The organism is Caryophanon latum (genome assembly GCF_001700325.1).
Classification (GTDB): Bacteria; Bacillota; Bacilli; order Bacillales_A; family Planococcaceae; genus Caryophanon; species Caryophanon latum.
Genome location: NZ_MATO01000056.1, coordinates 1 through 57,671, shown reverse-complemented (window position 1 = coordinate 57,671; position 57,671 = coordinate 1). Strand labels below are relative to the sequence as shown.

Here is a 57,671-nt window from a genome sequence, read left to right as displayed (position 1 = left end):
ATTATACTGTAAAAAACGAGCAAGGGGGAAGCAAGATGACTGATTTTTGGAACGCAACACTTTATGATGACAAGCATGCATTCGTATCGACGTACGGGGAAAGTGTCATCGAGCTTGTCGAAGTTACAAAAGGGGAGCATGTGCTAGACATCGGCTGTGGCACGGGGGATTTAGCTAATACGTTACATGAGCGCGGCGCATACGTTGTCGGTGTCGATTTATCGGCAAATATGATTGAGCAGGCGAGCGCAAAATATCCGCACGTGACGTTTGCGGTAGCAGATGCGACGAGCTTACCGTACGCTGAGCAGTTTGATTGCGTCTTTTCGAACGCGGCGCTGCATTGGATGAAGGAGCCAGAAGCGGTTGCGACAAGCATGTACAACAGCTTAAACAATGGTGGGCGCATCGTCGTTGAGTTTGGCGGCGCTGGAAACGTTGAAACGATTACGACCGAGCTGATCGCGCAAATTCGAGCGGCAGGCATTACGTATCGTGACGAGCAATTTCCGTGGTATTTTCCGACAATTGGGCAGTACACGACGATTTTAGAGCGCGTCGGTTTCCGCGTGGCGTATGCGTGTCATTTCGATCGTCCGACGCCACTTGACGGAGAGGAAGGGCTGCGCAACTGGCTCGACATGTTTAGCGGCAGCTTATTTGACGGCATCGCCCCGCACGTAAAAGAGCGCGTATTCAATGAAACGGTGGCGCATTCACGCGACAAGCTGTACAAAGATGGCACGTGGGTTGCGGACTATAAGCGCATTCGTATCGTCGCGTATAAATAAAGTATATTGCCGAAAGTGTGATGACCGCACTTTCGGTTTTTGCATGCGCAAAATACAATTTTTGCACGTTCGCTCGACTGCGGAGTACCGCGTCGTTATGCTATAATCAAAAATAATATAGAGGTGATTTTCGATGAATCAACAAGCATTGCGACGCATTCCGCTGCATAAATTGATTGATTTGAAAGTAGATTTTGCCTTTAAGCAACTGTTCGGCAGCGAGCGCAATAAGCACATTACGATCGTTTTTTTGAATGCGATTTTGGCACGAACAGGACGCGATACGATCAAAGAAGTAACGTTTTTAAACGAGGAGCTCGGTGGTCAGTATGATGGCGACAAGCAATCGCGCCTCGACTTGCTTGTAAAAACGCAATCGGGTGAGCACATTAATATTGAGATGCAGTTGTCCAATCAAGACGATATGATGAAACGCACTTTGTATTATTGGTCACGTTTGTTTGCAAAGCAATTGGAGAAGGGCAAAGGCTATCGAACGCTCTTGCCGACGATTACGATTAATATTTGTAACTTTACGGTGTTTAACGACTTATCGCATTACCACACGACGTATCATTTGTATGAGGATGCGGAGCTAAAGCGTTTGCGACCGATTGATGATGTGTTAGAAGTGCATTTTATTGAAATGAATAAATTTTTGAAAGCGTGGCACGATAAGAAATTGCAGCCACTTGACGATATTTTAGCGAGATGGTTACTGCTTCTCGGCATGGTCGACGCGCGGAAAGAAAAAGTGTATACGGAAATTTACGAAGAATTGGAGGAGTTGGCGATGAAGGACGAAAACTTAATTGACGCGTTCGGTACGTGGGAAGAATTGAGCCAGACACCCGAGACACGGTTTGCTTACGAGATGCGGTTGAAAGCAATCATTGATGACGAAGCGAGATTGAGTGATGCGAAGGATAAAGGGATTGAGTTAGGAGAAGAACGCGGGATTGAAAAAGGGATTGAAATTGGAAAAGCAGCAGGTCGCCACGAAGAACGACTGCAGCTAGCGAAAAACTTCCTTGCATTACACGTCGAACTTGAAACAATTCAACAAGCAACGGGTCTGTCTATCGACGAGCTCGAAAAATTAAAACGACATATGTAACGTATGAAGTCGCTCGAACTTGTTCGAAGTGGCTTTTTACATCATATTTCAATAGCTCTCACATTTTAAAAAGCAGTATACGTACTTAAAAGCGTAGTACGACGAGCAATTGCAGCCACTTGATGATATTTTAGCGAAATGGCTATTGCTGCTCGGCATGGTCGACGCGCGGAAAGAAAAAGTGTATACGGAAATTTACGAAGAATTGGAGGAATTGGCGATGAAGGACGAAAACTTAATTGACGCGTTCGGTACGTGGGAAGAATTGAGCCAAACACCCGAGACACGGTTTGCGTATGAGATGCGGTTGAAGGCGATTATTGATGACGAGGCGAGATTGAGTGATGCGAAGGATAAAGGGATTGAATTGGGAGAAGAACGCGGGATTGAAATTGGAATCGAACTAGGAAAAGAAGAAGGGATTGAGCTAGGCGTTCAAAAAGTGGCACTTGAAATGCTTGCAGCGAATGTTGATATGAACATGATTCAACAGTTTACCGGCTTAACATTGGAACAAATCCATCAGCTACAGGAAAAGTAACGCTATGAAACTCGCCGCACGCTCCATGCCACTACAATGCTGCATTCATGTCAGTATTGCTACTGAAAACAACTGATTCAGCTGTATACAAGTGGCTAATCAACAGATCTGTTATGAAAAACGAATTTAACGTAGTGCGATGCTTTACGGCGTCGCGCTATTTTTTTGTTTGTCGAGCATGGAGCACACGAATCGTTCAACGGAAATGTATAATTTCTTTTTGTTTTCCTTTTTGTTAAGTGAAAAGCACTAAAAAACTACCTAAATTATTCCTTCGACTATATAATGGGAATAGAAAATAATGAAGAGGTGAAATTAGGTGGGAGATTTTAATACGATTGGGAATGTGTTTAATAACTTAAACGGATTTACAATTGGATATATTATCGTTCAAGCAGTTATATTTTTAGGATTGAGAGCTCGTTATAAAAAAAGTAAAAAGACCGAGAATCAAGCATTAGAAAATATTGAAGCCGCAATCAAAAACAACCCAAACGAACAGTGGACGAACTACACGTTAAACGAGCTGTTTGAACAACAAGATGCCAATTCCAAATTCGTTCAACAATGGAAGCGGTATTATGAGCGTGTATCGAAAAATGACGAAGATGAAAAAATTAAAGTGGAGCGCTACCTTGGCGTCGAGGCGTTAACGTATGCAGTAGGTGAGCGTGGCATTTTAGATGTCGGTGGCGGTGTACATACATCAATCGGGGTGCTCGGTACGTTTATCGGGCTCATTATCGGCTTGTCTGATTTAAATACGTTAGATGCGGAGCAGTTGCGAAGTGGCATTGATACGTTAATGAGCGGTATGACGACAGCGTTTGTAACGTCGGTTGTCGGTGTTGTACTGTCGCTTGCTTGGCTTTATTTTGATCGTCGCGCAACGATGAAATTAGATGCAAAAATTGATTGGCATGCGCATACGTTTGCAGCATTGCTTGATGTGGACGACGAGCAGTTATTTTTAAACCGCTTACAAAAAATTTCGCAGCAGCAGGCAGAGCAAATGACGACGCTATTAACCGATGCGTTAGAGCGAGCGTTTACACCGTTTACTGAAACGATGCGCTCAGGATTCGGTCGCATGGAAACGCAGTTGCAAACGCAAAACGATTTAGTAGAGAAGCAAATGGAACTGACGCAAAATCAAAGCGCGGATTTAAGCGAGAAGCTCGTCGATTCATTAACGAACGACACGAAAACGATTATGCAAGATTTCATGAACGTGTTACATACGTCTAAATCGATTCAAGAAAATATGGTGCAAGCAGTTGGCGACATTACGACGAAGTTTGAAGTTGCAGCCGCAAAGCAAGAGGAAGTGTTTAACCGTACAGAGCAAATGATGCAGTCGTACACAGCGTTATCAGAAGGTATGGCCAAATCGCAAAGCTCGTACGAAAAAGCGTCCGAGGAGCTATCGGCGTTATCGGTATCACTTAAAGATGTGCAGCAGCTATCGAATGCGCAGTTGCCGTTACAGCAAGAAGTGTTAGCGCGTTCAAGCGAATTTGTCGAAAGCTCAAACGATTTAATTGTGCAATTTAGCAAGTTCGGTCAGCAACTACAAGAAGCTCAAACGTCGATGCTCGATCAATTAGTCGAAAAAACAGAGGCGGTATCGACGCGCTTTGAAACGTTAGCGACGGAGTTAACGAAATCAGCGGAATCGTATGCGGACGCTGCGGATACAAACTTACAGCTACTAGCGAAAACAGAATTGACAGCAGACGCGTTAACGCCAGTCGTTGCCCATATGGAAGGAACGGCGGAATCGTTACATAACACGATGGAGCAGCTAAAGCTATTGCAGGAGCGTCAAGCAGAGCTCATTCCACATTTACAAAAATGGAACGACGATGTGTTGACGTATTTAGAGAACTTTACAGGCTTATCGGAAACGCAGCTTGAGGAAGTGACGAAGCAAGTTCAATATAGTAAAGAGCAGTGGGAAGCGACAGCGAGCACGTTTGATGATACGCGTCGCCAGCTCGATGTAGCGATGAACAGCTTCTCAACAGGTATCGAAAAAGGATTAACGACGACGTTCCAGCAATTTGAACAAGAGCTAACGACCGTTATTAAGCATTTCAAATCGCTATCCGGTGCTTATTTAGAATCGCAGGAAAACTTATCTGAGGCGATGCAGCAAACGGTTGAGAAATTAGCTTACGTAAGAGGTAGAGACTAATGAAACGAAAGGGAAGTACTGCACCGAACTACTGGATGTCATTTGCGGATTTAATGAGTGCGTTGTTAATGGTTTTCGTTTTACTGCTAGTCGTTGTTGTGCTGGACTATCGTGAAGATTTAGCGCAAAAGGAGGAGCAAATCGAGGAAATTACGAGTGTGAAAAGCGACATTATCGCCGCACTCATGCAGGAATTTGACAACTCGAACATCAATTTAGAAATCGATCCGAATACAGGCGCCATTCAGCTTGCGACGAACATTTTATACGATTACAACTCCTCTGAACTGACCGAGGAAGGGGTGGAAACGTTAGCGCAGTTCATTCCGAAATATTTAGATATTTTATTGCAAGATAAATATAGACATGAAATTTCAACAATTATTGTGGAAGGGCACGCGGACAATACGGGCGAATATTTATCGAATCTCGCATTGTCGCAGGAGCGTGCATTTTCGGTGTTGAGAACGATTTATAGCGACGATTTCCCTGATTTTGAGCAAAAGGAATATTCAAAAAAAGTCGTAACGGCGAACGGGCGAAGCAGTGTCGTGCCGATTTTCACCGAAGTGGGAGCGTACGATGCGGATGCGTCAAGACGTGTTGAGTTTTTATTCCGCTTAAAAGAGGATGAAAAAATTGATGAAATTCAAAAGTTGGTGGATGACAATTGAAGTTTTACTTTGAATATAAGCCGGTTCTTTTGAAGGAATATGTGAAAAAGCATTTTGCGAAAAGAGATTTATTGCCGTACCCCGATTATGAGCTCGCGTCGTTTATTTCGATGTTGGAGCGGTTAAGAGGGCAAACAGACATTAAAGTTGGCGAGCCCATTGACAGCTTTACAAAGTGGATCGAGTCGTTAGAAAAGAAATATAAGCGGCTCATTCCGTTTGTGTATACGCAGCTTGTAAACGATGCGCAGCGTAAAGTCGCCATTGTCGAAATGTCGAAAATTGTAAGCAGTGAAAAAGTCGTATTTGCGCATTTATTGCATGAGTGCTACTCGACGAATAAGTTTATGCCATTTTGGGAAATTTTATCGCGCGCATACATAGTGCGAGGTGAGCAATACAATCAAACGTGGGATGCACAGACGAAGCAAGCGTGGCATGAATATGTGCGCATAACAAATGATCACGTGTCGTTTGTTGGCGATAAAGTATTAGAGCGTGCGCGCAATATAGAAGCGGTGCTCGATTTATATTTCGTGCGCGAGGAGCATGCGTTTTATGAAGCAATTGTGCTGTACGTGTTTGATCGAGGGACGGTGGAGCTATTTCAGCGTGAGAAGCAGCGTTTTGTGCAAATGCTTCAAGCGGCAGACAACGTAACGGCGCAGCGACTCGCGACAGGGTTTATTGCTGCTAATGCACTAGAGGCGTTAGAGGACGTAAGCTACGCGATTCTCGATAAGCTGCGCACGTACAAGGAGCGTCCGATGTATTGGGCGAATACGGAGCCGCATATTAAAGAGGCGTTCCATCGCTGGTATTTACGCAAAAACATTCATGAGTTTTTCAACGACGTTAGCAACAAAGACCATAAGCGTTTCCTTTATTGGGAGCGCTTTATTCCGAATATGCACGATGCGTTCGTTTTATATGACCGAAAGACGATTGTATTTTACTTTTCAGATGTCGTAATCGTTGAAATTTTAGGTACAGGAGCGGCGTATGTGTACGACCGTCATACGTTTAATGCATCGTTTGCGCATGACGTAGAACAATATCGCGAGCAGCTATTACAGCACGACGCGTGGATAAAGCATTTGAAGCGAGAGCACATTATGAACAAAGCGCTCGTTTATAAAGATGGCTGGTTAACGCATACCGGCAATTGGCAAGCAAAGTTTGATACGTATTTAAAACAACAGTTAGGGTGGGATATTCATGTTTAACTTATTTCGACGTAAACGATCCGCGACGCCACAAAAAACATTAACGTTGAACTTCTCGAACGACTTACATTCGATCCAGTTTCAATTTCAGCTAGACGGACAGCCGTTATCATTGCCAATTAGCGCTGAGCAGTTTCGTGACATTACGAAGGCGAATAATGCGCAACTTTACTTCGCATATGAATTTTTGTTAGATGAAGGGTTCATTTATGATTACGACCGTTTAAGCATTGCGGATTTGTATGCGATGCAGCAAGACGAAGATTATGTCGTCGCACTACAAGATTTATGTTTGCATAAGCAAGCCGAGCATGTAACGGGCGTGCTCAAAATACAAGGAACGCCGGCGAAAGACCCGTCGTTCGATTTACAGCTTTATGAAAACGGTAAAAATGTAAAGCAAATTGCGCGTGTGCACGAGCCATTTTTCACAAAGGGCGACGAGCGTTACGTGCTACCTAAGCCAATTTATGAGCTGCTCGTTGCGATGAATAAAACGTATGACAGCGGCTATGAAAAGACGGCGATCGTGCAGCAGCGGGCGATTGAAGCGGGCGTAGAGCTTGATTCGTTTTTGCAAAAGGAAACATATCATATCGTCGACGAATATACGATTGAACCGACGATGTTAGACGATACGACGTTACAGCTGTCGGTCGTCGGCAAAGATGAAGCAGAGACGGCGCATTTACGCAGCTTGCAAAACAAAAGCTCGTTTAAACAAGACTGGTTGCGTGAACGTTACGTCACACCGGAAGCGATTCGTGAAGACGTCGCACAAATTCAGCGCAAGTCCGTGTTTCGCGGGGCGGAAATTCCGATGCTGCTTGAAAATCCAGAAGCGTTTTTCCCAGAGCTGTCACAGCCGTTTAATTTAGCCGATTTTTCAGACCGCGTCATTGGATTCGTAAAGCTTTCGCGCCCAACGCCGGTTATGAAAGATGGCAAGCGCACATGGTTTGATAAAGAGAGCGGGCATGAGCTTTCATTGAACGAACATACGCTGCGAGACGACATTTTAAAAAATCCAGATGAGCCGTTTATTTACCACGAAGGTAGCTGGGTATTTGTTGATAAAAAGCTAAAGGAAAAGCTTGGCATTATCGACCCTGATGCAGAAACGGACGCGAAAGCTCGCTACGCTTTAGAAATTAAAGGGAACGAGCAGGAGCTAACGTATGATGTGACGACCGATGTGCAAACGACCGTTCACGAGTATTCATTGCCAACGAATATTAAGGCGACGTTATTCCCGCATCAAATAGAAGGTTACAACTGGTTAATGAGCTTGTATGAGCAGCGATTAAACGGCTTGCTTGCAGACGATATGGGGCTCGGTAAAACGCTTCAAGTTATTACGTTTATGCAAAAGCTATATGAAGACGGCAAGCTGTTTCCGTCGCTCGTCGTGTTGCCGATTGCACTCATTGACAACTGGGTAAACGAAATTCGCATCTTCGCACCAGAGCTAAGCAACAGCATTTACATTCATCAAGGCAGTCGTCGCTTAAAGCAAGTGGCACAACTAAAAGAGAAGCAGCTCATTTTCACGTCGTACGATACGCTGAAAATCGACCAGCTACTCATCGGGCAGCTGCAATTTGAATGCATCGTGCTAGATGAGGCGCAAAACATTAAGTCGAACAATACTGGTCGCTCGCGTGCGATTCGCGCCATGCAGTCGAACTTCCGCCTAGCGATGACCGGCACGCCTGTTGAAAATACGCTAGAGGAGCTTTGGACGATTATGGATTTCGTCGAGCCCGGTGCATTAGGAGCGCTCGCACATTTTAAAGAGCAATACATTAAACATGAGGATTACGACGGGCTGAAGCAACGCCTGCAAAAATATTATTTACGTCGCACAAAAGACGAGGTGTTAAAGGAGCATTTGCCACAAAAGCATTTGCTTGATCCGACGTTCGTTCAAGCTTCGTCCATGCAAGTAGAGCTATCCAAATCAATGCTTCAAAGCGTGCAGGCGAAAACGTCGAATAGCTTAACGATCATTAATCATTTACGTGCGTTGTATGCTCATACGAATGCGTTAAGCGGCTTTGAGGCAGTGCAAGATACGCCGGAGAAGTTTGAGGCAGTAATGACGTTGCTGCAACACATTCATACAAAAAATGAAAAGGTACTGATTTTCACCGATTTGAAAAAAGTACAGCAATTGCTGAAGCATCGCATTAGCCAGCAGTTTGGCATTTCTGTACCGATCATTAACGGGGAGACGCCAAACAGACCAGAAGCGGTGCGCCAGTTCAATGAGCAAGCGGGCTTTGGCGTCATGATTTTATCACCGAGAGCGGCGGGTGTTGGCTTAACGATTACGTCCGCAAACCACGTCGTTCATTATACGCGCTGGTGGAACCCTGCTGTTGAAAACCAAGCAACTGACCGCGCGTACCGAATCGGACAAACGAAAGATGTGTACGTATACCAAATTATTACGCAAGACGCCGCGAACTTCCCAAACGGCACAGTTGAGGAAGTGATGCATCAGCTACTCCAGGACAAATCGTATTTAGCTGAAAACGTTATCGTGCCATTTGATACGAAAAACCTTCAGCAACAAGTTTTACATCATTTGAATGCATCATCGCCTGTACGATGAAGCAGCTCATCATTAGTGCGCAAAAAGCATTGTTTCAAAGCATTACGAAAAATACGAAAGCGGTGTACGCGAAAATCGAGAATGATACGCTTGTTTGGCACGTTTATTTTGACGAAGCACCGACCGACGATGAAATGGAGTTGCTTAGTATCGCAGCGACTGAAATATTAGCGGATTTTCCGAACGTGCTGCATTGTGATGAGCGATATGTCACACATCCTGAACCGTTACATTTTGACAGCTATGAGCATTGGGTATATGCGCGAATTTAATTGAAAAAAGGCTTTCTAAAGTGAAATTGAACTTTAGGAAGCCTTTTTTGTGTGCCTGTTAAACTCGTTAAAAACCTCCCGAACACGACTTGCATGTTCGAGAGGTGGAATGATTAGTAAGCTGTCCAACCAGCGTCCGCCGCGATTACTTGACCGTTAATGAAGCTTGATTCGTCTGAGCCAAGGAATAGGGCAAGCTGTGCGATTTCTTCTGGCTCGCCTGCGCGTGGCATTGTGCCTGAACCTGTTTGTTGGCGACCGTAGCCGAATTGTGAAATGCCGCTTGCTGCCATTGAAGCAGCGATGTTCGTTTTAACGCCACCAGGAGCGATGCCGTTACAGCGAATGCCTGATTGTGCGTACATGTAGCCAGTGTTTGCTGTTAAGCCTGTTACTGCGTGCTTTGATGCTACATATGCTGCACCTGCACGAGCGCCGCGAATACCGCCTGCTGAAATGTTGTTCACGATAACACCGTGACCTTGCTCAAGGAAGATGTTTACCGCTAAGCGCATTGCTTGCATGACACCGCGCGTATTGATTGAAAATACGCGATCCCATTTTTCGTCTGTAATTTCACCAACTGGCTCCATGCCGTCCATAATGCCTGCGTTGTTTACTAAAATGTCGAGTTTGCCGTACGCTGCTTTTGTCGCTTCAAACATCGCTTCGATATCTGCAAGCTCTGCTACGTTTGCACGGTTTGCGATTGCCTCGCCGCCCGCTTCTTTAATTTGTGCTGCAACTGCTTCTGCACCTTCAAAGTTATAGTCCGATACGACAACTTTTGCGCCTTCTTTTGCGTATAGCTCTGCGATTGCTTTACCCATACCTGAAGCGGCACCTGTTACGATTGCTACTTTACCTTCTAGTCTCATATGAAAGACCTCCTATGTATTTATTGAACAACTGTCTAATTATAATTATAATATGAATAAAAAATAAAGCAATATGCATAACATTAATGTTTTGTTAAGTAATTGACGAATTGATGGCAAACTGTTCAATAAAGGAGAAAAATATGAAAAAAGACATACGTATTGTGAAGACGAAAGCGCTTCTGCAGCAAGCATTATTGTCGCTGCTACAGCACAAATCACTCGACAACATTAAAGTGGCACAGCTATGCAAAGAGGCAAATGTGAGCCGTGGCACATTTTATTTACATTATACTGACGTCGCGCAGCTGTTTGGTGAATATTTCGAGGAGCTGACCGACGATTTGCGTAAGGCGTATTACGAGCCGTATGTACGCACCCATTTTCAAATTGAACACATCGACTCAGATATGATTCGCATTTTTCATCACGTACAAAAGCATCAGGCGTTTTACAAAATCGTCTTTGATCCGAATACACCGCTTGCACACTATTATCAATTTTTCGATTTAATTCGTTCGTTAGTGAGAGAATCGGTGGAGCCGCACGAGCAGGACGCGGAATTTATCGTCAGCAGCAGCGCCAATTTAATTATCGGCTTTATTATGCAATGGGTGCGCGAAGATTTTAAGCAAACGCCACAGCAAATGAATGAGATGTTGTTGAAGGGGAATCGAATCGGGTTATGAAATAAAGTTGCATTTGGATGAGCACGTTGTATTGTCATGACATGGAGCGTGTGGCAAGACTCCTTAAGGAACAGCCCGTACATTCATGACCAACATCGTATTCGCCGCCGAGTATTTGCGACGGGTAACAAAGGTAACTGCCAGTTGAATGGCTAATGAACAAGTATGAAAGGTTATTTTGTCTTTTCTTTCGCTTCGAACTTCCGCTACACTTGTATCTTCCTACATTTCCACATACAATAAATCAGAAACCATTATAGAAAGTAGGCAGTTGCTGTGAAGAAAAAGTATTGGCCGTTGCTCCTTGCTATGCTGTTGCTCGCAGGCTGTGCAAGTGAAACGACGAGCCCAGCTGAATCGCTTAACGTTCAAAGCTTAGTAGCGACGACGGAAACGAGTGCGACGAAGCATGACGTTAGCAAATTTGAAAAATATAAGCTACAGGAAGTCATTGACGGCGATACGATTCGCATTCAGTATGAGGGGGCATCGGAGAAGGTGCGCTTTTTACTCGTTGATACACCTGAGACGAAGCACGAAACGTTAGGCGAGCAGCCATTCGGTCCAGAGGCGAAGCAGTTTATGAAGGAGTTGTTAAAAGGCGAGGATTACGTATATATCGAGTTTGACGTATCGTACCGCGACAAATATAAGCGACTGCTTGGGTATATTTATACAGAAGATGGCATTAGCTTACAAGAAGAGTTGCTGAAAAACGGCTTAGCACGTGTAGCGTACATTTACGATCCGAACACGAAGCATGTCGATTGGTTCAAATCGATGCAAAAAACAGCACAAAAATTAGCAATTGGCATTTGGTCCGTTGAGGATTACGTAACGAACCGTGGCTATGATAAAGAGGCGTTTAACGAAGCGGTGAAAAATGCGCCAGCGCCTGTTGTAGCGGACGAGGAAGCGCCAACACAAGACGGTGAGGCATGCGACATTAAAGGAAACATTAACGCAAAAGGCAATAAAATTTACCATATGCCAGGACAGCTAAACTATGAGCAAACGAATGCAGAGGAAATGTTCTGCACAGCTGAGGAAGCAGAAGCGGCTGGATTTGTTGCAGCGAAAAATTAAGGAGAGACAATTATGACATTAATGAATAAACGCTATAAAATTACACGTTTAGATGACGCGGGGAGCCCGACGTTAACGCTGGAGGAGTGCCAGCAATTTTTTGCGACGCAGCCTGATGTTCAATATATGGACGCGTTTTCGGTAACACAAGACGGCGTCAATATGAAAATTGCCGGGCATTTTTTCATGTGGCACGTAGGCAATGCGAGCATTCCGTTTCGCTTTTATGATGGAGAATTGTACGTAGCAATCGCGCACGACGCCGTGTATGATAAAATGCTACACATTGCCCGTTCACTCGAAGCGATGTATGTAGAAGGATAAAAAAGGTCGATTCACTATGCGCGGTGAATCGACCTTTTTTATTTTGTTTCGGCGGACGCTTTTTGCAGGCGTGGCTTCAACGTATTTTTGTCGGAAAATAGATTTTCAGCTCGTGCTTTTTTGCTCCCTACACGTTAGAACGACGCTTTCCTATACTTTCGCTTTTAGCCGATCGACGTAGCGCTTCGCATCAATTAGCGACAATTCCGTCACCTCGCGTATACGCTTTACGGCGCGTACGTCCTCACCTTGTTTAAGCAGCAGTAGTAACTCGCCTTCAATTTCACTTTCAAACGGTGCTTCTGGTAGCTGCTTCGTCATTTGTGCAACGCGCTTTTCAATAATGTGCAATCGGTTGCGTAACGATATGTTGCTTATAATGAAATAAACGATTAAGCACGCGAATACGATGTTCAAAATTTCAGTCATGTGAATTCCCCCTTGTTATGATATGCCTAAAATGATTTATCAGGTCTGTTGATTAACCATACGCGAAATGTTAGTTGAATGTCTAATCAACATGCTTGATGATTTATGATAAAAAGACACCGCCAATGATGAGGGCGAGCACGATGACGAGCGCAGGGTGCCATTTTAGTTTCTCTAGCGCAATGTAGCTGCCTACAAGTAACAATATTGCAGGTAGCCAATGTATCGTCGTCACCGTCGTTTCGACAAAGCCGAACGTTAAGCTTAGCATTAATACAGCGATTGCGGGTAGTACAAATTTAGATAAACGCTGCACGCGCGGTGACGTACGGTTGCGGTACAAAATGCCAAGCAGCGCAATCATAAGTGCAAGCGATGGACCAACTGTTGCAAGCACCGTAATGCACGCGCCGAGTATACCTGCTTGATCGTAGCCGACGAACGCCGCAATTTTAATCGCAATCGGTCCAGGTAGCGCGTTGCCGAGTGCAAGTACTTCACTATATTCACTTAGCGTCAGCCAGCCGTATTTTTCGACGACTTCATGCTTAATGAGCGGAATCGTTGCAGGGCCGCCTCCGTATCCAACGATGTTTGGAATGAAAAACGCTAAAAATAAATCAATGTAAATCATTTAGCGTGCCTCCTTTTTCACTGGTAGTAGCAACGCGCAAAGTAACAATGCGACGATGATGATTGCAGGATGCATGCTGAGCAGTATAATCGCTGTAAAGGCGAGTGCAAATAAAATTATCGCCCATTTCCAGCCGAGTGCGAGCGTTGATTTTTTTACATAGTCCCACGTGAGCACGCCCATCATGACGGCGATGACCGGCATTACACCGCGCGTCATCCCTTGAATAAACGGTAAATCTTTATATTCGTTTAATGCAGTAAGTGCAACGATTATCATGATGGCACTCGGAATAATCGTTGCAGCGAGCGCATTGAGCATGCCAATTACGCCGCCGACACGAAAGCCGATATAGCCGGCCATTTTCGTAATGATTGGGCCCGGTAACGTATTGCCGATTGCTAAAATTTCCGTAAATTCGTCGTCATCTAAAAATTGAAATGTTTGCACGACTTCCTTTTGGACGAGCGGAATCGTAGACGGGCCACCACCGAAGCCGAGTATGCTCGAACGAAAAAATGCGATAAATATGTCCTTTTGACTTGCCATAATAGTCTCCTTTACGTGTTGACGTTGTGCATTATTCTATCGTACACAATTTCGACAATTTCGACTAGCATTGACGAAGAAATGTCAAAAAAGCCTAGTTTATCACTTTGCATTTGGATATTTGAGGAAAAAGGCGTATAATAAAGGAAATTAAGATTTTTCTACAAAAAATGAGAATTTTAGACGAAGGAGGAGTGGAGATATGATTAGTGCAGCTGTCAAGGAAAGTTCATACTACATCGTGGAAAATGTGCAAGTAGAGGAGTTTCGTCAGTTGAATGAGGAGCTACGGGATATTGAAGCATACGTCGATTTTTGTTCGACCATTAGACGTCCAGAATGTCAGCTATTTTTCGATTTTTATATTTTTTTAGCAAATGACAATGTTTTCGTCAATCATGAACGCTCACTGAACGTGCCGATTTATGCGTATTTAAACGAAGTGATGAGCCGAAATAAATATTTACAGCAATTTAAAAAACAATACATGCATTCGAAAAAAACGTGTATGATCACGAGCATGTATTTAAACAAAACGTTGGAGCAGCTGATTGGGGACGTTTTAGTCGCGTTTAAATTTTCGATGGAGCACATTATAGAAGCGGTGCAAAGCTTAGATGCGAACGAGCCACCGACCGAGAGCGCACTTGACGTTCAAAAGCGCGTACTAACGGAGCTAAAAGAACGCTTTTTGCACGATGATTATTTCAATACGTTCGTGAAAGAAGCAGTGAATAACGGCAAATGGCAGGCGCTAAACATATTAGGTGAATGAGTAACCGTTAATATACGTAAAAATGTGAGCTGTTGAAGGCTCACATTTTTTTGCGTTCAATCATGATCATAATGGTGCTGCATTAGATCAAACAGCGTGCCGTCCACAAAATGATCGCGGCATATATGTAAGTCCGTGCACGCTGAATATAAAAACCAAAGCCATGAATCATCGTTCGTGCGGCGTGCCTCTTCAGCTCCGGCTTCGATGTACGGCAGCACAATCGACTTGTCGAGCGTCTGTAAATAGCGCAGCGCCTCGATTGCACCGGGCCAATTCATATCTTGAAACAGCTCGACTAATTTTGGCAAAGCCGCTTCGTTTTCAGGATAGCCAATACGCTGCACGATGCGTACGACGTTTGGCCATTCCATTTTTCCTGTTCTATTAAAAAGCTCGCATAGTTGCACCCCTCGTACATGCTCAGCTAGCCATTTGATCGCCTCAAGCTGTAAATAAAGCGGTGTATCCCAATGAAGTAGCGGTACGTAATAATTGTTCATCGCGGCAGTAGCATATGTAGCTGCTTTTCAAATTGTACGCCTGCAATTGTCGGCGAATCGTCCGTGCCGTTAATGGCCGCTTCAATAAATTGCTCCGCTAATGCAATCGCTTGTGGCATCGTCGCTCTTTGTAACATGCTCCCGATAATGACCGATGCGAACAAATCGCCTGTACCTGAATAGCTTTTATCGTTGTAGCGCCTCGGCGTGTAGCTCGCTGTCTCGCTGCTAACGTAGACATTTTGAATTGTGCGAGCTTGCGGCGTCAGCACCCCTGTGATGACAACTTGTGCCTTGGTGCTATCGGCAAGCTGCTGCGCCATATGAATGATTGCGTCCATGTACGAAGTGTCGTCACTATATCGTTGTAATTTATCATACGATGTGCCTGTTAAAAAACAGCTTTCGGTAATGTTCGGTGTAATGATTGTCGCTCGTTTCGTTAGCTCCTTCATATGTTGCAGCATGCGCTCGGTCAACATCGGGTAATGCTCGCCGTTATCGCCCATGACCGGATCGACGAGCAACACCGTATCGTCGCGCTGAAACGTTTGTAAAAAATGAAAAATGTGTTGAAGCTGTTCTTCTCCTGTCACATAGCCTGTATAAATGCCATCAAACTGTGCGTTCATGCGTTGCCATTCTTTAATGTAATGCGGCATATGCGCTGTTAAATCTTCGCAATAATAGCTCGGATATTCCGATTGTGCCGTTAACACCGCGGTCGGAAGCGGACACGGCTGCACACCCATTACTGATAATACTGGAATAGCCGCCGTTAATGAGCATCTCCCAAACGATGATAAATCTTGAATCACTGCTACTTTCTTCATGCTTTGTTCCATCCATTTCGCCGTAAATTTTTTCAATTTTCTAAACTGACCTTATAAATTATATCAAAGTTGATACTTTTGAACAGTCCAATATCCGTATATAGTGTAAAAAGATTCATCACACGTACATAAGGAGTTGGGGTTATATGCAAACATTACAACAAAAGCAAACAAAAACAAACACATTTGACATCGTGCTTAGCGCATTGCTAATTGGGCTCGTATTCAGCGCAACGGCATTTTTAAACATTAAGCTACCGATTGCGGCAAGCGGCGGCTTAGTGCATTTAGGAACGGCGATGCTCTTTATCGCCGCAATCATGTTCGGACCGAAAAAAGGGGCGCTTGCCGGAGCAGCAGGGATGGGGTTATTTGATATTATGGGTGGCTGGCTCGTGTGGGCACCGATTACGATTGTCGCGCGTTTTGTGCAAGGTTGGATTGTCGGCAGCATTTCACATGCGCACGGTCGCAACGGCAAAAGCACGCGCTGGAACGTTGTCGCAATGGCGGCGTCGATTCCAGCTATGATGGCGATTTATTACGTCGGCGAAGCGTTTTTATATAGTAGCTGGATTGCGCCACTTGCTTCAATGCCAGGTGATTTACTGCAAAACGTCATCGGCTTAGCAATTGCGATTCCTGTTTGTCGCGTGCTGAAAAAAGTGCCGTATTTCGCAAAATAGTCAAAAGGGTTGGATGCGAAAAAATTTTCACATCCAACCCTTTTGTTATTCAATTTCAAGAAGGACGTCTTGCAACACAATCGGTTGTGCAGGTGGTGGAAAAATAAACGTCCACGGCATGCTCGTAAACGGCGCAACGACAAGTTCTGGAATCGTCATGACGTGCTCCTCGGCGTAGTCGCCTGCTTGTACGAAGACGCTGCGCTCATGAAATCGTGCACTATGATGCGTAAAATTATGCACGAGCGCCGTCACAAGTAGCTCGCCTTTATGATTGATTGCCGCGCGCACAGTCGGACTCATGATAAGATCGTCGACTTGCTCGTACGTATCGTCAAACAGCTGTTCAATGATGGCGCGGTCTTTATCACTAATCGCGCGCTCCCATGTCGGGTGAAAATAAAGTTGCTGCATAGTGTACCTCGTTTTTGTTTTATTATACATGCTTGTCATGTAAAATGATATTTCTATACGAAAGGGTGATAACTAATGAAATCTTTTTTAATGCTTGGACAATCAAACATGGCAGGGCGCGGCTTTTTGACAGACGTTTCGCCGATTTATGACGAGCGTCTCCACATGCTGCGTAACGGTCAATGGCAAATGATGACCGAGCCGATCAATTACGACCGACCAGTAGCAGGGGTGAGCTTAGCCGCTTCATTTGCCGCTGCATACGTTCACGCAAATCCGAATGACAAAATCGGGCTCATTCCTTGTGCGGAAGGTGGTAGCACGCTCGATCAATGGCATCCAGACGGCACGCTGTTTCAGCACGCGATTGCACAAGCACGATTTGCGATGAAAACGAGTACTATCGCCGGTATTTTATGGCACCAAGGCGAAAGTGACAGCATGAATAATTTACACGAAACGTATTACGACAAGCTACACGTCATTATCGAGGCGCTTCGTCACGAGCTACAGCTTCAAGAGGTGCCACTTATTATCGGCGAGCTTGGGCATTTTTTAGGGAAAACAGGCTTCGGGCTATATTCGCCGCAATTTGAGCAGGTGAACGCGCAGCTACGTCGATTCGCTCATGAACAGCCACACTGCTACTTCGTGACGGCACAGGGGCTGACGGCAAACCTAGATGGCATTCACCTTGATGCCGCGTCACAGCGTAAATTTGGCTATCGTTATTTCGAGGCGTTTGCAACGAAGCAGCACGTACTTGAGCCGTTGCCGAATGAAGCGGACGCCTTAAACGTCAAAACAGATTATTCAAAAACGGAGCAAATATATATGTATACGATGGACTTCGCATTAGGCAACATGACGCATGACGAGTTTCAGGCGAAGATGGCAAAGGTGATGCAGTCGTAATAAAATGGTGCGGCTATCTCACATCACATTAGCTTTGTACATCATGCCAAACATATTTGTTCCACGACCACGTACTGCATCGTCAGGCACGTGGTTTTTTTGTGCTGCAAATGCGTGTATAATATGGCTACATGTTTATGAAGAAAGGATTACGAATGATTACACATTATTTATTAACAGGCATCTTGGCGCTGATCGGGGCGCTGCTGTTTGACTGGCTGCACATGCCGATGCCGTGGTTGCTCGGCCCGCTATTTACGACGATGGTTTTGCGGCTAGCGACACCGCTTCCGATTGCGTGGCATAAGGAGCTGCGCAATTTAGGGCTTGTGCTAGCAGGCTATTCGATTGGTGTTTCGTTTACGACGGATGCGTTTGCGGCAGCGCGGGGTTTTTTGCCACTCATGATTGCCATTAACGTTTTTTACATCGGGCTGTTTGTCGCGCTCAGCAAACTCATTGTACACCGAACGCACGTCGATACACTCGCGGCGCTAACGAGTACCGTTCCAGGGGGCATGACGCAAATTACGGCATATGCGGCTGAAAAAAAGAGCAAGCATATGACGATGATTACGTTTTATCAAGTGTTGCGCGTCCTTTGCTTATTAAGCATTGTGCCGGTGCTGCTGTCGGTCGGTGCGATGCCTGAAGCACCGCAGCACATTCCGTTTAGCGTCGAGCTGCTCGGCATGATTGTGCTGTCGTTTGTCGCGGGCATTATTGCCGATAAGTTGCGCGTGCCGACAGGGTATTTGCTCGGTCCGGTCATTTTGCTCATGATGTTGCAAATTTTCGGAATGCGTGTGCCGCTGTTGCCACCAGACGCGCTGCATATCGCACAGCTGCTCATCGGCGTCTTTATCGGTATGCTGCTGCGAAAAGAGGATTTGCGTTTATCGAAAAAAGTGATGCTATACGGCTTTATTTCAGCGTTTGTGTATATCGGCAGTGCGTACGTGCTCGCGCTCATTATTCCGCGCTATTACAGCATCGATTTTACGACCGCGTTTTTAAGCACGATTCCAGGGGGATTAGATCAAATGGGGCTCATTGCGATGGCAGCAGGAGCCGACGTGACGCTCGTGACGATGTTTCAGCTATTTCGCGTGCTCGTCGTGTCGTTACTCGTTGTACCAGCACTGAAAATGTTCACAAAGTAAGGGGAATCGATTTGAAGAAAAGATGGTTAAGTGTATTGCTTGGGCTAAGTTTCTATGCAGCGATGCCAAGCAGTGCGTCGGCGTATGATGTGCCGACGAATAAAATATTTACAATTACATTTAGTGACGATGTGAACGTACATACGTTACAGGACGATGCGATTGTTATTGAAGACGCACAAGGAAACGTCGTAAAAGGTGTCTCGGTTGCATTACATGAAGAAAATCCGCATGAAGTGTATGTCATTGCGCCAGCTGAGCAGTACGAGCCAAATAGCGACTATACGCTCATCATATATCGAGATGTAGAATCGACAGACGGCACGGCGCTTCAGCAACTGACGACGCTTACGTTTACGACGACGGACGAGGAAAATGCGTTTGTCGTGCGCGAAGAAAGCTTTAATGACGTGATTTATGAAGGCGTAACGACGACTTTGCCAAAGCATTTAGAGAAAAGCTACGTAGCCGCCGATCAGCAATTTACGTTTGAACAAAGAGAAATTGGCGACGTATACCCAAATGAGCTCATTATTTTCCCACCGACAGAGGAAGCACCAAATGGCTTTGCGAAAAAAGTCGTAGCGGTTCAGGAGCTCGGCGGAAAGATAATCGTCGAAACGGCGGAGCCAACGTATGAGGAAGTAGTCGATACAGTCGATGTGTCGCAGAAAATGTTTATGACGACCGACGATTTCCGATTCACTGACGATGTAGAAGCACGCACTGTGTTTGGGACATCGTATGAGAAAGTGCTAAAAAATAAAGACGGCTCTAAAGCAAGCATTAAGCTAGAGGATTTTAAAGACTCGTATGGCAAAGCAGTCGGCACGAAAGTTATTTTTAAAAATTTCAAATACGATTTATTTGATAATGGTAAATACAATACACTCGACGGCAGCATTACGTTTATTCGTCCTGCATTAGTACTAGATATGACAAAAGGCAACGTGAATCAATTAAGTTTTACGACGGGCTTTCATTTAAATTTCGACAAGCTGTTATTAACGTTAGATAGCTTTGAAAAGGAAACAAAGCGCGTGCCGTTACCGCTTGAGGTGCCTGCGAAATTTGCAGGTGTCATCGGTGGATCAATCAACCCATACATTGAGTTTTCCACAAAAGGCGCGATTGAGTTCGGCTTTGAAGCAGGAATTGAAACAAACGTCGATATCGGCTTTACGCACATAAACGATAGTTGGGAAAGCTTTAACCGTTCAACGATTAATCCGTATACGCATTTGCATACATTTAGCGGCTCGATTAATGGAGATTTAGCAGCAGGGGTTGCTATTCAAGCAGAGTTGCTACAATTTGGGCTCGGCGGTGTAGAAGGTGCAGCATACGGTAGCATTAATGCAAGTGGAAACTTGTCGTGCTACGAACTCACTGGATCAGCGGGCGTTCGTTTAAGCGGCTTCGTCGGCGATTATAAAAATCCAATCCTTCATTTACAAGCGGTAGACTTATCAAAATCAATCGGACAAGCATTCGTTTGCTCGCTTCGTTCGATTGAGGCAGACGATATGACGATTGATGTCGGCAAATCGAAAAAGCTTAAAGTTACAGGGAATAAGCTAACAGGTGGCACGGTTAACCTTGCCTTCCCAGACCCGCTCATTTCGTTTTCATCGAGCAATCGAGACGTAGCAATTGTTACGCGAAATGGGCAAGTGACGATTGCGGATACAGCGAAGCACGGTCAAACGGCGACGATTACTGTTACGTACAAAAATTTAGCAGGCGATAGTGTAGAGACAGATGTAAAAGTAACGGTTAATGAACCTTCGTACGTAAAGCCGGTCGAACCGTCAAAGCCCGTGGAGCCAACTAATCCTGTTGAGCCGCCAGAGCTAGTAGAGAACAAAACGTACACAATTGAGGAGTGGGGTTTAACGTTTGAGCTACCAGAAGCGGTGACGAATTATACGATTGAGGAAAACTACGGCTATCACATTTACAACGAGGAAGGTCATCCGATGGTATACTTGTACCAGTATGACAAAGGCGCTGATCCGTCATTCCGCGGTTATTGGTCGCCGCTTCCTTCCAATTCGAAGTACGATTATTATATCCGAAGCGGCTTTAACATTTTCTTTGACGATGAAAATTCGCCGTACTACGATGAACAAGCGACTGTGTTTAACAGCATTGTAAAATCAGCAAAACTAATAAAATAAACGATCATGTCAGGTCTGTTGATACGCCATTTAACTTGTGGTTGCTTTTCGTTGCGAGCTCTAGCAATTTATGTGCGACGAGTAATCGCATAGGCAAATCGTTCGCTGCTTAACACGCTTGAAATTAAACAATGAAGGAGCTGGTGCGCATTAATGCACGCCAGCTCCTGTTTCACTTACTATTAATCGTGATGCAGCATTTCAAGAACACGCTCAAACCAACTAATTTCGCGTTGTAATGATTCCATAAAATAGCCATTTGCTAAGTGAATCGTCTCCTCTAAATGTGCAGGAATAACGGTTTTCTCATACACTTTTGTTAACGTCTCACGTTTATTTTCAAGTGCCATTTTTTTCACTTGTACGAGTGTAATTACTTTTTGAATGTCTACGTATTGAATAAAAATGAGCCCGATAATCAGATCGGACATTTGCTTTGACTTTTCGAAAACATCATAAATTTTTTGAGGCAAAGCAAGCCGCCCTTTTTCTGTAATCGTGTATAGTTGTTTATCTGGGCGATGCTCCTCTTTAATGAGCTCAGCCTCTTCAATTAAGCCTTGCTTCGTTAACGATTCAAAATGGTAATATAGTTTGCTTTCTGTAATGTTTGCCATTTTATCAAAAGGTACTGGCTCGGATAAGCCTTTTTTTAATTCATACGGATAATGATCACGTTCTATAAGCTTACTTAAAATATAAATTTGAATAGTCAAACGATTTCCTCCTGTAAAAAAGCTGCAACCTTGGGAGATTGCAGCTTTTTCATATTTGTTCTATTTTAATACTGAGCGTGGTTTCGGTGCTTTTTTGTGCAATGTTGTGACGACGAGTAAGTTAATGAGTAACGCGCCGACACCGACTGCCGCAAGTCCTAAAATGAACGGTGCTGCATCAGTCGAGCCATACATCGTTGCGAAGTATCCGTTTACAGCGTGATACATCGGTGTAATATAACTCATAAATTCATAATAGCCATACATCATTTCTCGTGGCATCGTGGCACCGTTAGCAATCGTTTGTGTTAAAAGGATCGGTATGTTTAAAATCATACCTGCTTCGCCAACTAAAAACGTGAAAATGGCGCATACGTTAAACGATGCCATATATACTAATACTTGCTGGGCTGCTACTTGTAGCATAACATCTGTGCTTAAATCTGTAATCCAATATGCTGTAATTAACGCAAAAATTGTCGAAACAACAGCAATGAGTAACGCAGATAGCTGTACGTACGTAAACAAACGGAAACGAGACGCCTCACCACGATTGTGCTGATATACTTGCACGAGTTGCATCGCTGCAATCATCGCACCGACATACGCGGCCATTACTAAAAACATCGGTAGCATTGTGTGGTGCATACCATCTGGAACATCATTGACGATGACGTAGTTGCCGACATATGCATTTTCGATTTTTTGTGATAATTCGGCTGCTTGCTCTTTTGGTACGTTCATTTTCATTAAAATACTTTGCGCCGTTTGTGTTGAAAAGCTCGCACTTAATTGCGCATTGACTTCATTTACGATCGAGCTCATCGATGAAGATACCATCGTGGCAGACGCTTCGTTAACTGTAAAGTTAATTTCAGCGGATTCACCGCTCATAATATTACGTGAAAAGTGCGATGGAATATGAATTAATAGCGATACGTCATTATCTTTTAATTTTTGTAGCGCCTGCTCATATGTGTCGCCTAATTCGATATGAAATGGCAAGCTTTCCTCTAACTGCTCCGCGATTTTCTCACCATTGCTTCCGTTATCGTCATTGACAATAGCAATATGTAACTCATCCATCTGTCCAGGAAGTGCCGTGTAGCCTATTAAAAAAATGACTAGCATCGCAACCGCATAAAAAATACCCATAAATATAGATGCACCAAATCCTTGATGCCGTGAAAACTTTTTAAAATTCATTGATTCAAATACCTACCATTTCTGAAAACGTCATATACTCAATTTAAAGTACATTTTTTATAGTAATATATTTTTGGAGGAAAGTAAATTAATTGAAAATTACAGTTGTGTAATAAATGGTTGATAGTAGTGAACAAACATTTTTAACACGCTTGAACATTAGACGAACTTTTGCGGACTTCATATTCGCGCTGTAGCGAACAATGAGGAGCGGAATAATAAAAGGCCACGCGTGTTGATTAGCCATTAAATTGGCAGGGCACGTATTGCGGCTCGCGCCCGCGGAAAGCCTGCCTCGACGTGAAAAGCAACCCCAAGTTATGGGGAAGAGCCTACAAAACAGCAATAATTCCCATTTCGCTGTTCAAAACAAGTGATTCAGCTGTATAAAAGTGGCGTATCAACAGACCTGATAAAAGGCTAAAATATATATAGCTACCGAACAAAAAAGAGGAGTGTACGAAACGTCTCGATGACATTTCATACACTCCTTTTACTTGCTTATTAGCTAGTAAACGAATATTGAATTAATTGCTTTAATGCATAAAACGCCTGCTTCGTGTTAACCGCGTTCGTCGTGCGCTCGTGCTTGCCTGTTTGTAGGCTATGCTGCGCCATGTCAAGAATGCTGTTACATACTTTTAATGCATCGTTTGTTAGTTGATCTTGTGAATGTAAAAATACGAGTAATGCCGATGTGCTAATGTCGAACGATTGTACTGTATCAAGGCGACGGTGAAGCTCTTCTGCATAAAGCGTTACAGCTGTATGAAGCATGCAGTTGGCCGCATCGAATTTGTTAAGCTCAATTAGTTGCTCCGCTTCATTTAACTGCCATTTTAAATCTTCGTACGTCATGTTATGCTCGTCAGCTAATGGCGTAATGCCTGGGTCAACGTACTGCTCGCCTTCGCGGTTGTAGCCATTTTTATCATAGTCATTTTTATCGAAGCCGAACACATCGAAGCCGTCCTTGTCATAGCCTTGAATATTGAAGCCTTCACGATTGTAGCCTTCGCGATTGTAGCCGTCCTTGTTAAAGCCATCTTTATCGAAGCCGTTCGTATCTAATCCATCGCGGTCATAGCCTTCACGGTTGTAGCCAGTTTTGTCAAAGCCGTCGCGGTCGTAGCCTTCTTGATCATAACCGCCACGATTGAACCCTTCGCTATCAAAGCCTTCGCGATTGAAGCCATCTGATGCAAAGTTACCGTAATTAAAATACGTACCATTTTGGTGTAGCCCGTCCTTATTAAAGCCGTCTTTATTAAAGCCTGTACGCGAATAGCCTGACGCATCATAGCCCCAAAAATCAAAGCCGTCCTCGTCCCATACGTTTTTCGGTGCAGTGTGCTCGTTCACGCGGTAATGATGCGGATGTGCAACAAGTTCGCCTTGCTCATTGAAGCCAGTGCGGTCGATTTTTAGACGGTTTAAGCCTTTTCGGTCAAAGCCTTCACGATCGTATCCGTATACGTCAAAGCCGTCCTTGTCATATCCACCTTTATAGTGATTCCATTCGTTAAAGCCTTTTTTATTGTAGCCGTCACAATCAAGCCCATTGTCGTCATAGAACGATTTATGCTCATACAAGCCATTTTTGTTAAAGCCTTTTTCGTTTAAGCCGAAGCAATCAAAGCCGTCGTTATCATAGCGCGTACCATTTTCGTGCTGACCTAATGCATCAAAGCCGTGCTTGTTGTAGCCTTTTTGATTAAAGCCTTCATCGTCGTAATGTGTGCCATTGCGATGCAGCCCTGCTTTAGAGAAGCCTGCCTTGTTGTAGCCATCTTTATTGAACCCTTTTCGGTCAAAGCCGTTTTTGTCATAGCCGTTGTCATCATAAAGCGTACCATTTTGATGAATGCCATTCATGTTAAAGCCGTTTAAAAGAAATGGTTGTCCTTCTTTATGAAAGCCTTCGCGGTCAAAGCCGCCGTAATTATAGTATGTACGATTTTGATGCACGCCGTTTTTGTTAAAGCCGAAGCGATCGAAGCCACTGCGTGAGAAGCCTGTCGCATCGTAGCCCCAAAAATCAAAGCCTTGGCTATCCCAAAATGGCTTCGGTGCTTTTTCCTCATTGCGACGCACGACAAAATTGGCGACGTATTTGCCGCTTTTATGGAAGCCTGTGCGATCGACGTATTCACGGTTTAAGCCGTGCGTATTAAAGCCTTCGCGGTCGTAGCCGTTAATATCGAAACCGCTTAAATTGTAGCCGTCCTTATGCTGCATCCACTCGTTGTAACCGTCTTTATCGTAGCCATGAATGTCATAACCTTGGCGATTGTATTTTTGCAAGTTGAAGCCGTTTTTATTGTAGCCATTTTTATCAAAGCCGTTAATATCATAACCGTTATCGTCGTAATGTGTGCCGTTGCGATGCATGCCTTTCATATTAAAACCATTTATATTAAACGCTTGCTCATCCGGCGCATAATCCTCATATTGATCGAACACCGCTTCTTCAGGCGTTTTCGTTAATTTCGTTTCCATACATTCACTTCCTTGCTTATAATAAATAGATGTTGCATCATGGCGCATCCATTTATACACATTTTCTCACAACACGTCCAACATGTCATTCTAAAAACATTATAATGCGATGCGAATAAGCAAATTTTCACAAAACCGCATATGTATTGAGTAATTCGCGGCGTTTTAGTAAGCGCCTTAGCTTATGATAAAAGGGAAAAAGAGCTGCCCAATGTACGAATAGGGCAACTCTGTATACAAGTATTACGTTTCATGTGTAATGCTCGGTGTACTGTTTTGTTTACCGACTAATTCATAAGCAGCTTGTGCGCGCGCTAACGTTTGCTTGTTTGAACGGTCATCATTCATCGTAACGTGAACTTTATCTTTTTGCTTCGGACGCGTCTTTTTCGGACGTTCCTCTCGATCTAGCGGTGTGTTTGGCTTGTCTTTATATTCGTCCGTTTTTTCGTACTCTGCCTTCGCATCAGCTAAATGTTTCATGCGAATTTCGCGCTCTTCAGGAATTTCGTGCTTTTCAATTTGCTTTGCGGCACGAAACGCGACAATTTGTACGTCCGCTTTTGACGGCGCCATTTTCATGCTGAGCTCAATTACGTCACGCTCGCGCATAATGCGGTCGATGTAGTCCACCATGCCCGGTGCGTTTCGTCGTACGTATGCCATTTCGTCTGGCGTCAGCTTTTTGCCGTTTTTAAACTTCTCGATCAAGCGCTGTGCTTTCGGATCGTCTTCGCCTATATCAGTACGCGCCGCTTCGATTTCCGCTAGCTGCTTTTGCACTGATTCCTTCAACGCTTGCTTTGCATCACCTAGTTGCTGTGGCACGACTGCTTCTGCTGCTGGCTGCGGCTCACTTTTTGCACGTGGCTTGACAATTGGCTGAAACGGGGTCATTCCAATTTTCATGTAGCTCACCTCTTTCTATTTTATATCGACAATATTGCATACGGGTGAATAACTTCTGTACATTGAGTTTTTAGAATTGTTGGAATACAATGAAAGTACTCGATAGAAAGGTGGTTATTTAATGGTGAAATTACGCGATCATTCTTCTAATTTAAACGAATAGAGGAGGATGAAAATGATTATTAAACAACAAAAGGAAATCGCAATCGAGCCATTACAAGCATTGTACGATGACGCAGGATGGTACGCGTACACGAATGATTTGCCATTATTACAGCAAGCATGCGCACACTCACTTGACGTCTTTTGTGCATGGGAAGACGAGCAATTAATCGGCTTAGTGGGCGTTGTCGGTGATGGTGTAACGATTATTTACATTCAAGATATTTTAGTGCTGAGCGCTTATCAAAATAACGGTGTTGCGACATCGCTCATGCAGCACATTTTACAAAAGTATGAGCATGTGCGACAAAAAGTATTGTTAACGGAGGAAGCACCCGATGTTCGACATTTTTATGAAAAAATGGGCTTTACGTCGTGCGATCAAGGTTCACTCGTAGCATTTGCGAAGCTAGATTAAACGATTAACAAGGAGGGGGAATTAATATGAATGTGGAGTTAACACGTTTTCGCGTGAAGGAAGGGAAGTCAGCGCGTGTCGACGAATGGCTTGCCTTTTTAAATGACCATATGGAAGACGTACTCGTTACGCTAGCAGGTGAAAAAATGTACGTCGAAACAATTTTTCGCGAAGTGTTAAACGGCGAGGAATATTTATATTGGTATTCAGTGCAAGGAACGGGCGGACAAGACGTAGAAGAATCCGAGCATTGGATCGACAAAAAGCATTTACAATTTTGGGATGAGTGCATTGACGAAACGTTTCGCCCGGTCGATTTACAAACAGCTGTCGTCATGATTCCAAACAACGTAAAACAGGCGATGAAGTAAGGGGTTGTGACATAATGAAATTAGAAACAGAGCGTCTTTATTTAAAGCCGTACGATTTATCCTATGCGGACGCAGTGTACGACGTCGTTAAGCAAAAGGAAATTGCTGATACGATGATTATGATTCCACACCCGTATCCGCGAGAAAGTGTCGAGCAGTGGATTACATATTTACAAGATAGCTTCATTAGCGGCACAGCGTATGAATTTGCCGTTTTTTTGAAGGAAAATGGACGCTACATAGGCAACTGCGGTTTCGTGAGCGTGTCGCATCCACATCAGCGCGCAGAAGTCGGCTACTTTATCGACCGTGATTATTGGGGGCGCGGCTATGCGACAGAGGCATGCGCTGAAATGCTTGCGTACGGTTTTCGCTATCACCAGTTCAACCGCATTTCCGGTCGGTGCATGACACGCAACACTGCTTCACGCACCGTGATGGAAAAGTGCGGCATGGCATTCGAAGGTCGCCATGAGCAGGAATTTTTGAAAAACGGCGTGTACGAGGACATTGATTACTTCGCTATTTTAGCTGAGCAATACGTTCATCATGGGCAGCGTGATACCATTCATAGCTACATATAAAAGCGCAGTTGTTAAAACTTACGAAAAAATCGCAAATATGTAATCTCCTTAAGCTTTTGGAGCATTGCTACGCTCACATTTGTGTACCTCATTGCGCGCAATTTTTTACACGATGGCACAGTTGAGGGCGGACATATTTTCATGTTATGTATGTGCTTATACTATGTGTTAACGTGATCGACATGGGGCGTACGCGACAGTGCAAAAGTAGAGGACGAGCTTGTTACGCATATTAAACGACGCAGCGCCCGTGTTAACTAACGATCATGCTATTTTTACAGATTTTCCGAACGAGAAGGCCCATTGCTTTAGCTATAGGATGAAAGTGAGGTCAGTCAAGGTGTAGCTTTTGCTAGCTCAATTGACTCGGCACGGTATTTTTTGCAAATGCACGCCACACTGCCACCAATAAGGAGGACGTCTCATGAAAAAAATAATCGTGTTAATTTTAGTAACAGTAGCTATTGCAGCATATACATTTTGGCCAAAAGCGCACGTGGAGGAACCCGTTATTATGTCTTTACAAGTGAATGAAGCCGATAAAACGTTACGTATTGCTTACATCGTCGAAAAGAAACGTGAAACACGCTTAACGAACATTCAATATGATACGACGAGTATTGTGCCAACAGAAGCAAATGATGTAACAGTGATAGAAACGCAAAACGGCTATGAGTTACGTGAAGAAAGCATGGCGCTAACGGATGAGCAGCTTACATATGCGTTAAACTTCGGTAGTGGAACGTTGCCGGTCGCTGTATCATTTGATGACGACTTACCGATTGAAACGATTGCAATCATCGTGCGACAAAACGAGGTGGTACAAGCTGTCGAGGACGGAGATATGCTACGCTACACGTATACAGCCGCTTCTGATGAAACGATTCGCGTCATCGGGCATTTCGATAGCGCGGCGCTCATTTCATTTGAGCAAAACGGTACAGCGACAGATTTTCCACTAACGTTAACAGCGGGGCAATCGGTTGACGTTCTCATTCATGAGCCGTACAAGCTAAGCAGCGACGACCATCTTTTGCTTGAAATCGTAACGACCGATAAGACGATTCAAAAAAACGTAGCGTTGACGCAGCCGATGCCAAAAGGGTACTTGAAGGAAGCGGTTCGCAACGCTGTTCAATAATAAAAGGGCCATGCGACTGTCGCATAGCCCTTTTATTATTGAATTGTATACGAAATCGTTAAAAACGGTAGGCGAAACAGCGTCATTTTGTGCGTCGCGTATAGCTGATTGCCTTCTTCCCAAATCGTGAAATATTCATGAAGTGGCAGTTTGAACGTATAGCGTCCTAAAGCTAAATACGTGCCTGCATCACCAGCCGCATCGCTCGTAATGTAAAGCTTGTTGTCATCTGTACGAAGTGCTAAAATGCCGTGCATTGCCGACTTCGGAAGCGGCAATGCGATGTTCATATAGCTAATGCTTTTATGCGTATGCATCGAATAAATGGCGCTAAAAACAGTGTCGCCATTTATTTTGCGCTGCCACATGCGAGGGGCTGTACGACGGTCGAGCTTTTGTGATACGCGTGTAATCGTACTTTCCATCTTTTGTGGCTCCGCAGAAAACGGCAAGTTCAGCTGACCGATTTTGCGGCTAATGAATGGATACACGTACGCAAACGGTTTAAACCACAGCGCCCATTTTACGCGCATCGTTAGCTCATAGTTTGTCGTTTGCTCATAAAAATCGCTAATGCGTGCAGGAACAGCCGTTTTATCAATGAAGACGCTCATATCATCGACGAGTGCGTTATGCGGTGCACCGTTCGCCTCTGCATGCCCGCGTATGTGACTAACAGGGAACGTAAACGGACGCTGCTTCGTCGGCGGCACGAACACACTCCACGCAAGCGTAATAGCCCCGCCAAACAGCACGCAGTTAAGCAAGCCGTGAAACTGTAGCATCGACGGAATTGTAACGGTACCGAGTGCGTAAAAAAATGACCAAATAATTGTAAAGCATAACGTTAAAAAGGCAAGCTGTATTAGTAGTAGAGCGAGCAATTGAAAACGTAGGCGCGACACAATCATCGCTAAGCTAAAAATCGCGAGCACGTACAAGCTGACCGACACGACTTCAATGACGCGTGAAAACGTAATGCCAATCGCCACGAGCATCGGTCCAGCCGCAATGATCGCCGCACTAATCGTAAACAGACGGCTGCGGTACAAACGACCGAGTAATCCGACCGTAATGCAAAGTAAGCAAGCAGAATAATGAAAATGAATCGCCGTTAGCCACGTAATGGTCGGGCTAAAGCCGGTATTCATTTGTGCGATATGCGCAAAAAACCATACGCCTCCCATCGCAATATACATAAGTCCAATATCAATCATCAGCTCCGCAACGTTCGTAAAGCCGCGCTGTAAAAATCGTTGCAAGCCACAAATAAAAATGACGAGCGTGCTTGCCATATAGACGAGGGCGAGTATAATCGATAGCGCCCCATTATCAAAAAAGTAAAGCAGCGTCACCGCAAGTTGCCCAGCCGCAATGATCGCGCGCTGCCAGTTTTTTAACGTCACGACTTGTTGCAGCACAATCGGTATGTAAACGAGCTGCGCAATTGTTAAGTAATAATACATCGACGTCGGCTCATGAAACAACATGAGCGCGAGCATACATAATAGCCCGAGTGCATTTAAGCGGTTAACGAGTACTTCGTGTAAACGTGCCAGCATAGGTCATCATCCTTCCAAACAAATCGTTATAAATCGTCACATCAATTGTATATACGTCGCGTGCGTCATCGTATCCTTCTAGCACCGTCACGCGACCAGTGAGCGCTTTTGGCAATGGCAGTCCGAGGCAGCGCTGATTAGTCGAACGAATGAGCAGCATCCCACCGTTCGTAACATGAAGCTGTAAATCCGAATAAAAGAGCGACGGATCACCTAAATTATCTTGTATGACGTTTCGTGTTGCATCGAGTGTCATCGTCGCATTAAACTGCCGCGTTACGTGCGGAAAATAAAATGTGCGCTCCCAATATACCGTATCGTCGTTTCGCTCATTTTTATAGCTGCGATTCGCAATTGTAAATGGAATGTTGACGCCACTTTCTGGAAACAAAAACTTGCTTGTCGTCAGCAACATATACATCGGACGGAGCCGCTCATTCGTCGTCATACGCTCCATCGTGCCACGCGCAAAAAATTCGGTGTCGATCGGTAACTCATACCGCTCCTGTAGCTTCGGATGTAGCTGTTGAAATTGTTCTTCAAGCAGTTGTTTATAAATCATGTGATGCGCCTCGCTTTCGTTTACATGAACTAGCAGTCGGCAGCTCGACACGCAACATGAGCGCGGCAATCGACAGCCCCGAAAGCAACACGTTAAATGTGACGACGTTAAACGGATCGGTTGCGACATGTGGAGCTGCTACGATCGCACTAACTGTTAATAGCGGAAATAATACAACTTGCGCAATAAGCAGCACGCGATGTAGCTTCCGAACGCAAAACAGCAAGGCGACGACAATTTCGAGCAGCCCGACGACGACAATGGCAGTTGCCGCATGTTGTGAAGAAATGGGCGACAGCTCCGTTAACATTGCCATTTCAAGCGGGTGTTGACCAATTACTTTCGGCACGAGCCCTTGGTACAGCCAGACGAATACAAACAACGCGATAAGTAAATAATAGCTAAAAAAGCGGCGATATTGCGTGCGCGGTCGTTCGCCTTGCTCCAGCCAACGCGCAAGCACATCAAAGCTAAGCGCCGTCGCCCAACCCATCACCGGACGAAACAGCACATCGAATGCTCGCCCAATCGCTCCGTAGCGCACATCGTAATCGTATTGCGTTAAAAATGTCATGCCATTTTGCTTCGGAACGTATTGCCAATAGCCTTTTCCTTCTTGAATCGGTGAGATGCGCTGCTTCGTGCCAAAATGAAGCGACGACGTTTTCACACCATTTTTTTCATGCGTTCCTTTACTTTCGCCCCAGCCGCTGACCGAGATGCCAGGCAACACATTCGTCGTATACGTAAAACGCTGCGGCTCATCTTCATGTGCTTTGTCGCAATATGTGATGCGCGAAAATCGCAAATCCCATTGCTCGTGAAGCTGTGGCTGCTGTGTATACGTCCACGCCTCATCGACCGAGCAATCGATGTCAATTTCCACATAAATTGGCTTGTTGCTCATACGCATCCGCTCCTTCCAACTAAATTATAGCATTTTAGACGTGTTCATTAGCCACTTTTATACAGCTGAATCGATGTTTTTACGATGAATGCGGTTTGTAATAGCGTGGTAAACGAAGGAGCTGCGACCGAGAAATTGATTTACTTTAAGCAATAAGCGCTACGATGCATCAGACAGAAAAAAATTTTTTTGTTTGTAATTTGTTGAAAATGTGTATAATGAGAAAAAGAAATAATACATATTTGCTGTAACGGTTTGTATTATTTCAACTGGTATAGACAACTATACCAAGCTATACAACTTATAAAAGGAAAGGATGATTTGTATGTTAGCTTTTTTACAAAAGATCGGTAAGTCGTTAATGTTTCCTATTGCGACGTTACCAGCTGCGGCGTTATTAGTACGTTTAGGCGCAGATGACATGCTTGGCTGGAGCGTTATGGCGACGGCTGGGGATACGATTTTAGGTAACTTACCGCTAATTTTCGCAATCGGAATCGCGATGGGCTTTGCATTTGATGGTTCAGGTGGTGCCGCATTAGCTGGTGCGATTGCATATTTAGTATTGACGGCCGTATTAGGCTCTATTGATGAAACAATTAAAATGAACGTATTTGGCGGGGTAATCGCGGGGGTTATTGCCGGGCTACTTTATAACAGGTTTTATAATGTGAAGTTCCCGGAATGGCTGTCGTTTTTCGGTGGAAGACGTTTCGTGCCAATTATTACCGCAGTTGTCATGATGTTTGTCGGTTGGGCGTTCGGTTACGTTTGGCCGTTCGTGCAAAACTGGATTGACGCAGCAGGGAACTGGGCAATTGACAACGGAAACTACGGTGTAGGGCTATACGGCTTCTTAAACCGTCTATTAATTCCTTTAGGGTTACATCACGTTATTAACACGATTGTTTGGTTTGACTTCGGTTCCTTCACAGCAGCAGATGGTTCGGTTGTAAAAGGGGAAATTAACCGTTTCTTAAAAGGTGACCCAACAGCAGGTCCATTTTTATCTGGGTTCTTCCCGATCATGATGTTCGGTTTACCAGCAGCATGTTTAGCGATGTACGCAGCTGCGAAAAAGGAAAAGAAAAAGCTTGTAGCTGGTATGCTTTTATCAATCGCATTAACAGCATTTTTAACAGGTGTTACAGAGCCAATTGAATTTACATTTATGTTCTTATCACCAATTTTATACGGTGTGCACGCATTGTTAACAGGTGCGTCGTTAGCAATTGCGAACGCATTAGGCATTCACCACGGATTTGGCTTCTCGGCAGGTTTAATTGACTACGTGCTGAACTTCGGGATTGCGCAAAAGCCGCTTCTTATTATTCCATTAGGTCTTGCGTTTGCAGCCGTTTACTTCGTCATTTTCTACTTCTTAATTGTGAAATTCGATTTAAAAACGCCTGGTCGTGAAGATGATGAGGATGACATCGATAGCGTAACAATTGAAGGTTCAGACGACGAAGTGTTAGAAGCGAAAGCATACAATTCAATCGAAGCGCTAGGTGGCGTAGCAAATATTAAACAAATTGATTACTGTACGACACGTTTACGTTTAACGTTAGGCGACACAGCAATCATTGATGAGAAGCGTTTAAAAAATTACGGTGCGCGTGGCGTAATGAAGTTAAGTAAAACGAATGCGCAAGTTGTCATCGGTACGTCGGTTGAGTTTTTAGCAGAAGCAATGAAAGCGCGCGTGCAAAACGGCAATCCAGCTGTAACGTCAAACGTGACAGTAGCACAAGCGACAGAACAAGTAGAAGCGAATTCATCAGATTTCGTACAGCCAATTAGCGGTGAGCTCGTGCCGTTATCTGAAGTACCTGACAAAGTATTCTCAACAGGTATGATGGGCCCAGGCTTTGGTATTAACATTGATCGAGGCATCGTAAACTCTCCAATTGACGGGGAAGTGGCGATGGTATTCCCAACGAAGCATGCGATCGGTTTAGTGACAGCGGACGGCTTAGAAGTGTTAATTCACGTCGGCTTAGATACGGTGAAACTAAACGGTCAAGGCTTTATCGTACACGTTGAGCAAGGGCAAAAAGTAAAGCGCGGCGATACGTTACTAACACTTGATTTACCGTACGTAGCAGCGAACGCACCATCAACGGTGACACCGGTTATTTTCACAAATGCGCAAGGTAAAGAAGTGACGTTATTAAAGCAAGGTCAACAACAAGCTGGTGCATCAAATATTATTGAATTACAATAAAATAATCGATTAATTGTGCACATGCGACTTACTTCAAGCAGTCGCATGTGCACAACAACTACAACATTACCCCGCTCAAACTTTGGGTGGGGAATTGGAGATGATAAGGTGACACAAATGAAAATAACGAATGTTCACATTGTCAACGCCAGCCATTTACTCAAGCATCACGACGTATGGATTGAACACGGAAAAATTCAGCAAATTGCGCCGAGCATTGAAAAGCGTGCTGCGATTGAAATTGACGGCACCGGTCACTATTTAATGCCTGGATTTATTGATATGCACATTCACGGTTCAGCAAATGCGGACGTCATGGACGCAACAGAGCAAGCTTTGCATACGTTAGCGGCTTCGTTAGTGCAAGAAGGGGTTACGAGCTTTTTAGCGACGACGATGACGCAGCAAACGACGGCGATCGAAGCGGCGTTGCAAACGGTTGCACAGTTTGAAGCGCAAGACAACGAAGCACAATTGCTTGGCATTCATTTAGAAGGACCATTCATTTCAGAAAAACGTGTTGGCGCACAACCGCTTGAATACGTAGCACAGCCGAACGTAGCGCTTTTTCAAAAATGGCAGCAGCTAAGCGGCAATCGCATTATGCAAGTAACGCTCGCACCAGAAGTCGACGGTGGCAAGCAGTTGCTGCAGACGCTTCATGAGCAAGGCATCGTCGCATCGATTGGACATTCAGATGCAACATTTCATGAAGTTCAAGATGCCATCGCTACCGGTATTACGCAGGCGACGCATTTATACAATCAAATGCGCCCGTTCCATCATCGTGACCCAGGCGTTGTCGGCGGTGTGCTATTGTCTCCAAACGTAAAAGTCGAAGTTATTGCGGATTACATTCATAGTCATCCACAAGCGCTTGAGTTAGCATATCGCATGAAAGGGGCAAGTGGGCTTATTTTAATTACCGATGCGATGCGTGCAAAAGGGTTACCGTACGGCGAATACGACTTAGGTGGACAAGCGGTGTACGTAACGGAAAAAGGTGCGCATTTAGCACAAGGCAATTTAGCTGGCAGTGTGTTGACGATGGATGCAGCGATTCGCAATATGCAACAGGCGACTGGCTGTAGTGTATGTGAGCTCGTGGCGATGACGTCGTTTAACGCAGCAGAGCAGCTACAATTACCGAATAAAGGCGTCATCACAGAGCAAGCAGATGCAGACGTCGTGCTCATGTCGGCGGAGCTCACTGTACAAGCGACAATTATTGCAGGAAAAATCGTGTATGAGCAGCTAGAAGGTGGTGAGGCACATGCTAGATAAAACATCGCACATTCCGATATATGTGCAAATTGAAGACTACATTAAACAGCAAATTGCAGACGGGACATATAAGCAAGGCGAAATGATTCCGTCAGAGCGTGAGTTTGCGGAAATGTATCAAGTAAGTCGCATGACCGTACGCCAAGCGATTACAAATTTAGTCGGCAACGGTCAACTTTATCGTGAAAAGGGTAAAGGTACATTTGTAACGACTGAAAAGATGGAGCAATCGTTAAATTCATTGACGAGCTTTACAGAAGATATGCTCGCACGCGGCTTAGTGCCAACGAGCGAAGTGCTATCGTTTGAAGTGATGATACCGCCAGCGGAAGTCGCAAAAGAGCTACAGCTAGCAGCCGACGAAACGGTCTATTTCATTACGCGCATTCGCCATGCGGACAACATTCCGATGGCGCTTGAGCGAACGTATATCCCGACAGCGCTGTTTCCGAATTTACAGGCGCATCAGCTAACGCAATCGCTTTACAAAATTATTGAGCAGCAGTACGGTACACGGTTACATTATGCAGATCAGCACATTGAAGCAGGCATCGTATCAAATGAAGACCGCAAGCATTTACAGCTCGCTGAAAACGCGGTCGTGCTCATTATGCAGCGTAAAACGTTTTTGTTGGATCAGCGACCTGTCGAATTTGTTCGTTCAACGTATCGCGCAGATCGCTATAAATTTCATAACCGTATTGAAAGAAGGGTACTATGAAGTATTTACAAGCTGTTCAGCAATTACTTATCGACGTGCAAGACCAACAAGCAGCTATTGAACGCGCCGCTGCAATCGCAGTACAAGCAATTCGAAATGGCGGCATTTTACAGCTATTTGGCTGTGGACATTCACAGCTCATTGCGCAAGAAGGCTTTTACCGTGCAGGTGGCTTAGCATGTGTCAAACCAATTTCAATTGAGCCGTTAATGTTACATAGCGGCGCATTAAGCTCATCACAAAACGAAAAACAGTTAACACATTTTGAAGCATACTGGGCTGAAGTCAATTTACAGCAACATGACGTACTGTTCGTCATTTCAACGAGCGGGCGCAATGCCGTACCTATTGAATTTGCCAAGCGTGCACAGCAACAAGGCATTCCGGTCATTACGCTACAGTCGCTTCACTATAAAGAACAAACATCACGTCATCCGAGCGGTCAACGTTTAGAGGACGTAAGCGACGTTGTCATTGACACGAAAGTTCCTGTCGGCGATGGTGCGATTACAACGGACGCTGGACAATTCGGACCAGTATCTACCGTGATTGCCGCCAGCTTATTAAACGAGCTATTTGTCGCGGTCATTGATGAATTACAGCAGCATAACGAAGCACTACCCATTTTTGAGAGTGCAAACGTAAAAAGCGACTCAGCAAGCAATGAGCATTGGCTTGCACATTATCGCAACCGTATACAGTTTTAATTACTAAGGAGGATTTTACAATGGAAAAAACATTTAAAATTACAGCACAAGAAGGATTACACGCACGTCCGAGCGCGATTTTAGTTAACGCAGTCGGTGCATTCACATCAACTATGGAAATCGTTCATAACGACCGCGCCGTCAACTTAAAATCAATTATGTCGGTTATGACATTAGGCGTAAAAACAGGTGACGTCGTAACAATTCGTGTACAAGGCGACGATGCAGAACAGGCATTAGCGAAAATTACAGAAGTATTAACGCAAGAAAACGTGGCGATCGAGGCGTAATGATGAATAAGCTACAAGGCATCGGCGTATCGGAAGGGATTGTCATTGCAAAAACGTACTTATTAGTAGAGCCAGATTTAACTGTTCAAAAGCAAGCGATTGAAGATGGCGAAGCGGAAAAAGCGCGTTTACAGCAAGCAATTGCACAGGCGAAAGAAGAGCTACAGCACATTCACACTGAAACGCTCGCAAAGCTTGGCGAGCAAGAAGCGGCTATTTTTTCAGCACATTTACTCGTATTGCAAGACCCTGCGCTCGAAATGGAAATTCACCAAAAAATTGCAGCAGGTATGAACGTAGAATACGCACTTGTTGAAGCAAGTGATATGTTCGTCCAGCTGTTTGAATCGATGGACGATGCGTACATGCAAGAGCGCGCAGCTGACATTCGCGATGTATCTCGCCGCATTTTAGCGAAGCTGCTACAAGTCGAGCTGCCGAACTTAGCCGCCATTAACGAAGAAGTGATCATCGTTGCAGACGACTTAACACCTTCAATGACCGTACAGCTCAACAAGCAATACGTGCGCGGCTTCGTTACAAATATCGGCGGGCGCACGTCCCATTCGGCCATTTTAGCACGCACGCTTGAAATTCCAGCAGTCGTTGGCGTAACCGGCGCAACAAATGCAATCGCATCGAAGCAGACGATTATTTTAGATGGCAACTCAGGTGAAGTAATACTAAATCCGACTGAGGAGCAAATGGCACAGTATGAGCAACTTCAGCAACAATTAATCGAGCAGCAGCAAGCGCTAGTGAAATACAAGCAGCTGCCAAGTGTCGATCAAGACGGCTATGCAGTGGAGCTTGCAGGCAACATTGGCAAGCCTGAAGACGTGCAAAAAGTGCTCGACAACGGCGGTGATGGCATCGGCTTATTCCGCACCGAGTTTTTATATATGGATCGTGCCGACTACCCGACTGAAGAAGAGCAGTTTGAAGCATATAAGGCGGTGCTTCAGCAAATGGGCGACAAGCCAACTGTCGTGCGCACGCTTGATATTGGTGGCGACAAAGAGCTTCCGTATTTACAGCTACCGCATGAGCTAAACCCGTTTTTAGGCTACCGTGCGATTCGCATTTGCTTAGACAACCCGAACTTATTTGACGTACAGCTTCGTGCGCTATTGCGTGCAAGCGTATACGGCAATTTAAAAGTGATGTTCCCGATGATTGCAACGATAGAGGAGTTCCGTGAAGCGAAGCAGCGTTTACTCGATGTGAAAGCACAGTTAATTGCAGAAGGTATTGCGGTTGCGGACTACATCGAAATCGGTTTAATGATTGAAGTGCCATCAGCCGCGGTCATTGCCGATTTATTTGCGAAAGAAGCGGACTTTTTATCAATTGGCACGAATGATTTAATTCAGTACACATTCGCCGCCGACCGCATGAATGAAAAAGTGGCGTACTTATACCAACCGTACCATCCAGCAATTTTGCGCTTAGTGAAAACAATCATCGACGCAGCGCACGCAAACGATTGTTGGGTAGGCATGTGCGGGGAAATGGCAGGCGACCCGATCGCGATTCCGATTTTACTCGCAATGGGCTTAGACGAATTTTCAATGAGTGCGACGTCAATCGTTTCTCGTCGCGCACAGCTAGCACAGCTATCGAAACAGCAGCTACAAGCGCATATCCCCACATTATTACCGTTGCAACGTCTGCAGAAGTCGAGCAGTACGTACGTGAAACATTGTTATAACAGCGCATCGAACAAGTTAGATGAAATGCTAACTTGTTCGGTGTTTTTTTGTATGTCAACATTTCGACTAGCCGAAATGTTGAACGGAACATACGACACAAGCTGTTTCGATATCGCCAGCTAACAGATCTAACTGCCACTTTGAATGTAAATGGATTGTTTTTTGGATGAAACATCGTCATAATCGGATAACTTTTAAACGTCCTTTAAACTGAAGTTAACTAGTTAACTATTGTTTTTTGCGTTGAATAGGACACGAATTTCGATCGATTGAGCGTAGATTGTTAACGTTATCAACGCACCAAAATCTTGCTTGTCTGATGTTGATAACGAAACGAAGAAACATCAAAAAATCCCCCATCTGGACAATGCCGAATGAAGGACTAATTATATGCTAAAATATGGAGACGGCGGGGCTTCTGGAAGTACCACCGATAATAGCTATAATAGCAGTGTTTATAAGGGTCTTTAGGATCTTCTTAAAAACATTAACTACGTAAGTATCTTAAAGCGTGGCTAAAAAAGTTCCTATACCTATAGTAACTAACGAACCGATATCACCTAAATATGTATAAAATGAAGTTTGCTCCATACTAGCCCTCCTGATGTCTCACTGCATATGTTGATGGTGAAAAGACAATATCGTATTGCGGTAACTGCTGTTTGACTAGCTCCGTTAGCTTAACCCCTCGTTCGTTATGTGCAGCTTCTAACGCTACGCCACCAGCAACTACACCGTCCGTTTCCCAGTCGATCCACGTCCCGTAATCGCCAATCCACTCAAGTAATACTTTTAATAAATCAGCTGATAATGAAAAATCTTCACTATCTAAATTCGTGTAGCACTTTGCACACCATAATGGCTCTGCACTGAAATCTGCCTCTACTTTTAGCTGTTTTACTTCCTTACATGCACAAGCTTGCATAGTATCATCTCCTATTTATCTTCTAATAATGCTGACACTTCTGACGCCATTTCCAACATTTGCTCATGCGAACAAGTTGCAAGTAAGCATGTATCCCCACGCCAAAACGACCAATCTTCTGGATATGGCATTAACCAGCTAAACAATGATGATTGGCGCTCCTTTAAAAACGATGCCACTTGAAAATTATAATGAAACGTATACTGTAACACTGGTGCTGCACCCGGTCCTAGTTTCGTAATTGGCCAGGCTGTTACATACCTTCTGTCTACAAGTGCCTCCATTATTGGCTCGAAAAAAGTATCGTCCTCGTCTCTCGTCACACACTGTACCGTATCACAACAGCTTAGTAATTTTGTTAATAGCTTTTCATACACCGCACCTTGTATATCTTCATTTCGATACATAAAAATTCAACTCTTTCTTTTATAGTTTTTCAGCCATTCATTCGCTACTTGGTGACTTGGCTCAAGTCGTACAATCTTTTGTGCAACATTTGCTTCCTCTTCGTCGGACATGACTTGATCCGGCACACCGTGTAAAAACAATACATTTTCAAGCAACAACACATCTCTACCATCTGTTAATTCAACGGCTTTTTTTGCATGCTTATAAGCAGTGAAGTACGCCTGCTCCAAATGACAAAGCGGTTGTGCCATTAACAAATAGGCTAGGTCATGATAGTTTGCCAACTCCTGTTGCTCCAATAAATAGACGACAAATAAATAATTGGATACATCTTCATTATCAAATGCAATTTCAACTAATAACTCTTCAAATACGTGAAAATCTAGTCGCTTTATCAATTGACTTGCTTCTTCAAAATGAGTATTGCTGATCAGCTGCTGTAATTTCTCCTTCATTTTGTTCACCTCTACATATGTTGCTCATAATAACGTTTCATTTTCTCCGCCTTTCGCTGCATCATCTCGTCATCATATTTTGTCGGGAACGCTTTTAATCGATTCAGCACACTTCTTCCTGCGGGATATGCTAGCATATTCACCTCACGCTTTTTAATCATCGCAATCGTGCAGTTCATGAAAAAATCAAGCATGCTGACACAACAATTTGGCTTTTCATAGTACTCATAGCCAATTTCGATAAAATCTTTAATATATATCAGGTCTGTTGATTAGCTATTTTTATACAGCTGAATTGCAGACCCCGTAAGCCTCGACATAGGAGAGGCGCGGAGGCTTGAGGAAGGTGATGAGCGCCACGTCCATGTGGCATCACCTTCATGACCAACATCGTGTTCGCCGCCGCGCCCGCGGAAAGCCTGCCTCGACGTGAAAAGCAACCCCAAGTTATGGGGAAGAGCCTTATAATTTTAAAAAATAGTTAATTTTTCAAGTATGTTAATACACTCCTGCCAGTTCACGAGCTAATCAACACGCTTGTTAACTTTTATAATTTATGACGTCGCGCTGCAGCATATCGTTGTCTCATTTCGGTAAAATATATGCTTCGATGGCTTGCCGTTAATGAATGGTGTGGCCGTCGAAACGAGGTTGCACACCGTGACGCGCTGTGGCAAATGATACGCCAAGCAGCGCAAATGTGTCGAGCTGTAAATGGTTCACAAGCTGCTCGATGTCGTCTGCATGGTCGCGCAATGTGCGGTTTTTCATTTCGCTCAATACGCCGAAGCCTGGGCTATCACTCTTGTCGAAACGAATCAAATGTAGCTCTTTTCGTTATTAGCTTGATGGGTATGTGGCTTTACCTCAACTATAAAAACGAGCATCAGAAAATGGTTTTCCAATGCTCGTTCGTTATTAGGTTATAGGAATAGGCGGTGACCGCTTCAGCATCACTTATTCATTACGCTAAGCTAAATGGCACGAATGCAATCGGCTGTGCTAGCGCATCGGTTGCGAGCTGTAGCAATAGCTGTAACTGTTCCTCGCCTTCAATCCCTTCAAGCACTGCTGTTAGCTCTTCCACAAATGCTTGTAGTGCTGTACGATCTACGTTTTCGGCAATCGTGTAGCCGTATTCATTTGTCGTAATGAAGCTTGCGACAGCGCTGTATGAGGCAAGCTGTTCGAGTGATACAGTTTTCACATCTTCTTGTGCTACGTGCTCTACAACTACTTGTTCAGGTGTTGCGTCTTTCACTTGAACTTGTGCTACTTCACGCGCTGACAATGCTTCTGTTAATAGTGTAATCCAGTCGCTCACTTCCTCGACATGGAATACGTCGTTATAGGCTGTTAACGTTTGAACCGTATTTTCAATATCTGTTACAGTCGTATCGTCATTTAACACAATAATCGTCTCTTGCACGTCATAATCATATTTGAAATTACCAATATTGTATATATTGTCTCTTGCATTTAACGTGAACAAACTCGTTACGTCGCTCATCACTTGTTCGTTATTGCTCGCCGTCGCTACATCAACCGCTTTTTGAACTTTTTCCATTGTCGCCGTATTACTAAAACTGTACCATCCATTGTACTCTGTTAGTTTCAGCAATGGCTGCACGTAATAATTCACAACCGTTTCTTCATATAAATCTGTGACATCACGATATAATGCGGTGTGATTCGCCAAATCAGCTAATTCAGTGAAAATGGCTTCAATGTCTGCAATTGTTGGTGATTTCGTAAATGTTACCTTCGAATAAGGCGCTTTACCTGTTACGTCTTCAATGCGTCGCTCATAATATTCCGTCACGTAATCATTAAATTTTGATGTTAATTCATATTCAATCGCTTCATGTTCGCTTAAGTCATTGTATACTGCTAATAAACTGGCAAGCGTCGTATCTGCTTTCAGCTTACCGTCTTCTGTTAGTAACGTATTAAATGCTGCTAACGCTTTTGTCGTCGTTAAATAGTCAATAGCCGTTGTCATTTTTTCTTCATTGAAAAATGCTTTTAATGGTGTAATGTCGGCAATGACTGCTTCGATTTGCTCCGCCGTCACATTCGGTAATACGAATCCAAATGATGACTTATTTGTATCACTGTAAGCTAATACTTTTTTCATAAATGCATCAACATATTTAAACGTAATGTCCTCAGCTTGCGACGTTAATTTTTCATCATTTTGTGTGGTAATTTCTTCATAAGCTGCTTGAATTTGCTCAACCGTTACACCTTCGTTAAATGGCTGCATCGAGTTTAAATCATTCGTTAATGCTAATAAGTTATTGAGGGAATAACTATTTACTAATTTTTGGCGTAATAGCTCAATTTCCTCAAAGCGCCAATCGGCATCTTCTGTATATACGAAATCTTTAAACACCGCTTCAATCGTTTCAAGTGTTACGCCTTCAGCTAATTTATAATATGTTGAATAGGAACTTTTCGCAATCGCTGGTGCTAGTTTTACTAATTCACGGAAGTAATAGTAATACGTCGCGTTGTTATACGATGAAGTTAAATCACTCACATATTTTTCTTCAATAAACGGTAATAACGTATCATAAATTTCTTGAATTTGTGTAAGCGTTACCTCTTCTCGTAAATACTCTCCATTATGATCATATTCTGAATTAAATAAGTTAGAAAACGCTTTTCGAATAACCGTGTCTTTTAAAAACGATGTTAACCATTGTTTTGTATCGTCTGCTGTTGCTGTATTCATCGCTTCTGAAAAACCGGCTAAAAAGGCTTCTATCGTTACACCTTCTGCTAATAATGGCGCTGAATATGAGCTATAGTTCTCATCTAAAAGCGTTAATACATCTTGAAGTGATGCACTTAATATTGTGTATTGTTTTAAATTTGTAATTCGTTGATCGTTATACGTTGCTTCTTCTGGCTCTATCCACGTTTCGAAAATCGCCTCAACGCTTTCACGCGATGCTTCTTTTTCAAAAATGACCGGCGCATAAATCATTTTTTGAATGCCCGTTAATGCGCCAACTTCACGCATATAATAATAGAAGTACGCTTCTTTATAGCGTTCTTCCACTTCTGGTAAATTGAACACTTTTACTACATTGTATACTTCATCAATTTGTGCTAACGTCACGTCTTCGCGTAATGCTTCTGCGTACGTTGACCACGCTTCATTTTGTAATTGCTTGAACGCTTGCAAAATGACAGATTTTACTTTGTTATCAATGAACATATGCACTGCTGTATTAGTAGTTGGAATCGTTGCTTTTAGTTGCTCGAACACTTCTACGACTTTCGCAACGGTTACACCTTCAACTAAAGTCGATGAATTTTCATCGAATAAGTTGAGTAAATCTTGTGCTAAGAAGTTTTGCTGTAACGTTTTTCGTAGCGTCTCTGTCTGTTCCTTATAATAGCTTTCCGTTTGGTCATCGAACGTCCAATTCGCAAAAATCGTGTCAATTTGTGCTTCCGTTACGTCCGCTTTAAAGCCTGGCATACGATTTGCTTGTTGAATAGGTTCTGTTAACAGCTTCGACGCTTCTTTTGCATAATAGTAATACACATATTGATCATATGTTTGTTGTAATAACTCGTCATTTAAAATAGCTTTTGATGTTTCGTATGCTTTGTTAATATCTTCTAACGTTACATCCGCTTTTATACGGTTGCCATCGTAATAACCGTTCGTCTCTTTTAACGAGTTGAACGCTGCTTGACCGAAATGTGTTAACATTTCGTCAACCCAATCGCTCGCTTCATCATTTAACTCTTTTTCTTTTAATGCAAGTAACGTATCAAGAAATTGTTGTACAGTACCACTTGCTAAACGCTCCTCACCTGTGTAACTGAAATAGCGAGGCTTTAATAACGCAAGTGCATCCGTTAATTGTAACGATGCGAAGATGCGTTCTTTCAAGTCGTCAATTTGACTATAATACCAATAATTATGCTCTGCTGCTGGTTGCCAATCTGCAAATAATTGTTCCAGCTGTTCCGACGTCGTACCTTCTTTTAACGCAGATAAATTAAGTGAAGATGCTAGTGATGGTTCTACGAGATACTTTTCTACTTTCAGCTCGTAATAATCGAGTAGCACGTTGTAATATTGCGTTGTCACGTTATTCACATAATTACTTCCAGCTAACGATTCCATCATTGTTTTATACGCTTCATCAATTTGCTGTTTCGTTACCGATGATTGCAAAACTCTGTCCGTGTAGAATGAGTTAAAGCCACTCGACATAAGATCGCGCACAATCGCTTCAAGTGTTGAACTCAATGCTGTGTTTGATGCATTGTCAATCGATGTGGTAATAATCGGTAAAACGTCTGTAAGGTTTTTACCTTCAAGCAGTACATATTTATTTAAGCTCTTTGAGTAAGTAATGTCGTTAAAAAGATGCTTCACGTCAAGTGAGTAAATCGCTGTTTCTTTCAAGTTCGTCACACTATATTTATAGCTTCCTTCAAAATCCTTAAACGATGCAAAAATGCTTTCAATTTGTACTTTTGTCACATCTGCTTTGAATGGAATAAGAAGGTGTGTTTGAATGTCGTTCGTTGTCGCATACTTCGCTACTTCTTTCATCACGAAATAATATTTCATTTGGCTATAATATTGCTCTACTTCATCTTTTCTCTCATCTGTCGTTGTTAGTGAAAGCACCTCTGTATACGCCTCTGTAATTTCGTCACTCGTTACGTTCGCTTTTATACGCTCTGACATCGTTTTCCATGAACGATTTTCTAAGCGTTTAAACGGTTGGAGCACAAATTCTTCTTTGATTGTTTGTAAACGGTCAATCAACCTTTCTTTATCTTTATAGCTATCGCCGATTTCATTCTCAAATTTCGCTATCAGCTCATCAATTGTCGCTTCTGTTACGCCCGCTTTAATTAAACCATTTTCATCTTTTAATTCATTCACTAAGTTTTGATACATACGATAATATGCATAATACAAATTAGACTGTCGCGATAATAACTCTTCTTTATCGTTGATTTGTAATGCGCTATCACCTTCAATGTTTTGTTTTAACGTATCAATTTGAGCAAGCGTTACATCTTCATTTAAGTAGCTGCGGTTATCTTCTCGATACATCGCGTCAATTTCATCGTTATATTTGTTGAACGCTGTAATCGTCGGCATCGCTGTCGTATTAATTTCCGTTACCTTTTGCTGAATTGCCGCTATATTTTCATACTGCTTTTCGCTAAACGCTTTGACGTATTGCGCCTCGACACTCGGAGCAGGTGATAATAATGACACGCGTGTTTTGTATTTATCTCCTGTTGGTGAAACGTAATCAACTTCCTCATAGTTTGTATCTTTTAGTAAGCTTTCAAGCGATTGATATAAACGGTTACTATTCACATAACTACTATCGTTCGCACGTTTCGCAAAGTCATGAATTGCTTTTACATAATGCGGTCCATTAATTTCCCAATTACCCGAAAAATAATTCGTTAAATTATGGATATATAAGTATCTTCCTGCTTGTTCAATGAAATAAGATACTTCTCCGTCATATGCGTTAACGTCAATATTAATATACGCTCTACCGTACTCATCGTAATGGAATGAATGCTTTGTTAAATCGACCACTTCACTTTTCTTCCCATCAGTAACGTATAAATTTTGGACGTATTCATTCACAATGCTGTCTTTCGTATAACCGCCAATATGAATCGTTAACGTATCACCTGTTTGTGACCCTTCTACATAATATTTGTGGAATTGCTCATGCACTTCGTAGCGATCTGTAATGATGTCATTCTCATCGGTTACGAACACGTAGTAATCGCGATCCATATAAAACAGCACTTTCGTATCTGTTGTCCACTTAATCGCACCTGTCAGCTTTTCGCCTATGTTTGGCACGACTGCATTCGACGCATCGTCATAATGCTGATACGATACGTTCGCATCCTTTGACACGCCAACAACCGATAAGCCCATTAAATTGTCGACATCAGTACGTACAAACTTCGCCGTTATAAACTCCTGCAAGTCGCCTTCTTCAATTTTGTCACCAATTTGGTCTTTCACGTCTTCATAGTTATCGATAATATCTTCAGGCTTCGACGATTCAGGAATTTTTACCGCTTCGATTTCCACGTTGTCGCCAATCGTCATCGTCGTATCTTGATTTTGGACGTTCATTTCTTTTACGGTTCCTTGTGTATCAAGTGTTACATGCTTATCTGTTTCGACGTTAATTTTCTCGAAGTTACCTGTTCCACTTAACGTTAAATCATTGTTCGTTCGAATATCTACTTGAGCAATTGATCCGTTAAGCTGCACGTGCGTTACGCCGTCTTCAATTGTCAGCTTCGGTAGTACAACTTGTGGATCAACCCAAATGTTCGTATTCGATTTAACTGAAATTAATATAAATTTACTCGTACCTGAAATTTCGGATTTCACGTCAATGCGTGAAATTAACATTTCAACGACAACAGAATTTGTGAAACGGATAACTAATGTCGTCGCATGTTGCTCCTCGACTGCTGCTTGCACACTACGATCGGCTAACGTTTCAACTTTTCCTGAAATCGTAGAATCCGATACGTTTAACGCTTGCTTGACATTGTTTGATACGAATAAATTTGCAAAGCGAAGATTATGTAGCGTCACATTTTCTGCTTCTACAGTAATCGTCGTATTTGTCACAACGTCTTCACTTGTACCAACAAGCTTTGCGCCTTCTTTTGCAATTGATAATTTCTCAATCGCGCTTATCTTTCCTTCAGTAAGGGTCGCTTTCATCGTTGCACCACTTAATGCGTCTTTATTGTTCGTTACGAACTTCGCAATTGAATCACTCATGCTATATGACGTATTCCCAATCGTAATTGCGTCCGCTGTCATCGCTGAAATCATACCTTCAACAACGTTTGAAGTAGCAGGTGTTTTATTCACGTTAATCGTTTTATAGTTAAACTGAATCGCTTGCTGTAACGACATCACATTTGTACCTAAATTTTTAATTGTATTGCCAATTAAAAGACGATATTCATGCCCTTCCTCATATGTGTAACCATCTGCAAGTTCAACTTCTACGCTCGTTTTATTCGTTCCAGCCGTTGCGTTAATTGTTACTTTCTTTGAAGCGGTAACATCAAATAGCACGATATTTTCGTTTGCCTTTACTGTAGTCGCATCGACTGGTAATGAGAAGTTAATTGTTCGTTTCACGGAATCCTTTGATAAATCAAATGTTTGAAGCATATTTTGTTTTTCTAAAAGCTTGTAGCCTTCTTCTGGGACAATCGAAGCGGCACTTGCTTCAGTATGCGTACCTGCTAACAATACAGTCGTTGCTAACGCCGCACTAGCGACATAAAAAGCTGTTGTTTTTTTCATAAAACTCCTCCGATGGTTATAAATTCTGAATTTTCAAATGATAAGTATTGTATCGGAAAGCGGTAACTATTTTTTCACTCATTTGTTACATAATTACCGTAAATTTCTTTTTTTCATTAAAAAGATGAGTACAAGTAAAGAATCTGTCCATCTTATCGTGCCAAACGAATAAATTTAGTTGCACTTCCTACCTACAAATTATCTTTCGTCGATAAAAAAGTGTTGAAAAAGAAAAACTCCCTCATTTAGACAATGCTACATGAGGAAATACTGTTAAATAGAAAGAAAGTCGCCAAATGAACGATACAGACAGTGAGTATATGTCGTTTTGCTAGTTGACCGTTCTCGCTGGAGTCCGCTGCTTATAAACGAGCAACAAAGCGCTATCAGAAAAATTCATGTTTCCGATAACGCTTTGTTTGATTAGTTATTTTGTTGCGCTCGACGCTTCATTTCTTCTAACGCAAGCGATGTCATCGATACGAATTGCGCGCGTGTAATCGGCTTATTCGGGTTAAAGAAGCCGTCTGTGCCTTTGACGATCGCTAAGTCCGCGAGCGCTGCAACATACGGTGTGCCCCAGTAACTCGCTGGCGTGTCTTTAAATGTTGATTTGCCACCTGGCTCAAAGCCTGCTGCGAGCACGAGTACTTTCGCAAGCTGTCCGCGCGTTAAATGTGCTTCTGGTTGGAATTTGCCATTGTCACCGCTAAAGATGCCTGCCTTTTGAACGGCTGAAATCGCCGCGTAATACGCATGGCTTTTCGGTACGTCGGTAAAATCTGCTACGTCGTTCACCGCTTCGAACTTGAACACGTCATGTAAAATACGTGCGACGTGTTTACGTTGAATCGGTGCCCCTGGTTTGAATGTACCATCTGGGTAACCGTTAATATAGCCAAGGCTTGTGAAGCTTTCGATTGCGCCTTGTGCCCAGTGACCGGTAATGTCTGAGAAACGTCCCCAACTAACGTAAATTGTTTTCGCTTTTTGCTCAGGACCTGTATAGCGCTTCGTTCTCGCCGCATCTACGTATAAACCGGCAAACACAAGCCCATCACGATGAACAAAATCTTTCTTGTATGTTAGTTTCGTGTTCACATTTTCAAGCGTGATTTTTTCTAAACGGCTATTTGATACGTAATCTAAGTTGTACGTACTATGCTGAGCGGGCAATACAACTTCTTTAATAGGATTGTCGCCAAAAATATACGAAATGTCGTTTGGCTTCGTTTTGAATGGAATTGTCACTTTTGTCAATGCGTTATTTATAAATGCGCCGTCATGAATCGTTGTCACTTGCTTTGGCAGTGTTAGCGTATGAATATTGTTTTGCTGAAACGCAAACCTTTTGATCTCATCAACTGCTGCAATGTGTACTTCTTCTAGCTCACTTTCAAAAAATGCACGGTAACCGATTGATTTTAACGAAGCAGGAAGCTCAATTTTTTTCAATTTCGTGCGATAAAATGCCTCCGGACCGATTGTTTCCAATTTTTTCGACCACGTAAACTGCTCAAGTGGATTGTGCGAGAATGCGTGCTCTTCAATAGTCGTCACATTGTCAAACATGTGTACCTTTCGTAGCTGATTTGATGAAAAGGCGGCGAGCCCAATCGTCTTCACAAGCGGTGGAATCGTTACTTCTGTTAGCGCATTCGACACAAACGCACCTTCTTCAATGTTCGTAATCGTTTGTGGCAATGTCACACGCTCGATTTGATTGCTTGAAAACATCGTATGTGGGATTGTAGTCACCCCTTCTTCTAGCGTCACCTCACGTAGCTTGTTATTCTCAAATACACCAAAACCAAACACAGTGCCTTTTGGAATATGAATCGTCGTTAACTCATTATTTTTAAATGCGGCATTACCAACTTGTTGTAAACTGCTCGGCAGTACAACTGCGCTAATTTCATTGTCAATAAACATGCTCGGTGCGATCATTTTCAATCCTTCTTCTAGCGTTACGTCACGTAGCTCGTTATTCGCAAATGCGTGAGAACCAAATGTAACGCCTTTTGGAATATGAATCGTCGTCAAAATGTTATTGCTAAACGCATACTCGCCAACTTGTTGTAAACTGCTCGGCAATACAACTGTGCTAATTTTATTCGAACGAAACGCACGCGCACCGATATGTGTCACTGTATCTGGTAATGTAATTTCGGTAATATTACTTTCTTCAAACATACCCTCGCCGATATTTGTCACCCCTTCTGCAAATGTGACATGCTCAATCGGGTTGTTGTTGTATATTTTTGCACCTAAATTTTCTACTTGTGGTACGTATATGTGACGTAGCTGATTGTAGTGAAATGCATTATTCCCAAGTGTTTTCAGCTTCTTCGGCATCGAAACCGTCGTTAATGCGTTCGATGAAAACGCACTTTCTCCAATTTCTTGTACCGACTCTGGAAGCTCAAGCGATGTTAACTTATTAGACAAAAACGCTCTCTTGCCAATCGTTGTAACGTTTGGTGGAATCTCTATGCTCGTGATCGCATTTTTTTGGAATGCATGCGCACCAATTTCACGTAAAGAAGTAGGTAATGTCACTTGTTGCAGCTTGTTTTCTAAAAACATTTGAGCTGGAATATGTGTAATGCCTTCTTCAAATGATACGTCCGTTATGTTGCTATTCGAAAATATGCCAATCCCCATCGTTCTCTTTTTATTATCAATGTGCACTTTTGAAACATTCATATATGAAAACGCAAAATCACCAATTGTATGTAGCGTCGCTGGTAGCACAAACGTTTCGCTACTACTGTATACAGCGCCAGATGCAAACGCATATGCGCCAATTTCCTCTACCTGTTGGAGTGTTGACACATCGACCTTCTTGAATCTTAACGCAGAATCACCTACTTTTCGAATCGTCGCTGGTAATATCACTTCTTGTACGTTTGGTTTTCTAAAATTCACCTGTTGTATTCCAAAAGCATTTGGTGCAAGTTCTGTGACCGTCATACCATCAATTGTTTCAGGAATCGTCAACGTTTGTGTAGTCGTAAATGTATCATAGCCGGTAATGCGTACTTCTTTAGTCCCTTCATGCGTAAACGTTTCATAAAATATATCACCGTAACGTTTTTGTGTCGTTTCTCCAGTCACTTGGAATGTGAAATTCGGATTGTCTGTGTCGATTGCAAATTGTTTCTTTGTTAGCGATGCCGGAAACTGCGCAAATTCCGCCACAAGAAAGTTAGAAAACGCGCCATCGCCAACTGTTTTTACGCTTTCTGGAATGACTAATTTTGATACGCCTGTACGAGCCATAGTAAATGCCAAACCGCTAATCATTTCGACTGTATTTGGTAGCACGACGCCATTTGGGAAAGATGCACCTATAAATGCATATGAACCTATTCTCTTTAGTTGTGCTGGGAAGCGTAAAAACTCAAATTCCTCCATTTCTGTCGTTTCATCTATATAGTAAAACGCATATAGGGCATTATTCGAAATTTCTGTCACCGGCACCCCACCAACTGTATCCGATAATGAAATAAAAGTTCTCGTTTGACGACACGCGCTTCCTTTTTACCATTATGTCCGGCAAATATTTCGTAATGAATCCCATCTTGCACAATCATTTCAGCTGCTTCTGCCTGTGGTGCAATGACGCAAATTGTCGATACCGCGGCAAGTGCTGCTAGCCATTTTTTCATATAAATCGCTCCCCTGTCTAATTTGTTGCTGTACAGACCGAGCCGATGCGAAAAAGTTTCACACTTTTTGAAAAATTTTTTGAAAAATGATTTTTTACAATTGAAACAATTATTTAGTTAAAATCGCTGCCGCTTCTTCTAACGTCACCATATTCGAAACCATTGAACATGCTGCATCAAGAATTGGGAACGCTAACGCCGCACCCGAACCTTCTCCAAGGCGCATATTCATTTGTAACATCGGCTCGATTCCAAGAAGGTCTGCTGCGATTTTTGCACCAGGCTCCTCCGATTGATGCGACGGAATAATGTAGTCTTTAACATGCGGATTCAGCTTGTATGCGGCTAACGCAGACACTAACGAAATATACCCATCGACGACAACCGGAACACGATTTGCGGCAGCTGCAAGGAAAATACCCGCCATGCCACAAAGTTCTAACCCACCGACTTTCGCTAACACATCAATCGGATCGTCTGCGTTCGGTTGATTCAATTCAATCGCTTTTCGAATGACTTCGGCTTTAAATTCGATGCCACCACTACCTACGCCCGCACCGAAGCCCGTCACTTCTAACGGATCACAGCCGTAAAATACCGCAAGCACCGCAGCACTCGGCGTCGTATTCGCAATGCCCATTTCGCCTGTCCCAATGAGGTTGATTCCCTTTTTAATTTCTTCTGTTGTTACTTCAATGCCGACTTCAATCGCTCGAATCGCTTCTTCTCGTGTCATTGCCGGACCTTTTGCCATGTTGTCTGTACCGTACTTCACCTTTTTAATGATGACGCCCGCATCTGGTGGTAAATCTTCCTTCACGCCTACATCGACGGTAACGACTTTCGCATTCGTTACTTTCGCAATCGTACACATGCCGGTCGTTCCTTTAGGAAATGATAATGTTTGGAAAACGGTCGTACTTTGTGGATTTGGTGTAACGCCTTCCTCATATACACCGTGGTCAGCAGCCATGACAATCATCGCTTTTTGATCAATTTTAGGAAAGCGTTCGCCTGTAATCGCCGATAGTTGAATCGCTAATGTTTCGAGCTTTCCTAAACTTTGAGGTGGCTTTGCTAATGAGTCTATGTATTTGCGTGCGTCCGCTTCGATTTGTCGGTCGATTCCTTGAATTTGTTCAATTGTTTGTTGTAATAATGGCATGTTTGTATTCTCCTTTGTGAATGAAATGAAAGACGAGTTCTGTTGATGCAGCATTGTAATGTCCTCAGGGAACAGCTCCCCACAGCGAAGCGAGGAGGCTTGAGGGAGGCGGTAAGCGTCACATCCATGTGACAACGCCTTCATGACAAACATCGTGTTCGCCGGAAAGCGAGCCGCATAACGCGAACTGCCCACTGACTGGCGTATCAACAGACATCGTAAAAGACAATAAAAATAGCCTGTAGTTTATTCCATAACAAATAAACTACAGACTTATCCACTGTCTATACATCGTAAGCATTTTAGGCAGGTCTCCTGGCTCCGATTCTCCGTTTCATCACACCTTCCCAGATTGCTCCAGTGGTTTTCGTTATATGAAACTCCTCTTTACAGTGTTGGGATAACGCTAAAGATTTTCACTTTATTCCCTATTCTCCCAATTGGGCACCTAATGCTTTATGAAGTTATCATTACTTTACACGGAACGATTTTTTTCGTCAATAGCAATTTGTGAACATACTATATAGACGGTGAATGTATTTTAGTGTTTTGTTAATTGGCTTTCCGCGGGCGTGTGGGCGAACACACTGTTTGTTCTGAACAGGACTTGGCGTTTATTCTTTCGTGTCATGCTCACGCTTTTCGGCTGAAGTCCGCTTCTTGTTTCAAGCTTCGTTCGCATTCTAAATTTCAATCACCCTATATGTTTACGCGTACGTTTTATATAATTCCGAAACTAGCTAGTATAAACAGCAAAAGAAGCGGCATCGTCAATTTTAGCCGCTTCTTCTGTTTCGTTATTTTTCTAGCTGAAACTGTGCAATCGATGTTTTAAGCTCTAATGAGTTCGTTGTTAGCGTCTCACTAATGAAGTTAATTTCTTGAACAACTGCGGCTTGCTCCTCGGTTTGCTGCGTAACGTCTTCTGCATGATGGGCAAGCTGCTGCATGTTTGAAGATAACTCATGTGCTGATTCTGTCACTTGTCGCGTTGCAGCTGAAATTTGTTCGGTCATATCTGTAATTTGTTCAATGTCATTTGCAATTTTATCGAACTCGTCTACGATGTTTTTAAACATACGATCGGACTCATCGATAATTGTGACACCGGTTTCAACCGTCTGTAAGCTAAGAAACATTGAATGCTCGGCGTTTTTCGTTTCATCTAAAATGTTCGCTGTCAGCTTCGTAATCATGTTTGCAGAGCGCTGTGATTCCTCTGCTAGTTTGCGTACTTCCTCCGCTACAACGGCGAATCCTTTACCATGTTCCCCTGCACGTGCTGCTTCAATCGACGCATTTAATGCAAGCAAGTTCGTTTGATCTGAAATTTGTGTAATGAAGTTCGTCATTTGCTGAATTTCCTGTGACTGCATACTTAAACTTTTTACGACCGATGCTGTACCTTGCGTTGATGCGTAAATTGTATTCATTTGAGCTTTTGCTTGTGTTAAATGTTCATTCCCTGTTGTTGCTAAATCACTTGCCTTTTGTGAACGATGCTTTAATGATTGTGTCGTGTCCGCAATGACGTGAATGTCGTGTGCTGTTTGTTCCATTGATGCAGATGTTTCCTCAGATACGCTCGCAATGTCGTTAATCGATGAAGAAATTTTTTCGATGTTCGTTGCGACGTTGCTCGATGTTGTTGCAACGTGGCTCGTACTTGCAGTAAGCTCCTCTGACATAGACGTTAAATCTACCGCATTTTCTTTACAAATAAAGATAATATTTTGTAGCGATGCTTTCATTTTGTTAAATGATTCACCAACTTGCCCAACTTCATCGTTCGTTTTCGTCTCAATATTTGGAACAGTTAAATTGCCGTTTGCGATCTGCTCTGCCGCTTCTGCTAAGTTGCGCAGCGGTGTCGAAATCGTCTTTGTAAGTGATAAGGCAATCCCGATCGCTAGCACTAAGCTACCGATGCTTGCAATGAGTAAAAATAATATTTCATCTTGTACCCATAAATCGGTTTCTTCCGCTGTTGTATTGAAGCGGTCTTGCAATGTATTTAAAATTTCTTGAGCAACGGCAAGCATGTCGTTATTTGCAATTTTTGCTTCATTCGTAATTAATGAAATCGCTTTTTCTTCATCGTTGCTTGCAACTGCGGCTTTAATATCTTCTGCCGCTTCGTTAAATGCGACGTTGTACTCTTGAATGACAGCAACGCGCTCCTTCACTTCCTCTGCTTTTGCAAATTCGTAAAGCTCTACAACACGTTCGTCAACGATTTGTTGCATGTTTTCTAACGTGCGTAACGTTTCCGCATCTTTTTCTAATACGTAGTGGCGCAGCTGAATACCTTGCTGTGCAATATATTGCTGCAATTCCGTGATCATATATACTTCCTCTAAATCAAATCCAATCATGCTCGTATACTGCTCATTCACCTTTGAAACTTGAATGTAACTATATAACGAAATACCAAAAATAAAGAAAATTAAAATACCAAATGACAACATAATTTTTTTACTAATTTTCACTTTTCTCTCTCCTTCTTGGGTAAATTAAACTTTCCCTTTTTCAAATGGAAATTTATTCTTTGGTTGTATTAAGTATTTTAAAATAAAAAAATCTTGTATACAAGTAGGTCTTGTATACAAGATTTGAACATTTTGTGTAAATCTAAAGAACTAATAGACACAAAAGGTATAGTATATAAGTTTTAGTTCATTTGCTATATGAAAAATGATTATATCGATAAGGAAAATGCCGTATATTTCCTTTTGCAACGTAAATCGATGAAACCTATTATTCGTTCGTTATATACAAACTAAAAAACGGCATGTTAAAACAATTGAAACGATAATTAACGCACTACTTTTGTAATGAAGTGCAATCGTTTGACTATTTTTAGAACAGTTATCATGACTTTCGAATTGCATTATACAAATTTTTCACAAGGAGGACAACTTATAATATATCGCCAAAACACTTAATTCATAACGATCCATATCTTTTTATAAGCAGCACGTCACACAACTATTGGCGACGGACGAGCCGCTATGCAAATTACATTAAAAGCTCGCTACGACAGACGACGATATATTTGCAGAAGCACGCGTGTTGATTAGCCATTAAATTGGCATTTCGCGTATTGCGGCTCGCTTTGCCTCTGCGGTTACTCGAGGTAGATCAATTCCTGGGGCTCGGCGGCAAACACGATGTTGGTCATGAAGGCGGTGACTCGTGTAGTAGCGTTCACCCCCTTCCTCAAGCATCCGCACCGCTCCTGCGTCGCGGCTTACGGGGTGTTTCGTCACGAGCTGTTCCCCAAGGAGTCTCGCCGCACGCTCACTGCCACTACAAAACAGCAATAATTCCCATTTCGCTGTTCAAAACAAACGATTCAGCTGTATAAAAGTGGCGTATCAACAGACCTGTTGCAGAAGCTTACTATATGACAATAATTATATGCAATGGCAGTTGCCACACATGTTTGAGCATTCGTTCGGGATGACCGCATAAAGGTTGCTTGAGCCGCCCCCACAAAAAGAAACCCCGAGTTATAGCGAAGAGCCAGAAGCAAGCAACGCTAAGTTATGAGGAGGAGCTAAATATAATATCACAAAAATATTCCTAATTATTCCTATTGATGTTAAAATGAAGTTGTATTCATACACAATAGCGAACATTTCCAGTGGAAGCTCATTCGATATGGAATGCAGCAGCTATCGTGACGTGCTACAGTACATGTAAAGAAAGAAGGGGAAAAAATGGGGAAAGTTCAACGTGATAAGCAATTAAAAACAGCGATTCAACAATTACATGCAGCGAAAGATGAAATTAAAGCAGGTAACAACGACTGGTTCGAAAAAGTGAATGCGTTACTTCAGCAGTTACAAGATGTATTAGCAGAGCGTAAAGCAAATTTACATTTAAATTTAGATGAAATCGTACATAACGTGCTACCAGGAATTAAAGAAACTCATTTAGGAACGATCGTGAACACGTTACAAGACGTGCATGCGGAAGTGACAGATGAAATTGAAAGTTGTAAAAATGAGTCACGACGCGAAAAAATCGAAACCCATTATGAAGGGTTAGACGATGTGATCGAGCGATTAAGTACAGAGCATGAAGAACACTCATTTGAATCGTTAATGGAAACGATTGATCACTGCACCGAAACGTTAGGACGTGTAGCAAGCCCTTATAGTAAATAATCGAGTAGGAGGGAGTGATTAACTCCCGACCTCTCACACCA

General features: G+C 43.2%; 50 protein-coding genes, 1 pseudogene and 1 riboswitch. Of the genes and pseudogenes, 27 read left to right on the top strand and 24 right to left on the bottom strand.

Annotated features, from left to right (window positions below):
• Positions 1 to 35 precede the first annotated feature (35 nt).
• From A6K76_RS13100 to A6K76_RS13065, 8 genes are all read left to right on the top strand, one after another.
• Positions 36 to 791: a class I SAM-dependent methyltransferase gene (locus tag A6K76_RS13100; protein ID WP_066465807.1), complete on the top strand. Its 756-nt coding sequence runs from the start codon at positions 36 to 38 to the stop codon at positions 789 to 791.
• 133 nt (positions 792 to 924) lie between these two features.
• The gene (locus A6K76_RS13095; RefSeq protein WP_083995443.1) at positions 925 to 1,908 is read left to right on the top strand and encodes an Rpn family recombination-promoting nuclease/putative transposase; all 984 of its coding nucleotides are present in this window, start codon (positions 925 to 927) and stop codon (positions 1,906 to 1,908) included.
• Between the two features lie 109 nt (positions 1,909 to 2,017).
• On the top strand, positions 2,018 to 2,449 hold the full coding sequence (locus A6K76_RS13090; protein ID WP_066465805.1) for a hypothetical protein: 432 nt from the start codon (positions 2,018 to 2,020) through the stop codon (positions 2,447 to 2,449).
• 319 nt (positions 2,450 to 2,768) lie between these two features.
• On the top strand, positions 2,769 to 4,646 hold the full coding sequence (locus A6K76_RS13085; RefSeq protein WP_066465803.1) for a MotA/TolQ/ExbB proton channel family protein: 1,878 nt from the start codon (positions 2,769 to 2,771) through the stop codon (positions 4,644 to 4,646).
• Positions 4,646 to 5,320, top strand: a complete 675-nt coding sequence (locus tag A6K76_RS13080; RefSeq protein ID WP_066465802.1) for an OmpA family protein — start codon at positions 4,646 to 4,648, stop codon at positions 5,318 to 5,320. Before A6K76_RS13085 ends, A6K76_RS13080 begins: the two co-directional genes overlap by 1 nt.
• The gene (locus A6K76_RS13075) at positions 5,317 to 6,546 is read left to right on the top strand and encodes a hypothetical protein (RefSeq protein ID WP_066465800.1); all 1,230 of its coding nucleotides are present in this window, start codon (positions 5,317 to 5,319) and stop codon (positions 6,544 to 6,546) included. The genes A6K76_RS13080 and A6K76_RS13075 overlap by 4 nt, the downstream gene beginning before the upstream one ends.
• Positions 6,539 to 9,163 carry a DEAD/DEAH box helicase gene (locus tag A6K76_RS13070; protein ID WP_066465798.1) on the top strand — a complete coding sequence of 875 codons (2,625 nt, stop codon included), beginning with the start codon at positions 6,539 to 6,541 and terminating at the stop codon, positions 9,161 to 9,163. The genes A6K76_RS13075 and A6K76_RS13070 overlap by 8 nt, the downstream gene beginning before the upstream one ends.
• Complete coding sequence (locus A6K76_RS13065) at positions 9,160 to 9,435, top strand: MafI2 family immunity protein (RefSeq protein WP_066465791.1); 276 nt, start codon at positions 9,160 to 9,162, stop codon at positions 9,433 to 9,435. Before A6K76_RS13070 ends, A6K76_RS13065 begins: the two co-directional genes overlap by 4 nt.
• 113 nt (positions 9,436 to 9,548) lie before the next feature.
• Here A6K76_RS13065 and A6K76_RS13060 read toward each other — a convergent pair whose 3' ends face one another.
• Entirely contained in the window at positions 9,549 to 10,313 is a 765-nt protein-coding gene (locus tag A6K76_RS13060; protein WP_066465789.1) for an SDR family oxidoreductase, read from the bottom strand.
• A 143-nt stretch (positions 10,314 to 10,456) separates the two neighbouring features.
• On the opposite strand from A6K76_RS13060, the gene A6K76_RS13055 reads away from it, so the two are divergent.
• The 3 genes from A6K76_RS13055 to A6K76_RS13045 all read left to right on the top strand — a co-directional run bounded on the left by A6K76_RS13055 (position 10,457) and on the right by A6K76_RS13045 (position 12,412).
• Entirely contained in the window at positions 10,457 to 11,002 is a 546-nt protein-coding gene (locus A6K76_RS13055) for a TetR-like C-terminal domain-containing protein (protein ID WP_066465788.1), read from the top strand.
• Between the two features lie 309 nt (positions 11,003 to 11,311).
• On the top strand, positions 11,312 to 12,088 hold the full coding sequence (locus tag A6K76_RS13050) for a thermonuclease family protein (RefSeq protein ID WP_066465855.1): 777 nt from the start codon (positions 11,312 to 11,314) through the stop codon (positions 12,086 to 12,088).
• A gap of 12 nt (positions 12,089 to 12,100) precedes the next feature.
• Positions 12,101 to 12,412, top strand: coding sequence for an excinuclease (locus A6K76_RS13045; protein WP_245671993.1), 312 nt, complete (start codon positions 12,101 to 12,103; stop codon positions 12,410 to 12,412).
• Between the two features lie 150 nt (positions 12,413 to 12,562).
• On the opposite strand, the gene A6K76_RS13040 is transcribed toward A6K76_RS13045, so the two are convergent.
• The 3 genes from A6K76_RS13040 to A6K76_RS13030 form a co-directional block, all read right to left on the bottom strand.
• Positions 12,563 to 12,841 (bottom strand): hypothetical protein, encoded by a 279-nt coding sequence (locus A6K76_RS13040; protein ID WP_066465784.1) that lies wholly within the window; start codon positions 12,839 to 12,841, stop codon positions 12,563 to 12,565.
• Positions 12,842 to 12,944: 103 nt separating this feature from the next.
• Positions 12,945 to 13,475 (bottom strand): chromate transporter, encoded by a 531-nt coding sequence (locus A6K76_RS13035; protein ID WP_066465783.1) that lies wholly within the window; start codon positions 13,473 to 13,475, stop codon positions 12,945 to 12,947.
• A complete protein-coding gene (locus A6K76_RS13030) occupies positions 13,476 to 14,024 on the bottom strand; it encodes a chromate transporter (RefSeq protein ID WP_066465782.1) in 549 nt (182 codons plus the stop codon).
• 202 nt (positions 14,025 to 14,226) lie between these two features.
• On the opposite strand from A6K76_RS13030, the gene A6K76_RS13025 reads away from it, so the two are divergent.
• Complete coding sequence (locus A6K76_RS13025) at positions 14,227 to 14,799, top strand: hypothetical protein (protein WP_066465781.1); 573 nt, start codon at positions 14,227 to 14,229, stop codon at positions 14,797 to 14,799.
• Positions 14,800 to 14,855: 56 nt separating this feature from the next.
• Here A6K76_RS13025 and A6K76_RS13020 read toward each other — a convergent pair whose 3' ends face one another.
• Entirely contained in the window at positions 14,856 to 15,302 is a 447-nt protein-coding gene (locus A6K76_RS13020; protein ID WP_066465780.1) for a hypothetical protein, read from the bottom strand.
• Positions 15,299 to 16,135 carry a pyridoxamine kinase gene (locus A6K76_RS13015; protein WP_066465779.1) on the bottom strand — a complete coding sequence of 279 codons (837 nt, stop codon included), beginning with the start codon at positions 16,133 to 16,135 and terminating at the stop codon, positions 15,299 to 15,301. Before A6K76_RS13015 ends, A6K76_RS13020 begins: the two co-directional genes overlap by 4 nt.
• 146 nt (positions 16,136 to 16,281) lie before the next feature.
• Here A6K76_RS13015 and A6K76_RS13010 point away from each other — a divergent pair, with 146 nt between their 5' ends.
• Positions 16,282 to 16,821, top strand: coding sequence for an ECF transporter S component (locus A6K76_RS13010; protein WP_066465773.1), 540 nt, complete (start codon positions 16,282 to 16,284; stop codon positions 16,819 to 16,821).
• Positions 16,822 to 16,866: 45 nt separating this feature from the next.
• On the opposite strand, the gene A6K76_RS13005 is transcribed toward A6K76_RS13010, so the two are convergent.
• Positions 16,867 to 17,235 carry an SLAP domain-containing protein gene (locus A6K76_RS13005; protein WP_066465771.1) on the bottom strand — a complete coding sequence of 123 codons (369 nt, stop codon included), beginning with the start codon at positions 17,233 to 17,235 and terminating at the stop codon, positions 16,867 to 16,869.
• Between the two features lie 75 nt (positions 17,236 to 17,310).
• Here A6K76_RS13005 and A6K76_RS13000 point away from each other — a divergent pair, with 75 nt between their 5' ends.
• The 3 genes from A6K76_RS13000 to A6K76_RS12990 all read left to right on the top strand — a co-directional run bounded on the left by A6K76_RS13000 (position 17,311) and on the right by A6K76_RS12990 (position 21,493).
• Entirely contained in the window at positions 17,311 to 18,150 is an 840-nt protein-coding gene (locus A6K76_RS13000; protein ID WP_211271765.1) for a sialate O-acetylesterase, read from the top strand.
• A 137-nt stretch (positions 18,151 to 18,287) separates the two neighbouring features.
• Positions 18,288 to 19,313 carry an AbrB family transcriptional regulator gene (locus A6K76_RS12995; RefSeq protein WP_169818026.1) on the top strand — a complete coding sequence of 342 codons (1,026 nt, stop codon included), beginning with the start codon at positions 18,288 to 18,290 and terminating at the stop codon, positions 19,311 to 19,313.
• Positions 19,314 to 19,324: 11 nt separating this feature from the next.
• Positions 19,325 to 21,493: an Ig-like domain-containing protein gene (locus A6K76_RS12990; protein ID WP_066465767.1), complete on the top strand. Its 2,169-nt coding sequence runs from the start codon at positions 19,325 to 19,327 to the stop codon at positions 21,491 to 21,493.
• A gap of 182 nt (positions 21,494 to 21,675) precedes the next feature.
• On the opposite strand, the gene A6K76_RS12985 is transcribed toward A6K76_RS12990, so the two are convergent.
• From A6K76_RS12985 to A6K76_RS12970, 4 genes are all read right to left on the bottom strand, one after another.
• Positions 21,676 to 22,209 carry a PadR family transcriptional regulator gene (locus tag A6K76_RS12985; protein ID WP_066465765.1) on the bottom strand — a complete coding sequence of 178 codons (534 nt, stop codon included), beginning with the start codon at positions 22,207 to 22,209 and terminating at the stop codon, positions 21,676 to 21,678.
• Between the two features lie 60 nt (positions 22,210 to 22,269).
• Positions 22,270 to 23,364 (bottom strand): YhgE/Pip domain-containing protein, encoded by a 1,095-nt coding sequence (locus tag A6K76_RS12980; protein ID WP_245671992.1) that lies wholly within the window; start codon positions 23,362 to 23,364, stop codon positions 22,270 to 22,272.
• A 555-nt stretch (positions 23,365 to 23,919) separates the two neighbouring features.
• Positions 23,920 to 25,914 carry a hypothetical protein gene (locus A6K76_RS16930; RefSeq protein WP_066465761.1) on the bottom strand — a complete coding sequence of 665 codons (1,995 nt, stop codon included), beginning with the start codon at positions 25,912 to 25,914 and terminating at the stop codon, positions 23,920 to 23,922.
• A 243-nt stretch (positions 25,915 to 26,157) separates the two neighbouring features.
• Positions 26,158 to 26,823, bottom strand: coding sequence for a hypothetical protein (locus A6K76_RS12970; RefSeq protein WP_066465759.1), 666 nt, complete (start codon positions 26,821 to 26,823; stop codon positions 26,158 to 26,160).
• Positions 26,824 to 26,998: 175 nt separating this feature from the next.
• On the opposite strand from A6K76_RS12970, the gene A6K76_RS12965 reads away from it, so the two are divergent.
• The 4 genes from A6K76_RS12965 to A6K76_RS12950 all read left to right on the top strand — a co-directional run bounded on the left by A6K76_RS12965 (position 26,999) and on the right by A6K76_RS12950 (position 29,499).
• Positions 26,999 to 27,403, top strand: coding sequence for a GNAT family N-acetyltransferase (locus A6K76_RS12965; protein WP_139108696.1), 405 nt, complete (start codon positions 26,999 to 27,001; stop codon positions 27,401 to 27,403).
• Between the two features lie 26 nt (positions 27,404 to 27,429).
• The gene (locus tag A6K76_RS12960) at positions 27,430 to 27,774 is read left to right on the top strand and encodes a DUF6176 family protein (RefSeq protein ID WP_066465757.1); all 345 of its coding nucleotides are present in this window, start codon (positions 27,430 to 27,432) and stop codon (positions 27,772 to 27,774) included.
• Positions 27,775 to 27,788: 14 nt separating this feature from the next.
• Positions 27,789 to 28,358 (top strand): GNAT family N-acetyltransferase, encoded by a 570-nt coding sequence (locus A6K76_RS12955; RefSeq protein WP_066465756.1) that lies wholly within the window; start codon positions 27,789 to 27,791, stop codon positions 28,356 to 28,358.
• 424 nt (positions 28,359 to 28,782) lie between these two features.
• On the top strand, positions 28,783 to 29,499 hold the full coding sequence (locus tag A6K76_RS12950; RefSeq protein WP_066465754.1) for a hypothetical protein: 717 nt from the start codon (positions 28,783 to 28,785) through the stop codon (positions 29,497 to 29,499).
• A gap of 35 nt (positions 29,500 to 29,534) precedes the next feature.
• Here the strand turns inward: A6K76_RS12950 and A6K76_RS12945 are convergent, their stop codons facing one another.
• Genes A6K76_RS12945 through A6K76_RS12935 form a run of 3 tightly spaced genes read right to left on the bottom strand, consistent with a single transcriptional unit; the run spans position 29,535 to position 32,530 of the window.
• Positions 29,535 to 31,061, bottom strand: coding sequence for a YndJ family protein (locus A6K76_RS12945; protein ID WP_066465753.1), 1,527 nt, complete (start codon positions 31,059 to 31,061; stop codon positions 29,535 to 29,537).
• On the bottom strand, positions 31,030 to 31,623 hold the full coding sequence (locus A6K76_RS12940; RefSeq protein ID WP_066465751.1) for a DUF4166 domain-containing protein: 594 nt from the start codon (positions 31,621 to 31,623) through the stop codon (positions 31,030 to 31,032). The genes A6K76_RS12945 and A6K76_RS12940 overlap by 32 nt, the downstream gene beginning before the upstream one ends.
• Positions 31,613 to 32,530, bottom strand: coding sequence for a DoxX-like family protein (locus A6K76_RS12935; protein WP_066465749.1), 918 nt, complete (start codon positions 32,528 to 32,530; stop codon positions 31,613 to 31,615). Before A6K76_RS12935 ends, A6K76_RS12940 begins: the two co-directional genes overlap by 11 nt.
• 325 nt (positions 32,531 to 32,855) lie before the next feature.
• Here A6K76_RS12935 and nagE point away from each other — a divergent pair, with 325 nt between their 5' ends.
• The 6 genes and pseudogenes from nagE (at position 32,856) to ptsP (ending at position 39,470) form a co-directional block, all read left to right on the top strand.
• Entirely contained in the window at positions 32,856 to 34,757 is a 1,902-nt protein-coding gene (nagE, locus tag A6K76_RS12930; RefSeq protein WP_066465747.1) for an N-acetylglucosamine-specific PTS transporter subunit IIBC, read from the top strand.
• Positions 34,758 to 34,874: 117 nt separating this feature from the next.
• Positions 34,875 to 36,041, top strand: a complete 1,167-nt coding sequence (gene nagA, locus A6K76_RS12925; RefSeq protein WP_066465850.1) for an N-acetylglucosamine-6-phosphate deacetylase — start codon at positions 34,875 to 34,877, stop codon at positions 36,039 to 36,041.
• Positions 36,031 to 36,762: a phosphonate metabolism transcriptional regulator PhnF gene (phnF, locus tag A6K76_RS12920; protein WP_066465745.1), complete on the top strand. Its 732-nt coding sequence runs from the start codon at positions 36,031 to 36,033 to the stop codon at positions 36,760 to 36,762. The genes nagA and phnF overlap by 11 nt, the downstream gene beginning before the upstream one ends.
• On the top strand, positions 36,759 to 37,469 hold the full coding sequence (locus A6K76_RS12915; protein WP_066465742.1) for a sugar isomerase domain-containing protein: 711 nt from the start codon (positions 36,759 to 36,761) through the stop codon (positions 37,467 to 37,469). The genes phnF and A6K76_RS12915 overlap by 4 nt, the downstream gene beginning before the upstream one ends.
• 20 nt (positions 37,470 to 37,489) lie before the next feature.
• Positions 37,490 to 37,759 (top strand): HPr family phosphocarrier protein, encoded by a 270-nt coding sequence (locus A6K76_RS12910; RefSeq protein WP_066465739.1) that lies wholly within the window; start codon positions 37,490 to 37,492, stop codon positions 37,757 to 37,759.
• Positions 37,760 to 37,761: 2 nt separating this feature from the next.
• Positions 37,762 to 39,470: pseudogene (gene ptsP, locus A6K76_RS12905) on the top strand (phosphoenolpyruvate--protein phosphotransferase).
• A 593-nt stretch (positions 39,471 to 40,063) separates the two neighbouring features.
• Here ptsP and A6K76_RS12900 read toward each other — a convergent pair.
• The 10 genes from A6K76_RS12900 to A6K76_RS12855 form a co-directional block, all read right to left on the bottom strand.
• A complete protein-coding gene (locus tag A6K76_RS12900) occupies positions 40,064 to 40,396 on the bottom strand; it encodes a hypothetical protein (RefSeq protein ID WP_066465738.1) in 333 nt (110 codons plus the stop codon).
• 11 nt (positions 40,397 to 40,407) lie between these two features.
• Positions 40,408 to 40,803 carry a hypothetical protein gene (locus A6K76_RS12895; RefSeq protein WP_066465736.1) on the bottom strand — a complete coding sequence of 132 codons (396 nt, stop codon included), beginning with the start codon at positions 40,801 to 40,803 and terminating at the stop codon, positions 40,408 to 40,410.
• Positions 40,804 to 40,809: 6 nt separating this feature from the next.
• Entirely contained in the window at positions 40,810 to 41,259 is a 450-nt protein-coding gene (locus A6K76_RS12890; RefSeq protein ID WP_066465734.1) for a hypothetical protein, read from the bottom strand.
• An 11-nt stretch (positions 41,260 to 41,270) separates the two neighbouring features.
• On the bottom strand, positions 41,271 to 41,453 hold the full coding sequence (locus A6K76_RS12885; RefSeq protein ID WP_066465732.1) for a hypothetical protein: 183 nt from the start codon (positions 41,451 to 41,453) through the stop codon (positions 41,271 to 41,273).
• A gap of 427 nt (positions 41,454 to 41,880) precedes the next feature.
• Positions 41,881 to 42,081, bottom strand: a complete 201-nt coding sequence (locus A6K76_RS12880) for an alpha/beta fold hydrolase (protein WP_066465730.1) — start codon at positions 42,079 to 42,081, stop codon at positions 41,881 to 41,883.
• Between the two features lie 142 nt (positions 42,082 to 42,223).
• A complete protein-coding gene (locus A6K76_RS12875; RefSeq protein ID WP_066465728.1) occupies positions 42,224 to 48,622 on the bottom strand; it encodes a hypothetical protein in 6,399 nt (2,132 codons plus the stop codon).
• A gap of 423 nt (positions 48,623 to 49,045) precedes the next feature.
• A complete protein-coding gene (locus A6K76_RS12870) occupies positions 49,046 to 52,099 on the bottom strand; it encodes a leucine-rich repeat protein (protein WP_066465716.1) in 3,054 nt (1,017 codons plus the stop codon).
• A complete protein-coding gene (locus tag A6K76_RS12865; RefSeq protein ID WP_066465714.1) occupies positions 52,096 to 52,293 on the bottom strand; it encodes a hypothetical protein in 198 nt (65 codons plus the stop codon). The genes A6K76_RS12870 and A6K76_RS12865 overlap by 4 nt, the downstream gene beginning before the upstream one ends.
• Positions 52,294 to 52,402: 109 nt before the next feature.
• Complete coding sequence (gene cobT, locus A6K76_RS12860; RefSeq protein ID WP_066465712.1) at positions 52,403 to 53,458, bottom strand: nicotinate-nucleotide--dimethylbenzimidazole phosphoribosyltransferase; 1,056 nt, start codon at positions 53,456 to 53,458, stop codon at positions 52,403 to 52,405.
• Positions 53,459 to 53,746: 288 nt separating this feature from the next.
• A riboswitch (cobalamin riboswitch) is annotated at positions 53,747 to 53,923 on the bottom strand.
• A 332-nt stretch (positions 53,924 to 54,255) separates the two neighbouring features.
• The gene (locus A6K76_RS12855; RefSeq protein ID WP_066465710.1) at positions 54,256 to 55,947 is read right to left on the bottom strand and encodes a methyl-accepting chemotaxis protein; all 1,692 of its coding nucleotides are present in this window, start codon (positions 55,945 to 55,947) and stop codon (positions 54,256 to 54,258) included.
• A gap of 1,233 nt (positions 55,948 to 57,180) precedes the next feature.
• Here A6K76_RS12855 and A6K76_RS12850 point away from each other — a divergent pair.
• Positions 57,181 to 57,630, top strand: a complete 450-nt coding sequence (locus A6K76_RS12850) for a hypothetical protein (protein ID WP_066465708.1) — start codon at positions 57,181 to 57,183, stop codon at positions 57,628 to 57,630.
• Positions 57,631 to 57,671 lie beyond the last annotated feature (41 nt).

Bases quoted from the DNA above. Each gene is read 5' to 3' on its own strand.
- A6K76_RS13100 (WP_066465807.1), top strand. From the start codon at position 36: ATGACTGATTTTTGGAACGCAACACTTTATGATGACAAGCATGCATTC.
- A6K76_RS13095 (WP_083995443.1), top strand. From the start codon at position 925: ATGAATCAACAAGCATTGCGACGCATTCCGCTGCATAAATTGATTGAT.
- A6K76_RS13080 (WP_066465802.1), top strand. From the start codon at position 4,646: ATGAAACGAAAGGGAAGTACTGCACCGAACTACTGGATGTCATTTGCG.
- A6K76_RS13070 (WP_066465798.1), top strand. From the start codon at position 6,539: ATGTTTAACTTATTTCGACGTAAACGATCCGCGACGCCACAAAAAACA.
- A6K76_RS13065 (WP_066465791.1), top strand. From the start codon at position 9,160: ATGAAGCAGCTCATCATTAGTGCGCAAAAAGCATTGTTTCAAAGCATT.
- A6K76_RS13060 (WP_066465789.1), bottom strand. From the start codon at position 10,313: ATGAGACTAGAAGGTAAAGTAGCAATCGTAACAGGTGCCGCTTCAGGT.
- A6K76_RS13055 (WP_066465788.1), top strand. From the start codon at position 10,457: ATGAAAAAAGACATACGTATTGTGAAGACGAAAGCGCTTCTGCAGCAA.
- A6K76_RS13050 (WP_066465855.1), top strand. From the start codon at position 11,312: ATGCTGTTGCTCGCAGGCTGTGCAAGTGAAACGACGAGCCCAGCTGAA.
- A6K76_RS13045 (WP_245671993.1), top strand. From the start codon at position 12,101: ATGACATTAATGAATAAACGCTATAAAATTACACGTTTAGATGACGCG.
- A6K76_RS13040 (WP_066465784.1), bottom strand. From the start codon at position 12,841: ATGACTGAAATTTTGAACATCGTATTCGCGTGCTTAATCGTTTATTTC.
- A6K76_RS13035 (WP_066465783.1), bottom strand. From the start codon at position 13,475: ATGATTTACATTGATTTATTTTTAGCGTTTTTCATTCCAAACATCGTT.
- A6K76_RS13030 (WP_066465782.1), bottom strand. From the start codon at position 14,024: ATGGCAAGTCAAAAGGACATATTTATCGCATTTTTTCGTTCGAGCATA.
- A6K76_RS13025 (WP_066465781.1), top strand. From the start codon at position 14,227: ATGATTAGTGCAGCTGTCAAGGAAAGTTCATACTACATCGTGGAAAAT.
- A6K76_RS13020 (WP_066465780.1), bottom strand. From the start codon at position 15,302: ATGAACAATTATTACGTACCGCTACTTCATTGGGATACACCGCTTTAT.
- A6K76_RS13015 (WP_066465779.1), bottom strand. From the start codon at position 16,135: ATGAAGAAAGTAGCAGTGATTCAAGATTTATCATCGTTTGGGAGATGC.
- A6K76_RS13010 (WP_066465773.1), top strand. From the start codon at position 16,282: ATGCAAACATTACAACAAAAGCAAACAAAAACAAACACATTTGACATC.
- A6K76_RS13005 (WP_066465771.1), bottom strand. From the start codon at position 17,235: ATGCAGCAACTTTATTTTCACCCGACATGGGAGCGCGCGATTAGTGAT.
- A6K76_RS13000 (WP_211271765.1), top strand. From the start codon at position 17,311: ATGAAATCTTTTTTAATGCTTGGACAATCAAACATGGCAGGGCGCGGC.
- A6K76_RS12995 (WP_169818026.1), top strand. From the start codon at position 18,288: ATGAAGAAAGGATTACGAATGATTACACATTATTTATTAACAGGCATC.
- A6K76_RS12980 (WP_245671992.1), bottom strand. From the start codon at position 23,364: ATGGGTATTTTTTATGCGGTTGCGATGCTAGTCATTTTTTTAATAGGC.
- A6K76_RS16930 (WP_066465761.1), bottom strand. From the start codon at position 25,914: ATGGAAACGAAATTAACGAAAACGCCTGAAGAAGCGGTGTTCGATCAA.
- A6K76_RS12970 (WP_066465759.1), bottom strand. From the start codon at position 26,823: ATGAAAATTGGAATGACCCCGTTTCAGCCAATTGTCAAGCCACGTGCA.
- A6K76_RS12965 (WP_139108696.1), top strand. From the start codon at position 26,999: ATGATTATTAAACAACAAAAGGAAATCGCAATCGAGCCATTACAAGCA.
- A6K76_RS12960 (WP_066465757.1), top strand. From the start codon at position 27,430: ATGAATGTGGAGTTAACACGTTTTCGCGTGAAGGAAGGGAAGTCAGCG.
- A6K76_RS12955 (WP_066465756.1), top strand. From the start codon at position 27,789: ATGAAATTAGAAACAGAGCGTCTTTATTTAAAGCCGTACGATTTATCC.
- A6K76_RS12950 (WP_066465754.1), top strand. From the start codon at position 28,783: ATGAAAAAAATAATCGTGTTAATTTTAGTAACAGTAGCTATTGCAGCA.
- A6K76_RS12945 (WP_066465753.1), bottom strand. From the start codon at position 31,061: ATGCTGGCACGTTTACACGAAGTACTCGTTAACCGCTTAAATGCACTC.
- A6K76_RS12940 (WP_066465751.1), bottom strand. From the start codon at position 31,623: ATGATTTATAAACAACTGCTTGAAGAACAATTTCAACAGCTACATCCG.
- A6K76_RS12935 (WP_066465749.1), bottom strand. From the start codon at position 32,530: ATGAGCAACAAGCCAATTTATGTGGAAATTGACATCGATTGCTCGGTC.
- nagE (WP_066465747.1), top strand. From the start codon at position 32,856: ATGTTAGCTTTTTTACAAAAGATCGGTAAGTCGTTAATGTTTCCTATT.
- nagA (WP_066465850.1), top strand. From the start codon at position 34,875: ATGAAAATAACGAATGTTCACATTGTCAACGCCAGCCATTTACTCAAG.
- phnF (WP_066465745.1), top strand. From the start codon at position 36,031: ATGCTAGATAAAACATCGCACATTCCGATATATGTGCAAATTGAAGAC.
- A6K76_RS12915 (WP_066465742.1), top strand. From the start codon at position 36,759: ATGAAGTATTTACAAGCTGTTCAGCAATTACTTATCGACGTGCAAGAC.
- A6K76_RS12910 (WP_066465739.1), top strand. From the start codon at position 37,490: ATGGAAAAAACATTTAAAATTACAGCACAAGAAGGATTACACGCACGT.
- A6K76_RS12900 (WP_066465738.1), bottom strand. From the start codon at position 40,396: ATGCAAGCTTGTGCATGTAAGGAAGTAAAACAGCTAAAAGTAGAGGCA.
- A6K76_RS12895 (WP_066465736.1), bottom strand. From the start codon at position 40,803: ATGTATCGAAATGAAGATATACAAGGTGCGGTGTATGAAAAGCTATTA.
- A6K76_RS12890 (WP_066465734.1), bottom strand. From the start codon at position 41,259: ATGAAGGAGAAATTACAGCAGCTGATCAGCAATACTCATTTTGAAGAA.
- A6K76_RS12885 (WP_066465732.1), bottom strand. From the start codon at position 41,453: ATGCTTGATTTTTTCATGAACTGCACGATTGCGATGATTAAAAAGCGT.
- A6K76_RS12875 (WP_066465728.1), bottom strand. From the start codon at position 48,622: ATGAAAAAAACAACAGCTTTTTATGTCGCTAGTGCGGCGTTAGCAACG.
- A6K76_RS12865 (WP_066465714.1), bottom strand. From the start codon at position 52,293: ATGAAAAAATGGCTAGCAGCACTTGCCGCGGTATCGACAATTTGCGTC.
- cobT (WP_066465712.1), bottom strand. From the start codon at position 53,458: ATGCCATTATTACAACAAACAATTGAACAAATTCAAGGAATCGACCGA.
- A6K76_RS12850 (WP_066465708.1), top strand. From the start codon at position 57,181: ATGGGGAAAGTTCAACGTGATAAGCAATTAAAAACAGCGATTCAACAA.